General features: G+C 63.2%; 50 protein-coding genes, 1 tRNA gene and 1 pseudogene (2 of these 52 only partly in view). 25 read left to right on the plus strand and 27 right to left on the minus strand.

Annotated features, from left to right (window positions below; genetic code table 11):
• A protein-coding gene (locus tag FJ957_RS22095; RefSeq protein ID WP_181180667.1) for a glycoside hydrolase family 16 protein crosses the window boundary here: on the plus strand, positions 1–203 show its end. Its footprint begins 643 nt before the window's first position; the window shows 203 of its 846 coding nt (coding positions 644–846); its start codon lies off the left edge, out of view; the stop codon is at positions 201–203.
• Positions 204–616: 413 nt separating this feature from the next.
• Here the strand turns inward: FJ957_RS22095 and FJ957_RS22100 are convergent, their stop codons facing one another.
• The 7 genes from FJ957_RS22100 to FJ957_RS22130 all read right to left on the minus strand — a co-directional run bounded on the left by FJ957_RS22100 (position 617) and on the right by FJ957_RS22130 (position 9804).
• Positions 617–1795, minus strand: a complete 1179-nt coding sequence (locus tag FJ957_RS22100; RefSeq protein ID WP_140834959.1) for an acyl-CoA dehydrogenase family protein — start codon at positions 1793–1795, stop codon at positions 617–619.
• Positions 1796–1865: 70 nt separating this feature from the next.
• Complete coding sequence (locus FJ957_RS22105) at positions 1866–3887, minus strand: non-ribosomal peptide synthetase (protein WP_140834960.1); 2022 nt, start codon at positions 3885–3887, stop codon at positions 1866–1868.
• A gap of 35 nt (positions 3888–3922) precedes the next feature.
• On the minus strand, positions 3923–4936 hold the full coding sequence (locus FJ957_RS22110; protein WP_246685919.1) for a thioesterase domain-containing protein: 1014 nt from the start codon (positions 4934–4936) through the stop codon (positions 3923–3925).
• A 107-nt stretch (positions 4937–5043) separates the two neighbouring features.
• A complete protein-coding gene (locus FJ957_RS22115; RefSeq protein ID WP_246685920.1) occupies positions 5044–5655 on the minus strand; it encodes a 4'-phosphopantetheinyl transferase superfamily protein in 612 nt (203 codons plus the stop codon).
• Between the two features lie 528 nt (positions 5656–6183).
• Positions 6184–6269, minus strand: a tRNA-Asn gene (locus tag FJ957_RS22120).
• A gap of 122 nt (positions 6270–6391) precedes the next feature.
• On the minus strand, positions 6392–7603 hold the full coding sequence (locus FJ957_RS22125; protein ID WP_140834963.1) for a GNAT family N-acetyltransferase: 1212 nt from the start codon (positions 7601–7603) through the stop codon (positions 6392–6394).
• A 245-nt stretch (positions 7604–7848) separates the two neighbouring features.
• Positions 7849–9804, minus strand: a complete 1956-nt coding sequence (locus tag FJ957_RS22130) for a polysaccharide biosynthesis/export family protein (RefSeq protein WP_181180668.1) — start codon at positions 9802–9804, stop codon at positions 7849–7851.
• Between the two features lie 653 nt (positions 9805–10457).
• On the opposite strand from FJ957_RS22130, the gene FJ957_RS22135 reads away from it, so the two are divergent.
• A complete protein-coding gene (locus FJ957_RS22135) occupies positions 10458–11285 on the plus strand; it encodes a response regulator transcription factor (protein WP_140834965.1) in 828 nt (275 codons plus the stop codon).
• A gap of 354 nt (positions 11286–11639) precedes the next feature.
• Positions 11640–11909 carry a hypothetical protein gene (locus tag FJ957_RS22140; protein WP_181177430.1) on the plus strand — a complete coding sequence of 90 codons (270 nt, stop codon included), beginning with the start codon at positions 11640–11642 and terminating at the stop codon, positions 11907–11909.
• Positions 11910–12257: 348 nt separating this feature from the next.
• On the opposite strand, the gene FJ957_RS22145 is transcribed toward FJ957_RS22140, so the two are convergent.
• From FJ957_RS22145 to FJ957_RS22155, 3 genes are all read right to left on the minus strand, one after another.
• Positions 12258–12998: a response regulator transcription factor gene (locus FJ957_RS22145; protein ID WP_246685931.1), complete on the minus strand. Its 741-nt coding sequence runs from the start codon at positions 12996–12998 to the stop codon at positions 12258–12260.
• A gap of 331 nt (positions 12999–13329) precedes the next feature.
• Complete coding sequence (locus FJ957_RS22150; RefSeq protein WP_140834967.1) at positions 13330–14034, minus strand: Crp/Fnr family transcriptional regulator; 705 nt, start codon at positions 14032–14034, stop codon at positions 13330–13332.
• A gap of 485 nt (positions 14035–14519) precedes the next feature.
• Positions 14520–14744: a hypothetical protein gene (locus FJ957_RS22155; protein ID WP_140834968.1), complete on the minus strand. Its 225-nt coding sequence runs from the start codon at positions 14742–14744 to the stop codon at positions 14520–14522.
• Positions 14745–15088: 344 nt separating this feature from the next.
• Between FJ957_RS22155 and FJ957_RS22160 the strand changes: the two genes are divergently transcribed.
• Both FJ957_RS22160 and FJ957_RS22165 read left to right on the plus strand, forming a co-directional pair.
• The gene (locus FJ957_RS22160) at positions 15089–15319 is read left to right on the plus strand and encodes a hypothetical protein (RefSeq protein WP_140834969.1); all 231 of its coding nucleotides are present in this window, start codon (positions 15089–15091) and stop codon (positions 15317–15319) included.
• Positions 15320–15395: 76 nt separating this feature from the next.
• Positions 15396–15662: pseudogene (locus FJ957_RS22165) on the plus strand (ATP-binding protein); the annotation flags it as partial.
• Positions 15663–15722: 60 nt separating this feature from the next.
• On the opposite strand, the gene FJ957_RS22170 reads toward FJ957_RS22165, so the two are convergent.
• Positions 15723–17051 carry an aspartate aminotransferase family protein gene (locus tag FJ957_RS22170; RefSeq protein ID WP_140834970.1) on the minus strand — a complete coding sequence of 443 codons (1329 nt, stop codon included), beginning with the start codon at positions 17049–17051 and terminating at the stop codon, positions 15723–15725.
• Positions 17052–17188: 137 nt separating this feature from the next.
• The gene (locus FJ957_RS22175; protein ID WP_181177429.1) at positions 17189–18166 is read right to left on the minus strand and encodes a LysR family transcriptional regulator; all 978 of its coding nucleotides are present in this window, start codon (positions 18164–18166) and stop codon (positions 17189–17191) included.
• Between FJ957_RS22175 and FJ957_RS22180 the strand changes: the two genes are divergently transcribed.
• The 6 genes from FJ957_RS22180 (at position 18092) to FJ957_RS22205 (ending at position 28579) form a co-directional block, all read left to right on the plus strand.
• Positions 18092–20737 carry an FAD-dependent oxidoreductase gene (locus FJ957_RS22180; protein ID WP_348642564.1) on the plus strand — a complete coding sequence of 882 codons (2646 nt, stop codon included), beginning with the start codon at positions 18092–18094 and terminating at the stop codon, positions 20735–20737. The two genes, FJ957_RS22175 and FJ957_RS22180, sit on opposite strands and share 75 nt — an antisense overlap.
• Positions 20734–23193, plus strand: a complete 2460-nt coding sequence (locus FJ957_RS22185) for an FAD-dependent oxidoreductase (RefSeq protein WP_140834973.1) — start codon at positions 20734–20736, stop codon at positions 23191–23193. Before FJ957_RS22180 ends, FJ957_RS22185 begins: the two co-directional genes overlap by 4 nt.
• A gap of 17 nt (positions 23194–23210) precedes the next feature.
• Positions 23211–24770 (plus strand): trimethylamine methyltransferase family protein, encoded by a 1560-nt coding sequence (locus tag FJ957_RS22190; protein WP_140834974.1) that lies wholly within the window; start codon positions 23211–23213, stop codon positions 24768–24770.
• 140 nt (positions 24771–24910) lie between these two features.
• Positions 24911–25873 (plus strand): glycine betaine ABC transporter substrate-binding protein, encoded by a 963-nt coding sequence (locus FJ957_RS22195; RefSeq protein ID WP_140834975.1) that lies wholly within the window; start codon positions 24911–24913, stop codon positions 25871–25873.
• 79 nt (positions 25874–25952) lie between these two features.
• A complete protein-coding gene (locus FJ957_RS22200; protein ID WP_348642565.1) occupies positions 25953–27041 on the plus strand; it encodes a betaine/proline/choline family ABC transporter ATP-binding protein in 1089 nt (362 codons plus the stop codon).
• Positions 27038–28579: a proline/glycine betaine ABC transporter permease gene (locus FJ957_RS22205; protein ID WP_210243254.1), complete on the plus strand. Its 1542-nt coding sequence runs from the start codon at positions 27038–27040 to the stop codon at positions 28577–28579. The genes FJ957_RS22200 and FJ957_RS22205 overlap by 4 nt, the downstream gene beginning before the upstream one ends.
• 311 nt (positions 28580–28890) lie before the next feature.
• On the opposite strand, the gene FJ957_RS22210 is transcribed toward FJ957_RS22205, so the two are convergent.
• A complete protein-coding gene (locus FJ957_RS22210) occupies positions 28891–29493 on the minus strand; it encodes an NADPH-dependent F420 reductase (protein ID WP_281407694.1) in 603 nt (200 codons plus the stop codon).
• A 167-nt stretch (positions 29494–29660) separates the two neighbouring features.
• Complete coding sequence (locus FJ957_RS22215; RefSeq protein WP_140834977.1) at positions 29661–30395, minus strand: SDR family oxidoreductase; 735 nt, start codon at positions 30393–30395, stop codon at positions 29661–29663.
• A gap of 266 nt (positions 30396–30661) precedes the next feature.
• Here FJ957_RS22215 and FJ957_RS22220 point away from each other — a divergent pair, with 266 nt between their 5' ends.
• On the plus strand, positions 30662–31558 hold the full coding sequence (locus FJ957_RS22220) for a LysR family transcriptional regulator (RefSeq protein WP_140834978.1): 897 nt from the start codon (positions 30662–30664) through the stop codon (positions 31556–31558).
• A gap of 131 nt (positions 31559–31689) precedes the next feature.
• Here FJ957_RS22220 and hutH read toward each other — a convergent pair whose 3' ends face one another.
• Positions 31690–33186 carry a histidine ammonia-lyase gene (gene hutH / locus FJ957_RS22225; protein ID WP_140834979.1) on the minus strand — a complete coding sequence of 499 codons (1497 nt, stop codon included), beginning with the start codon at positions 33184–33186 and terminating at the stop codon, positions 31690–31692.
• A 260-nt stretch (positions 33187–33446) separates the two neighbouring features.
• Between hutH and FJ957_RS22230 the strand changes: the two genes are divergently transcribed.
• Positions 33447–33716, plus strand: a complete 270-nt coding sequence (locus tag FJ957_RS22230) for a hypothetical protein (protein WP_246685921.1) — start codon at positions 33447–33449, stop codon at positions 33714–33716.
• A 166-nt stretch (positions 33717–33882) separates the two neighbouring features.
• Here the strand turns inward: FJ957_RS22230 and FJ957_RS22235 are convergent, their stop codons facing one another.
• The gene (locus FJ957_RS22235) at positions 33883–34785 is read right to left on the minus strand and encodes an SDR family oxidoreductase (RefSeq protein WP_140834980.1); all 903 of its coding nucleotides are present in this window, start codon (positions 34783–34785) and stop codon (positions 33883–33885) included.
• 98 nt (positions 34786–34883) lie between these two features.
• Between FJ957_RS22235 and FJ957_RS22240 the strand changes: the two genes are divergently transcribed.
• Positions 34884–35720 (plus strand): helix-turn-helix transcriptional regulator, encoded by an 837-nt coding sequence (locus FJ957_RS22240; protein ID WP_140834981.1) that lies wholly within the window; start codon positions 34884–34886, stop codon positions 35718–35720.
• Between the two features lie 48 nt (positions 35721–35768).
• Here FJ957_RS22240 and FJ957_RS22245 read toward each other — a convergent pair whose 3' ends face one another.
• Complete coding sequence (locus FJ957_RS22245) at positions 35769–36749, minus strand: LysR family transcriptional regulator (protein WP_140834982.1); 981 nt, start codon at positions 36747–36749, stop codon at positions 35769–35771.
• An 84-nt stretch (positions 36750–36833) separates the two neighbouring features.
• Between FJ957_RS22245 and FJ957_RS22250 the strand changes: the two genes are divergently transcribed.
• Positions 36834–37661, plus strand: coding sequence for a class I SAM-dependent methyltransferase (locus FJ957_RS22250; protein WP_140834983.1), 828 nt, complete (start codon positions 36834–36836; stop codon positions 37659–37661).
• 78 nt (positions 37662–37739) lie between these two features.
• Complete coding sequence (locus FJ957_RS22255; RefSeq protein WP_348642566.1) at positions 37740–38258, plus strand: hypothetical protein; 519 nt, start codon at positions 37740–37742, stop codon at positions 38256–38258.
• Here the strand turns inward: FJ957_RS22255 and FJ957_RS22260 are convergent.
• Positions 38255–38794, minus strand: coding sequence for an Lrp/AsnC family transcriptional regulator (locus FJ957_RS22260; protein ID WP_140834984.1), 540 nt, complete (start codon positions 38792–38794; stop codon positions 38255–38257). The two genes, FJ957_RS22255 and FJ957_RS22260, sit on opposite strands and share 4 nt — an antisense overlap.
• A gap of 48 nt (positions 38795–38842) precedes the next feature.
• On the opposite strand from FJ957_RS22260, the gene FJ957_RS22265 reads away from it, so the two are divergent.
• Positions 38843–40027, plus strand: coding sequence for an MFS transporter (locus FJ957_RS22265; RefSeq protein ID WP_140834985.1), 1185 nt, complete (start codon positions 38843–38845; stop codon positions 40025–40027).
• Between the two features lie 95 nt (positions 40028–40122).
• A complete protein-coding gene (locus tag FJ957_RS22270) occupies positions 40123–40548 on the plus strand; it encodes a GNAT family N-acetyltransferase (protein WP_140834986.1) in 426 nt (141 codons plus the stop codon).
• Here FJ957_RS22270 and FJ957_RS22275 read toward each other — a convergent pair whose 3' ends face one another.
• Positions 40549–41664 (minus strand): anhydro-N-acetylmuramic acid kinase, encoded by a 1116-nt coding sequence (locus FJ957_RS22275; protein WP_140834987.1) that lies wholly within the window; start codon positions 41662–41664, stop codon positions 40549–40551.
• 189 nt (positions 41665–41853) lie between these two features.
• Between FJ957_RS22275 and FJ957_RS22280 the strand changes: the two genes are divergently transcribed.
• From FJ957_RS22280 to FJ957_RS22300, 5 genes are all read left to right on the plus strand, one after another.
• Positions 41854–42543, plus strand: coding sequence for an SDR family NAD(P)-dependent oxidoreductase (locus FJ957_RS22280; RefSeq protein ID WP_140834988.1), 690 nt, complete (start codon positions 41854–41856; stop codon positions 42541–42543).
• 200 nt (positions 42544–42743) lie between these two features.
• Complete coding sequence (locus FJ957_RS22285) at positions 42744–43580, plus strand: transporter substrate-binding domain-containing protein (protein WP_181177428.1); 837 nt, start codon at positions 42744–42746, stop codon at positions 43578–43580.
• A 2-nt stretch (positions 43581–43582) separates the two neighbouring features.
• A complete protein-coding gene (locus FJ957_RS22290) occupies positions 43583–44944 on the plus strand; it encodes a cation:dicarboxylase symporter family transporter (protein ID WP_140834989.1) in 1362 nt (453 codons plus the stop codon).
• Positions 44941–45735, plus strand: coding sequence for an amino acid racemase (locus tag FJ957_RS22295; protein WP_140834990.1), 795 nt, complete (start codon positions 44941–44943; stop codon positions 45733–45735). Before FJ957_RS22290 ends, FJ957_RS22295 begins: the two co-directional genes overlap by 4 nt.
• Before the next feature lie 253 nt (positions 45736–45988).
• Entirely contained in the window at positions 45989–47008 is a 1020-nt protein-coding gene (locus tag FJ957_RS22300; protein WP_140834991.1) for an isopenicillin N synthase family oxygenase, read from the plus strand.
• A gap of 220 nt (positions 47009–47228) precedes the next feature.
• Here the strand turns inward: FJ957_RS22300 and hpaH are convergent, their stop codons facing one another.
• The 5 genes from hpaH to FJ957_RS22325 are packed head-to-tail and all read right to left on the minus strand — an operon-like array spanning position 47229 to position 51834.
• A complete protein-coding gene (hpaH, locus tag FJ957_RS22305; protein WP_181180669.1) occupies positions 47229–48032 on the minus strand; it encodes a 2-oxo-hept-4-ene-1,7-dioate hydratase in 804 nt (267 codons plus the stop codon).
• Positions 48029–48904 (minus strand): fumarylacetoacetate hydrolase family protein, encoded by an 876-nt coding sequence (locus FJ957_RS22310; protein WP_140834992.1) that lies wholly within the window; start codon positions 48902–48904, stop codon positions 48029–48031. Before FJ957_RS22310 ends, hpaH begins: the two co-directional genes overlap by 4 nt.
• 12 nt (positions 48905–48916) lie before the next feature.
• Positions 48917–49897 carry a 3,4-dihydroxyphenylacetate 2,3-dioxygenase gene (gene hpaD / locus FJ957_RS22315; protein WP_140834993.1) on the minus strand — a complete coding sequence of 327 codons (981 nt, stop codon included), beginning with the start codon at positions 49895–49897 and terminating at the stop codon, positions 48917–48919.
• Between the two features lie 12 nt (positions 49898–49909).
• Complete coding sequence (gene hpaE, locus FJ957_RS22320; RefSeq protein WP_140834994.1) at positions 49910–51427, minus strand: 5-carboxymethyl-2-hydroxymuconate semialdehyde dehydrogenase; 1518 nt, start codon at positions 51425–51427, stop codon at positions 49910–49912.
• Positions 51428–51447: 20 nt separating this feature from the next.
• On the minus strand, positions 51448–51834 hold the full coding sequence (locus tag FJ957_RS22325) for a 5-carboxymethyl-2-hydroxymuconate Delta-isomerase (protein ID WP_140834995.1): 387 nt from the start codon (positions 51832–51834) through the stop codon (positions 51448–51450).
• 220 nt (positions 51835–52054) lie between these two features.
• On the opposite strand from FJ957_RS22325, the gene hpaR reads away from it, so the two are divergent.
• Positions 52055–52459 (plus strand): homoprotocatechuate degradation operon regulator HpaR, encoded by a 405-nt coding sequence (gene hpaR / locus FJ957_RS22330; RefSeq protein WP_246685922.1) that lies wholly within the window; start codon positions 52055–52057, stop codon positions 52457–52459.
• Positions 52460–52544: 85 nt separating this feature from the next.
• Here the strand turns inward: hpaR and FJ957_RS22335 are convergent, their stop codons facing one another.
• Positions 52545–53054 (minus strand): flavin reductase, encoded by a 510-nt coding sequence (locus FJ957_RS22335; RefSeq protein ID WP_140834997.1) that lies wholly within the window; start codon positions 53052–53054, stop codon positions 52545–52547.
• Between the two features lie 25 nt (positions 53055–53079).
• Positions 53080–54624 carry a 4-hydroxyphenylacetate 3-hydroxylase N-terminal domain-containing protein gene (locus FJ957_RS22340; RefSeq protein ID WP_140835040.1) on the minus strand — a complete coding sequence of 515 codons (1545 nt, stop codon included), beginning with the start codon at positions 54622–54624 and terminating at the stop codon, positions 53080–53082.
• Positions 54625–54719: 95 nt separating this feature from the next.
• On the opposite strand from FJ957_RS22340, the gene FJ957_RS22345 reads away from it, so the two are divergent.
• Positions 54720–55598 (plus strand): helix-turn-helix domain-containing protein, encoded by an 879-nt coding sequence (locus tag FJ957_RS22345; protein WP_140834998.1) that lies wholly within the window; start codon positions 54720–54722, stop codon positions 55596–55598.
• A 57-nt stretch (positions 55599–55655) separates the two neighbouring features.
• Here FJ957_RS22345 and FJ957_RS22350 read toward each other — a convergent pair whose 3' ends face one another.
• Positions 55656–57005, minus strand: the 3' portion of a protein-coding gene (locus FJ957_RS22350) for an aminotransferase class III-fold pyridoxal phosphate-dependent enzyme (RefSeq protein ID WP_140834999.1). Its footprint extends 6 nt past the window's final position; only the last 1350 of its 1356 coding nucleotides appear in the window; its start codon lies beyond the right edge, outside the window — the gene reads right to left on this strand; the stop codon is at positions 55656–55658.

Genomic DNA, 57005 nt, shown 5'->3' on the forward strand with positions numbered 1-57005 from the left:
AGTTCTATTTCGATGGTGTGCTCAAGCGAACCGTCACTGAGAACGTGCCGACCGGTGCCATGACCCTGCTCATTAGTCTGAGTATCGCCAACAGCAGCGCGTCTGGCTGGCACACGGCCTACGACAGTTCGACCCCGGCAACGCTCGTACTGGAGGTGACCGACGTTCAGGTCTACCACCTGAGCATGGACCGACAGCATTGAGGCGTGACGACGTGAGCGTCACGCGCCGCTCGACAGACCGGAGCAGGAACTAATGCATGTCGCGCAAAAGTGTGCAGCGGTTTTGCGATAACGACATGCATGAAAACAAAGGCTTAAAGCGCGTCGCCTGACTCCGCTTCAGCGCGACGCGCTTTAAGCGGCGAGCGGCGAGACGGGCCGGCGCAGCGGCTGCAAGCCGTCTGGGGCGCCGGATCGGCGCCCCAGACGTGACGTAGTCCGCTCCTGGCGGGGCCTGCATCGACAGGCGCTCATGACCATGACCGCTCAGCGCCGCCTGAGAGCGGGTGGGGAAAAACAGCCGAAAGACCCATCAGCCAACCTACCCGCCGTCCGAAGAGCCCTTAACGCAGCCCTCCTACAATCAACGCCAGGGAGCAATGTCCCCATTGGGCTCACGACAACGACGCGACCACCTCCAGCATCACCTCCGTCGCGCCGCCGGCGATGGATAGGACGCGTGCATCCCGCGATATGCGCTCGATCGGACTCTCTCGCATAACGCCCATAGCGCCGTGGAACTGTACGCATGCATACAACACCTCGTTGACAAGTTCGCCGCAGATGGCCTTCAACATCGAGATTTCGCGCAGGCAGTCGTCGTCCGCCGCCATGCGCCAAGCGGTGGCATAGAGAAACTCACGGCTTGCCTCCACTTTCGCGGAGAGCATCGCAAGACGTTGTCGGATCGCCTGCATGTCCCACAGGACGCCCCCGAATGCGCGGCGAGTTTTCACCCAGGAGAGGGTCATATCGATCGCGGCTTCGGCCATCCCTATCGCCATGCCTGCGAGAACAAGGCGCTCATTCTGGAAGTTGCGCATTATGGAGTAGAAGCCCTGTCCCTCCGCGCCGAGTACGTTCTCGGCGGGGATGCGGCAACCGTCGAAGACGAGCTCCGCCGTATCGGAGGAGCGCCAGCCGAGCTTGTCCAGTTCGCGGGCGACACTGAAGCCTGGCGTCCCCTTTTCAACGAGGAACATCGTGATCCCGTGGCTTCCTGCCGAGGGATCAGTCTTGGCTGCGACGCAGTAGAGATCCGCGTGGACGCCATTCGTGATGTAGAGCTTCGTACCGTCGAGCACATAGGAGTCGCCATCTCGCAGCGCACGCGTGCGGATGGCCTTCACGTCCGAGCCCGCATCCGGCTCCGTTATGGCGACCGCGGTGATCACCTCGCCGCTGATAATGCCCGGCATCCAGCGCGCCCGCTGGGCTTTGGTGCCGTCGTGAAAGACATACAAGGAAGCCATGTCGGCATGGACCAGCATTGCATCGGCGACGCCGCCATAGGTCGAGCGCCCGAGCTCCTCGGCGAAGACCGTTGATGCGACCGCGTCCATCTCGGCACCACCGTACTCGGCAGGGTAGCGGATGCCGAAGAAGCCGAGCTCGCCCATGCGGCGCAGGATCGGACGAGGAATGAATCCGTTCTCTTCCCAGAGATCCGCACACGGCTTGATTTCCTCATCCACGAACCGGCGCACTTGGTCGCGCAAGAGCTCATATTCCGCCGCCACCCAAGGCAGTCCGGGTTCTCGTACCGATACCCAAGCTTTGTCCATCATCTTCATCCGCTCTGCATGCGTCCAATGCAAAGGCACCGCCTGGATTGGTGCCCAAGGTCGGGGGCATTCCGGCAAGCTAGAGTTCGACCTCCTCTCTCGGTCCCTCCGAGAGTGGGGAGCCTTTGGAATTTGCCATCCAACGCATTCCGTCGATCACTTCCGCCAGTTCAGCGAGCGTCGGGCGTTCAAAGAGGTTGCGAAGCTGCACGTCGACGCCGAAGATCTTCCGCATGCGCGACACCGCCCGCATCACCAGGAGCGACTCCCCGCCCAGGTCGAAGAAGTTGTCGCGACGGCCAATTGCCTCGACCTTAAGGAGATCGCACCACAGCGCGGCCAGCGTCTTCTCGGTCTCCGTCAACGGGGCGGCGAATTCTTGCGCAGGCTGGAAGTTTTCCGCCATTGGCTCGGGAAGCAACGAGCGGTCGATCTTGCCGTTGGACGTGAGCGGCATCCGTTCGAGGCAGACATAGTGCGTCGGAATCATGGATCCTAAGAGTTCTTCGGCGAGGTGCGCGCGCAGGTCCGCGACGGTCAGGGGTTTCGACGAGACATAGTAAGCCACAAGTCGCGCGATGCCGTCTTCGGCCGCTGGCGGTTCGACATCGCCCATTTGGACCACCGTTGATGTCGCTGGTGTCGTCGTCGAGTTGGCGATGGCGATGACAGCGCATTCCTGAACGTGTGGATGCTTGAGAAGCCGCGCTTCGATCTCGCCCAGCTCGACACGTGCGCCACCGATCTTCACCTGATGATCGGCGCGGCCGAGAAAGTCCAGGCGCCCTTCCGAGTTCCAGCGGGCGAGATCCCCCGTCTTGTACAGCCGCAGCTTCGAAAACCCATCTCGAGGATCGGAGACCGTAAGGAAACGCTCGTCTGTCAGGTCAAGGCGATTGAAATAGCCTCTCGCGAGACCGTCGCCGGCAATGAACATCTCACCGATGGTGCCCGAGGCGGTGGGCTGATGTGCCTTGTCGAGGACGTAGATGCCCGCATTGGCGGCCGGAACGCCGATCGGCACCGATGCGGATTGATCCCGGTCGATGTCGAAACGGTGAATCATGCAGCCAACCGTGGCTTCGGTTGGTCCGTACTCGTTGTAGATTTCGATGGGGTGGGGGATGGCGTTCGTGATATCGCGAGCCAATTCAGTTTTGAAGTCCTCGCCGCCCACGATGAACTTGCGCAGCCTTGTGGTCTCGAGATTGCGGTCGCGGATCATCGCGAGATGCGCCGGCGTCAGCTTCATGATATCGACGGCATTGTCGTCGATGACCTTGAGCACGACCATGCTCTGGACTCCGGGATCACCGAGATAGACCACGATGCGGCCGCCGGTGACGAGTGGCGTAAAGAGCGTGGTAACGGTCAGGTCGAAGGCGAGGGATGAGAAAAGGGGCCATGCGTCACCTTCGCTGGAACCGTACACTCGAGCGGCCCACCAGATGTAGTTCACCAGGCTCCGGTGCTCGATCACGACGCCCTTGGGCGTGCCGGTCGAGCCGGAGGTGAAGATGATATAGGCGGCGCTGTCCGGAGTGGCGGCGGATGGTCGGGCCGAGTCCGGCTGATTCAAAATCGGCCCGAAATCGGCATTGAGCACGAAAATGTCTGCAAGGCTCGGGGAAATGACGGATTGAAGGCGCGCCTGTGTGATCGCCACCGGCGCCCGCCCGTCGGTCCCGTTGGCAATGTCCTTCAGGATCATTGCGAGACGTCCCTTGGGCGTTGCCGCATCCACCGGCACATAGGCCGCGCCGGACTTCAGGACGCCCAGAATCGCGACGACGACCTCAATGGAATGCTCCATGAACACAACGACAATCCGGCCTGGCCCAGCGCCGGTCGAGCTCAGATGCGTGGCCATCTGGTTGGAGCGTTCGTCGAGCTGCCGGTACGTCAGCATTGCGTCACCGAAACGGATCGCTTCGGCGTTGGGGCTACGCCTCGCCTGGTCGCGGAAGAGATCGATGATCGTCCTGCCCGACGGGTAGGGCGCTGCCGTGGCGTTGTACTCGACAACCAGCAACCGATGATCGGCATCTCTCAGCAGGGGGCGCGCAACGCCCTGCGCTGCGATAGGTAGGACTTCATTCATGAGATACGCTCTCCATTGCAGAAATCAAAAATCAATCACGTCAATCGCTCAGCCTTTCGAGTTGCCTGGCGATAGAGCTCTGCGATGGCAGGTGCGTCCGGCTCCTCCAGCATACGGCTATCGTTGCAGTCCTCGGGCCCGAAATAAAACTCGGCTTGGGGCATCACTCGAAGCCATTGGCGCGGCGCTGCACCCGATCGCATCCAAGCCTTGTTCGGAAGGAATATGCATACTCGACCCGAATACGGGGTGGGTATGTACCGCCGCAAAGCCGTGATCGCCGTGGATTTGAGTCGAGCTCTGCTCGCCAGCACCGGATCTGCCGTGACAGGCTCTTTGCTTTTGCGAACGGGGGTTACGAGGGCGCCGACGCGCCCGCCAAGGTTCCCGAGACGCCTGCCGAAATACCGGAGACGAGCGCCGAATGTCGGCAGCTTTGCTATCTCTCGCAGAAATGAATCGGCGGTGCGACTGGCAAAGAAATATAGCTGACGCGGCAATTCCTTAAAGATGATGGGGTGTAGGGGGCCAAAGAGCGCCATGCACGGGACCTCCGCTCCGCGTTGACGCAGGATTTTCGCCAGCTCGAGAGCGGTTGCAGCGCCGGAGCAGTAACCGGCGATGATGTACGGACCGGTGGGCTGATATGCGACGATCTGGCGGGCGAAATACTCCGCGATATCTTCGACGCGTTCCATCGGTTCGCTCTGCCCATCGAAGCCAGACGGTTGGAGTGCGTAGAACGGCTGATCGCCACCCAGGTGCTTCGACAGGTCCGAGAATGAGAAGGGCGCCCCGATATGCCCGGGCACGGCATAAATGGGCGTGCGTGTTCCGCGAGACTGCAGGGGAATGATTGCTGGCTGTTGCCGGGCTGCAGCCGTGGCCATGTTCAGAAACGCGATGATTTCGCCCTTCCGGTTACGCAACTGGTCGGAAGACTCGGCAGTCAGTGCGCCAACTGGGGCGTTGCAGCGCAGCCGGTCGCCCTCTGCCCAGACCTTGATGTCCTTGACCGCGAGGTCTGCGAGAAGCTCCGGGATCTGCATCAAGTCCGCCGACATAGGGCCTCTCGAGTTGGTTGACCTCCTCGCTTATCCGCAGTGCATCGTAAGTGAATGATGGCATCGCCGACATTTCAATTCCGGACTACCACTCAATTCCGGACTGCCACGGTCCCGATGTACCCGGGTTTCGGTACGAACCTATGGACAGCCCAATCCCTTTCCTGCCAAGAAAAGGGCTGTCCCAAACCGCATCCCAAGGCCTTGGAGATAGCCTCCAGCCGGGTCCAGCGCCGGAGGAAGCCTTCCAGCCGGTCTTGCGGAGCAAGGGCGGTGTAGGCCCCGTATTCGGAGGCGGAAAAGCAGAGCGCTGCGATCTTGTCCGCTTCGGGCACCGGGAGAACTGCCTCGATGTCCACCCCGACCTCCTCCCTGGTCGAGAGGGCGACGACCGCGACATCTCCGGATCGTGAGACGCTGAAGCGCAAATCGCGAGCAGGCATGCGGGGCGAGAGGTGGGGTTTGCCCAGGCGTCCATATTCCAGTTCGATGTCGGACGGCGAGATTCCCAGTTTGGAGGCGAGGAGCCGGCGCAGCAGCCCACGGGTAGCTTCAAAGCGGCGGCGGTCCCGCTCCAGTCTCAACCCCTCGGCGCGCCGACGTTCCTCTTCGTTGAGGCAAACGCCTATCTCGCGGATGACGTTCTGCTCAGCATCGAGCATGAATGCCAGGACCTCCAAACCATCTTTGTCGAGAACCGGCATTATGATCCCGGGTCTCAGCCCGACTTTATCCAAAGGGTTTGAGGGGGGCGGTTCCGGTTCCACAGGAGCGCCAGAAAATTGAATGAACTCAAGCACAGGGCAGCAGTCAGAAGTCATACGTGCGTCCCGGTCGCTGGGAAAGCTCATGCGCATAAGAACGGCAGCGCCGTTCATGTGCATTCCAATGAAACAATCACGTAAGGGCGAAAGCAAGGAGCGGCAGGTGGATATTTTGATGTATGGATGGGGCTATAAAGCCACTGGAAATGCTGCCGCTGCGAGGGGTTGTCGAAGGCGAAACGGCCAAATTTATCTTGACACCAATCTTGGCAATGAACTCGCGCCCCGTGATCTCCTCCTGTTCTGACGAGTAGGCTGTTGGCCAAATTACTTGGATGCGGAATTGCGTCGGATCAAAGCAGTCTCCGCGCTTCGCTTGCGATGCCAACCGTCAGTTAAGATCCAATTCGGATTACCTCTTCTGACTTATCGATCGGCTATGGTGGCTACGTTGCGACTTGGAATCTATGGCTCCAGCGGTAGGAGTCGAACCTACAAGCCTTTCGGCGTCGCATCAACAGTGCGGTGCGTCTACCCAATTCCGCCACGCTGAAACATAGATTAGACAAATCCAACATCTCCTTTGTCCTAGCCTGCCGAACCTGCCGATCGATGGTCCAAGAGCCTGCCTCAAAAACTTGATACAGAGTGGCAGCTCCTATTTTGCCTCGACACTTCAAGCCGCGGCCTGTCTCATGTGAGTGGCAATGGTCCCTAGCACCCGCTTGGCACCGCGCAGCTTTGCCTCGATGCGGCGCTCTGGACTGTCTCTGCCTATTGCGATCCACGTCAAAGGATGCTCGGCATTGGCCAGGTGTGACTTGTGCCCGGCGGCGCCTGCCAGAAAATCGTAGCCGCGCTCCCCGCGTCCGAAGCTGTCCTCAATAGCCAGCACATGGCTGACAAGCCCGGGTTTGAGCCGGCCGTCGCGCTCAAACAGAAAGCCGCTTTGATAGTTGAGAACACGGCCGTCATGCACGAAATTGTACAAGACACCAATTGTCTGGTCCCCAGCCAGCGTCCGTGAGATGCGGACGGTCCCCGTGGGAACTCCGCGCGCAATGAGGTCCTCGTGAAACCGGCGGAAGCTCGGATTGGCAAAGGATCCCTTGTGTCTCCACCGCGCCTGATGAAGCTCGGCGAGCAAATCAAACGCGGCGAGCGCCTCCGATGTCGCTTCCAGCGTCCGGAACTCAATGGGGCCGCGTTCCGCATATAACCGCATGGCACGGCTTACCGCTTGGCGAGTATTGCGGCCCAGTGTGGCGCGGTAATTTCCGTCTTTCTGCCGGACTTTGGCGAAATCAATCCACCGTGCCGTATCTTCCGCTTTGACCTCGGTAAGGAACCCAGCCCGACCCGCGGTGCGACAAGCGGCCAAGTCGAGGTCCGGATCAATTCCGGAGAGCACCAGCTGGTCAGAGTAGCGCAAGTGATGTGCCAAGGCCTCGAGGCATGCCACCCTGGTGGCATCGGCCAAGGATCGATCCGCAAGAATATTGTTGTACTCGATGAACAATCGATCGAAATGAACGTCTCCGGTTTCATTGAGCAGCCAACGCGCTCGCGCATGCGGCCCGAAACTCCACGCCCTCCGCCGGCAAATAATCGCCAGGCCGACGATCTTGCTTGACGTCCGAGCGACTAAAACGTGGGGTTGCGCCCCCGCCGGGAGATGCCGCAGCCAAGTTCCGATCCAAAGCCAGGACAGATAGAATGAGTGAGTTGCTCGCGCTTCGAGCTCCTTCCAATCGGTCTCAAGTTTCGCGATGTTCTGCAAGATCTCCACGCTAACGTCGATGACCGTATCCTGAGGCATGGCAGGCTCGTCTGAAGCAACACGATAGCGCTTCGCTTCGATAACCGAGATGTCGCCAGATCCTGACATGCCCCGATCTTTCAAATACTTTGCCAATAGAATAGTTTCAGGCCAAAACATTGAAGCAAGGCCAAAAACAAACGACTAAGGCCGTCGCTAGAGAGAGGGCAGCTTCGGTCTTCGACGCCGTGCGATTGGCTAAATACTTCGCCAACGCCCCACGTTATGATTCCAGCGGGACGCGCCCTGGATTACTAGCGTTGCGGCCGCCGGTGGCGAATTGCCATGTCCAGGGCAAAGTCCTTTGCCAGGCATCAATTCGGACTAATCACCTGATCCGCCAGCACGCGGCCAGGCCCTACGTCATTGAGAGTGCTCGCGGCCGGCAAGCTGTCGCCGGTCGGCGACGAGGTTGGGACCGGCGAACCGGCTGGCTCTCCTGGCTGGCTTTCGCCCACGATGATGTTGACGAGGTCACCTGGCCGCAACAGGGTCATCCCGGCGGACTCGATGCTGACCGGCCCGGCTGTCGATTGCCGCACGATTTGATAGGTCACCCTGTTCGCGTTCGTCGCGAACTGGGCCGCAAACTGGGCGCGGGTCACCGGCAACGTGTACAGGATGCCTTCGCTGGCGTTCAAATCGCGTACATTGGCCGCGATCTGGCTCTCCGTCGTCTCAAGCTCGACCTCCAGATCGTTCCTGAGGTCGGCACGGGTTTGCAACACCTCAGCCTCCAGCGAAGCGACGCGCTGCTTGGCGCTCGCGTACTGGTTGCGGGCGTCCCGCCGACGCTGTTCCGCGTCGGACAACTCGCTCTGGGCCTGGTCCATCATCGTCACGTTGAGAACTTTGCGGTCCACGAGCGTGCGCATACTGTTGACGCGCTCCTGGCGCAGCTTGACGAGTTCGTCGAGCGATTCCATGTGTCCATACGCGACGACATCCTGCTTGGCCGCCTCCAGCGCGTTCAGGGTCGCGCGTTCGCGATACTTGCGGGCCATGGCGAGGGCACTACGACGGTCGCTCTGCTCATTGACGAGGTTGGCGGCTTCGGCCGCGCCGGCCAATTCCAGCAACTGGGACGGGATCTTGGGCGCCGTACCGTCACGCTCGGCCTCCAGGACCGCCCCGCGCGCGAGCAGTTTCACCATGGCATCGATCGCCCCGCTCCGCTTCTGGGTTTCACGCACGGCTTCGATCTTCTGCCACGGCTCGCTCTGGCCCTGGTTCAGTCCGCCGGCCAGCGCGATGGCGTGTAGGATCGTCATGCCGGGCGCGTACTTGAACGAGCCTGGATTCTTGACCGGCCCCAGCACGTAAATAGGCGAGCGCTCCAGCGACAGGATGTTGACCAGCCCCTTGCGGCCCAGCAGTAGTTTGAAGGTTTCCACCAGGTTGTCCTGTACTTGCTGCGCCGACCGGTTGGCGACCGGAATGGCGCCAAGCAAGGGCACGGAAATCGTGCCGTCCTCCTGGACAGTATATTCGCCGCTCAGTTCCGGACGCTGCACGATGCCGCTCAGGGCCGAGGCCGAGGACGCGGCCCCCCACTTGTCCTCCTCGACGTCGACTCGCTCGTAGAACGCGAGCTTGAGGCGGTCGCCGACGCCGAACTGGCTACCGGTTGGCACGTCTGGCGCAATGCCGAGCGTTCTGGAACGCTCGGAATTGGTGGCGACAGCAGGGGCGGCGCTCCTTTCGATCGACGCCGCGGGAGGCGAAGCCGGTCCCATGTTGAGAATTTTGGAGCCCTCAGCACGAGAGATGGTAGGTATGGCACTCGGTTCGGTGAAAGCGGCGGCCAACGCCTCCGTTCCAGGCACGATCGCGCGGGACGGTTCGGCCATGGTTTGAGCCGGTTGATCTTGCCAGTTGTCCATGGCAGCAGAGACCTTCTGCGCCAGGGTTCCGGAGACCTCCTGGACCCTCTGCGCCAGGGCTCCGGAGACCTCTTCGGTCCTCTGCGTCAGGGCCCCGGAAACCTCCTGGACCCTCTGCGCCAGGGCTCCGGAGACCTCTTCGGTCCTCTGCGCCAGGGTTCCGGAGACGTCCTGGACCCTCTGCGCCAGGGCTCCGGAGACCTCCTCGGTCCTCTGCGCCAGGGTTCCGGAAACCTCCTCGACCCTCCGTGCCAAGGCTCCGGAGACGTCCTCGACCTTCTGCATTGCGGGTCCGGAGGCATTCTCGATGGCCTCCCAGTTTCTGATCGCGCCCGCTCCCAGGACGGCGACGCTGGAGAGCCCCATGACAAGCAGGACGCCCTTCATGCCGCTCCGGGCCAAATGTGACGAGGAAGCGACGGGTTCGGAGACGGGTTTCGAATTGTATTTTGTCTCTATTGCCATGGCGCGTGACCTTCACTTTTTCAGTGGTGACCATCCCGTCTCGAACTGGTCGAGCCGAGCAAGGCTCCGCCCTATCGTGACCCTTCACCCCCAACGGCACAACTATCCTTTGTGGGCACTCCTTCCGGATAAACACCGCCTGCGCGGACTCGTTCAATGAGCAGATTGCTGCGCCGCAGAAGAACCTCTTTGACGGCAAACGAAACAAGGCGATGGCGAACGGCCGGGATTGGTCAGCCGACGAAGCGTCTCGAACCGCCTGCGGCCCAACATGCATCCGCAGGACGGCTGGGCATCTCCCGATTTCATCGTCTAAAATTTGGAGAACGAGGAGATCACCCATCTACGCCTCCTAGCCGCAAACCCGATCGAGGTTTGAGAATCCGGATCGTCCTCGACGATGCTGCCCTACGCCTAAAGAGGGTATTTGGGCGCCTAAAGAGGGTATCTTGGCATGGGATTTCGTGGCGTAAGGTAATTTAAGCTAAGGAAATTAGGGCGGTTGGCGCGTTGCGTGCCGGGCACGTACGCCGGGTCTTAGGGATGTCGAGCGCCACAGGTTAGAGGAAGTTGTGATGACAAGGCAATCGTTTGTAACAGTGCTTGTCGGGGCGAACGAATTACTTCGAGAGGGTCTCATTCGTATCCTGGATGCGGAAAAATTTCGTATTCTCTCCTCTGCGGCTTGTGTTCACGATCTTCTGCAAAAATCGCTACCTCAGCACCGGCCCGTCTTGCTCATCGTGGATGTCGACGGCACAGGGGAGGATGCCGGATTTGGACAAATTGCAGACTTTAAAGCAATGTATCCGACCAGCCATGTCGTGGCGCTGGCCGATCAGTGCCGATCGAACGATATAGTTTCAGCCTTTCGCGCGGGGGCTGACGCGTATTTGACCAAGACTGCCGCTCGAGAAACATTAATCAAGACAATCGAATTGGTTATGCTCGGCCAGACCGTTTTGCCTGCAGAAACGTCGGCTTTTATTCAAGACATTTGGCCCGCGAAGTATGATTCGGTGCGTGATTTGACAAGCGCGGCTGTTGAAATCGAGAATGAGGAGAGAGAGCTGTCAGCTTTGTCGAATAGAGAAAAATGTATTCTTAGTTGCTTGATTGAAGGAGAGTCTAACAAAACCATCGCGCGCAAAATTGACATCGCCGAAGCTACGGTGAAAGTACACGTCAAGGCAATCCTTCGAAAAATTCGGGTCCGCAACCGTACTCAGGCTGCAGTTTGGGCGATGAATCACGGCGTGCTCACTCCCTCGTCCGGCAATGGCCTGTCAGGGAACGAAAAGATCGCCATTCAGCCCTCCCACGATCAGCAAGAGCTGATTGGAGCACAAAAGGGATACCGCTTTCTCAAGCGCTCATCCGATGTGACCGCCGCCTCTTCTTGAGATGAAGTCCCGCCGGGGTGGTCGTGGAGCAGACCGAGCTTCGTGCGAAATCACAATGTGCCTGCAGCCAACCCCACGCTCGTAGGACAGGGTCGACCGCGAGACATTCGCTGGGCTCGACGGGTTGCGCGGAGTCGACTATTTCGCCACGGCTTTCAGATCAGGCAGGCCAAATTCTTTGGCAGTTTACATTTCGCGAAAAACTAGCGGTGGATCATCAGTGAAAAGGCTTGAACTCGCCCGACGGTGTGCTAACAAAAATTTGTCTGTACCGTCTGGCGAGGAACAGCAGCAGCCCATTCAAAGCCAACAAATTTTCAACATCCTTTTTTGAAGTTGAGAGGATGCATCAAGGTGAGCAACGCACAAATTGCTCCTGGATTTTCGCTCAACGAAGCCCGCATTGGAACGGTCGCGGGCGGAGAGTCGGGACTTCTGGTCTGGAAGTTCGATCAACTGGTTGCAGTCCTTACTCGCATCGACGAGGAAGCCTACTCCACAAAGGGCAAATGGTTCCTTGAGACAGGCTTCGGGTTGCTAAGCGGGCAGCATAAGAATTTCGATACGGTCGAGGAAGCCCTGAGCTGGGTGGGCAGACATACCTTCTCTAGTTCCCTTGACTGATAAGCGGATTTCGGCAACCAGGCGGGGCTGCCGGCAGGGCGGAAGTCGGCGTTTCCTTTCTTGCGCGGTTTCCGACGTAATATCGACCTCATGGCTGGACGGCACGCGCGAGATTGTGCCCCGAGGCTCGGAGCAACGAACAACACCGAAAGGCGCGGTCGGCCCTGGTATGCCAGAGCGCGTTGGGATTTTGTCGGGGTGATGGACCTCAAATCACGGTCAAGGTTGAAGGGCTTTCGCTGAGGCCCGATTGGCGCCAAGCTACCGTGCAGCGACTGAGCGGTTGAAGCGGATGGACGAGACCGGGGCGGCCCCGCGCCAGCCCAGCGGCTCCTCGACCTGGGATCGTCACTTTCGCAGAGCTCCTTCCGCGAAGAGAGCGTTAACCTTGTAGGCGACTTCCGTGCGGTTGGTCGCCTTCAGTTTCTTCATGATGTTTCGGATATGCACCTTCACGGTGCTTTCACGCAGATTCAGCTCATAGGCGATGACCTTGTTGGCTTTCCCGCGGCGGAGCGCTTGGGCGACCTCGGCTTGCCTTAGAGTGAATATTCTCGACAAAGGCTGCACGTCGCGGCTTTCTGACTCGATCAGATGCCGCATGGAGAGAACGCTGCTTGCCGGAACAAAGATACCTCCGGCTGCAGCAAGGTTGATTGCTTCGACACACACATCGATACCGACTGAGGTCGGAATGTAGCCTCGTGCGCCACATTCGAGTGCTGCCAATATCTGTGCAAGGTCCTCGTTGTCCGCCAGGATAACTACAGGGATCGATTTGAACTCAGACGATATGCGCCTGATCTCGTCTGCCGTGACATGATCGGTGACTTTCCGACCGCCAAGGTTGAAGAGTATGGCGACCAGCGGGGGGGCTGAGCCCTTCTTCATGCGCCATTCTTCGATCGAACCCATGGCTGCGACCGCCATGCCGAGTTCGTGGTCTACGAGGGCCGATGCGAGACATTCTCGGTCCAAGGCCCTTCCATCCAGTATGAGCAGGCATTGATCATGATGAGCATTTTCGGTTCCGTTACTCGAAACCCTAGGCTGATTCAAAGAGGTAACCAGTCCGGCTGAGGAACTCATATTATCCACCCTATTGCCCACGAGCCGCCTCCAGCGGCCGACCATCCCTTGTTCTAGAATTTGGAAAAATGATCCTGCCCGTCCAGTTTTAAGGCTGGATCGCTTCACCCTGACCACACAGCCGTTCCCGCCTACCCCAGCGAAGAATGGCCAACGTCACTCTAGGGCGGTGTTATTAGCGGTCGCTAACCTAGATTAATTTTTAGTAAATTTGGGAATAAGCGGAGCCGACCAGGCCTTGAAGACGCCGCGCCGCACGTTCCCAGCCACGCCGCTATGCCTGCTGCTTGAAAACTGATCGCGGAGGCATGCTGGATGCGCCGGGAGAAATCTAGCTGAGGTACTCTTTCTCAAACCCGGCCAATTTCACGAGATTCTTGCGGTTGAGAATCTCGACATGACCGGCCTTGAACGAGACAAGACCGGCACTGCGGAGTTCCCTCAAAGTCCGGTTCACGTGAACGGGGGTCATTCCGAGGGTGTCCGCCAGTTCATTCTGAGTGAGAGGGCAGTCATACTTCCCGCGAGCGGACAGGCCAACGTTGGAGAGCCTTTCCTCCAATTCGAGCAGGAAATGGGCGGTCCGGCTCATTGCGTTGCGCCGCCCGACATTCACCAGGTGCTCGGCTAGAATGGCATTCATCCGTGCCAAGGAGTGGGCAATCTTGCTGCCGAAAGTAGCTTCGGACAAGATTCCCTCGACCAAGGCCTTCCTTGGTATCGGGTAAACAGTCGCGTCGGTTATGGATGCTAGCGAAGCGAACCGTGGTCCGTCTACGGAGCGGAAGCCGACAATGTCTCCCCAAAGGGGAGTGTCAACGATCTGCCGTTCTCCATCCGGCAGCTCGCGATAGAGCAGGGTCCAGCCTGACTTTACGATGAATATCGTATCGTTGTCGTCATCCTGGCGACATATGATGGAATCGGGTTTGTAGGCCCTTGCGGTAACAGCCAGAACATGGTCGTTGACCCACTCAGTCTTCGACCGCGTCCCCCCAACCGGACGTGGGCCTATGAATTGCGTCAATGTCTGCATTGAGACCAGCAGTTTCCCCAACTCGACCACAACCTACAATAGTTAATTCTTGAACGCCAGATGTGAGCGGCTTCACAATGAACTGGCTATGGTTGCAACGCCCGATGGACACTTCTCCGACGGCTGTAACGCCCCAACGACTTCGAAGTTCCGTATCAGTCTCCTAAGGTGGAGAAATCGGGAGCCGATGTCTTCGGCGGGATAGTGCGGCCTCAGGCGAGGCGTGATTTACAACCGCCTGGCTTGTGCATTCGCGTCCAAAACGCGATTTGGCCGGTTGCGGAAAGTCGCAGTTGGAAATTTGCACGCCTGGCATCAAGAATGGCCGGGCAGGGCGGCTACAATATATGTCTCCCAGAAATGTGCAGCGATTCTGGGAGGCATGCATCAAAACAAAGGCCTAAGCGCGTTCCCCTGAATCCTCTTCAGCGGCTCGCTTTGGCTATCGCAGCCGTTGTCGATGAATGCATATGACGTTTCGGTCTTCAGGCGTTTCCCATGGGAGCGGCCTTGCTCAGCCATTGAGGATCGAGAGCCGTATCGCCGGGATGGATAGGGGCTTCGAAGGCATCGATCAGGGTTTTTGCCGCCCTGCCTGCAAGGTGGGATTCTGCGTACCTGGCTTGGACAGCCCGGGCGCGGTCGTAAACTTCTTTGAGTTGCCGGACCTCCTTAGCTCCCAACGTCCCACGCATAATCTGCTTGGCCATACCGTTTCTCCTCCTGTATTGGAACGCCAAGCATATCGCCGTCGTTGCCTGTCAGCGCTGCCCTTCGCGCCCGCGCGAAAACGCGAAAAGACGGGCCAACCTTGCTAACGGCCTGAGATCACCGGCAAAACCAACGCGCCCGGTCTCGGCAGCCAGTTGCTAGCGCTCTTGGCAGGCATCTTGTCGCGCCCAGCGCCCAGACGGCCGATCCCAGCGAGAATAGAGTTTACATGGTTGCGAAGACTCCGGGCATCCGCCCTGGCTAAGCTTTAATGCTTACCGCCGGGCCTGACGTACACAGGTTCCTTCTGAAGGAGTATCCGCAGCCATCCTTCTGCTGCGGGATGTCGGCTACGCCCTTTGGCTCCCTGATCCACGAGAAGAAGCTCGGCGACCCGCAGGCGCTGCTTCCCGTGCTTGAGGCCGTGGTCCGGTCGGGCAAGCCGCTGCGGATCATCGCCGAGGATGTCGAGGGCCAGGCTCTGGCCACGCTGGCGGTCGACAAGCTGCGCGGCGCGCAACTGATCTTCGGCAGACGCGGCGGCGCGATCCGACGCCGGCCGTCACCATCCTGATCCCGGACGCTCTTCGCCTGCAACACGAGCCGCAGGCCGACTGCGCCCGCTACGACAGCCTGGGGAGGGCAAGCTGATGGAACGCACGCAGGTTCTGGACCCAATGGGGACGCTGAAGCTCTACGGGATGCGGGGCGGCTATGACGAGGTCATGGCGACAGGCATCAAGCGCCAGCACGAGCCGCCGAGGATCGTCGGCGATCTGCTGTCGGCCGAGATCGCCGAGAGGCAGGCCCGCTCCATCAAATACCAGCTCACCGTCGCCAAGCTGCCGATCGCCAAGGACATCGATGAGTTCGACTTCGACGGCACGCCGGTCAACGAGGTGCTGGTCCGGGACGTACCGTCGACGTGAAACACGACCAGACAGGATCACTGCCGGTGACGCGCGTTGCACAGTCCGTCATGGTGCTATTGCAGCGAAGCTTCTTTCGAACCGATCCACGACATCATCGACATCCGCCATCGCCAGGCAAAGCGGCGGGCACATCCGGATGACGTTCCGGTAGGGTCCGGATCGGCTGGCGACGAGCCCGTTGCGGCGCGTTTCCTCGAAGACAGCGAGCGTTTCCTCCGGCGCCGGCTCTTTCGTCGCGCGGTTCTTGACGAGCTCGATCGCAAGCATCAGGCCGCGGCCTCTGACGTCGCCGATGATCGGATAGCGCTCCTTCAGGTCCTCGAGCCGCCCCTTGAGCGCACCACCGACGGCCCGCGCGTTTTCCTGCAGCCGCTCCTCCCGCATCACTTTGAGCACGGCCCTGCCGGCCGCGCAGGCGACAGGATTCGCTCCGTAGGTGTGGAACAGGAACTTGTCGGCCATCGTTTCGGCAACGTCGCGCTTGGCGATGACCGCGCCGAGCGGGATGCCGTTGCCCACGCCCTTCGCCACCACCACGATGTCGGGCACCACGCCATGCGATTCAAAGGACCAGAAAGCGTCGCCCGTACGCCCGACGCCGGCCTGCACCTCGTCGACGATGCAAAGGCCGCCTGCGGCGCGCACGCGCTCGAACGCTCCGGCGATGTAGCCTTCGGGGATGGGGACGATGCCGCCATAGCCTTGCACGGGTTCGATGATCATGCCCGCCAGCCTGCCGCTCGTCGACGTCGCGATCGCCCGGTCGATCTCCTTCAGGTAAGGCTCCACGCCTTCGCCGTGAATGCCGCGATACTGGTTCGGCTCGGGCACGAACGTCACGCCGCCAAGCTGTGGAACGGAGTGACGGAAGCCGGCTATCCCCGTCACCGACTGCGCGCCGAAGGTGGCGCCGTGATAGCTGGAGGCGAGCGCCAGCATGTCGATGTTGTGGGTGTGCGAACGCGCCATCAGAAGCGCGAGGTCGATCGCTTCGGCGCCGGAATTGGTGAAATGGACGACCCACTCATGACCAGCCGGCATCGTGCCTGCCAGTTCCTCGGCATATTGGGCCGGCACCGGATGGTAGAACATGGTGGTGCAGTGGGTCAGCTCGGCGACCTGTTCGCTCGCCGCCTTGACGACCTGCGGATGGGCATGGCCGACCGAGATGCAAAGGTTCATTCCAAGCAGGTCAATGTATTTCCTGTCCTGCTCATCCCACACATATTGCCCGCGGCCACGCTTGATGATCAGCGGATCCTTGTAAGGAACGAATTTGCGCTGGGAGGCGGAGTAGAAGCGGTTCCTGCGGTCGACGATACTTTGCGTCGACCAGTCGACCGCGAGCGGTGAATGGGTATGAGGAGCGTTCATATCTTGGCCTCCCGGATTGGACGGGAGCAGGATAGAACATGGACGCGCGCCGAAGGCATCCGGCAAAATCATCCATCAGGATAACTGATGCAGCCGATTAGCAGCTGGCGGATCTGACGAGGGCAATGCGGTCCGCCTCATGTTGAAGCGACGGTTGAGTCCAGAGCGTAGTGGTCGGGAGGCAAATCGGGCAGGCGCTCGTTTATCGTCTGCTTCAGCACTTCGGCGGTACGCGCGGCAAAGGCCTCTGGCAGATCCCCAAGCTCGCGTTCGCGCGCAACCAGAAGGATGTTGCGGGACAGGCTGGTGAACGGCAGCGGATGGATGTCGATTTCCATGCCCTCGGCAAGGCCGTCGATGAGCAGGGTCGGCGTCAGGATGGCGAAACCCATGCCTGCCGCAACCGGCGCCATCACGACGCTGGAGCGGTCGCCCTCCATTGCCCGCGGCAATTCTATGCGCAAGCGGCTGAGATGCTGGTCGACCCGCAACCCGACCGGCGTCTCCCTGGAGAAGCGCACGAATGCGAGTTTTCTGGCGAGCTTGGCGATGTCGCCGACATCGCCGGCAAAACCTTTCGGCGTCACCAGCAGGAATTTTTCCGTCATGACCGGGTAGCGCGTCAGCCCCTCGATCTCGAACAGCTCGCCCGAGGTTACCGCAAGATCGGCGCGGCGTGCCCGAAGCAATGCGACGTGGTCGGTGGCAAGCCCGGCAAAGAGGCTGAGTTCGGGAATGCCGAAATTCTTGCGCGCCAGCACGGAAAGCGCCGGCGCCAGCGTGGTGGCGATCGACGCCAGCAGCGCCACCCTCAGCAGCGGCAGCGGCGCGGCGTTGATGCGGCGGGCGTCGGTGCGCAGCCCCTCGACTTCCGCCAGTATCGCGGTGGCCCGGCGATGCAGCGCGATCCCGGCCTTGGTCAGCTCGATGGGCCTCAGATTGCGGTCGATCAGGCTGACGCCGAGGGCCGTTTCCAGGTTCTTCAGATGCTGCGAGGCGGCGGACTGCGTCATGCCGAGCATCTGCGCGGCCTGCGTCACGTGCCGCGTTTCGACGACGGCCGCGAAGACCTCGATCGATCGAAAAAGGTTGAAGTCGAAACTGCCGCTCTTCACCAGGGCTCCTTCGCGGGACCGTACATAAGTTTTGCTAATGTTGCAGAAATCCCATTGAGCGCAAGCCTGCTTGGCGGGAAAGATCGCCCCGTTTTCGACGGCAAGGGTATCGCATCGGTGAAGCAAGACGCTCGGATCGTTATCATAGGCGGCGGCGTGATCGGCTTGAGTGTCGCCTATCACCTTGCCGAGCTTGGCGTTACCGACGTCGTTCTCATCGAGCGCAACCAGTTGACGAGCGGCACCTCCTGGCACGCGGCCGGGATCGTGGGGCCGCTCAGGGCAACGCTCAACCTGACGCGCCTGGCGCAATACGCGACCGAACTGTTCCCGAAGCTCGAAGCGTTGACCGGCCAAACCTCAGGCTACCGGCAAACCGGTGGAGTCTGGCTGGCGCGTCGGGAAGAGCGGATGAGCGAGCTTAAACGCATCGCGCATATGGGTGATGTCTGTGGTCTCCAGGTGGAGATCGTTGGAGCGGATGTCGTCGGCGAGCGAGTTCCAGGAATTGCGCTGGACGGGCTCGCGGGCGCGCTTTGGGTCGAGGAAGACGGGCAGGCCAATCCGGTCGATATCTGCGCGGCTTATGCCAGGCGGGCACGCGCCGCCGGAATCCGGATCCTGGAAGGAACGGCCTGCAGCGGCTTCGTGATCGAGAAAGGCCGCGTCGCCGGCGTCAAGCTCGCCTCTGGCAGGACGATCCGTTGCGAGGTTGCGGTGAACTGCGGCGGCGCCTGGGCAAGGCAGATCGGGGCCATGGCCGGCGTGCCGGTGCCGCTGCAGGCAGCCGAACATATGTATGTGGTGACAGAACCGGTGACCGGGTTGCCCAATCCTTTCCCGATCGTGCGCGACCTGGACGAGGGCATCTACGTCAAGGGCGATTCCGGCAAGCTGGTGCTTGGCGGCTTCGAGCCGAACGCCAAGGTCCTCGACGTCACCGGCCCGGCTGGCGACAGGCCCTTCCTTGAATTGCCGGAAGACTGGGACCAGTTCGAACCCTTCATGTCGGCCGGGTTGCGGCTCTTTCCTGCCCTTGCCGAAACAGGCATCCGCCACTTCATGAACGGGCCGGAGAGTTTTACGCCGGACACCCAGCCGCTGATGGGCGAGTCGCCCTATCTGCGGGGCTTCTTCGTCGCCGCCGGATTCAATTCGACGGGCATGATGTCGTCTGCCGGTGCCGGCAAGGCGATGGCCGAATGGATCGTCGATGGGGAGCCGGGTCTCGATCTGTGGCCGCTCGATATCGCGCGGTTCGACCGCAGCGCCGCGTCCCGCGCCTTCGTGCAGGTGCGCATGGAGGAATCGGTCGCCGACCTCTTCGGTATGCATTGGCCCTACAAGCAGTCCCGTGCCGGACGTGGGCTGCGCCGTTCGGCGTGGCACGGCATGCTAGCCGGGGTCGGGGCAGTCTTCGGCGCGCCGACCGGCTGGGAACGACCGCTCTGGTATGCCCACAATGAAGTCGAGCGCGAGCCGCGTTACACCTTCGGCAGGCAGCACTGGTGGCCGGCGGCTGAACGCGAGGCGGTGGCCATGGCAAGCGGCGTCGGTCTGTTCGAGCTTTCCCCGTTCACGAAGCTCGATGTCACCGGGCGCGATGCGGCGAAATTGCTGCAACGGCTTGCAGCCAACAATGTCGACGTAGCGGAGGGCAGGGCGGTTTACACGCAGATGCTCAACCGTCATGGTGGGATCGAGGCCGACGTCACGGTCACGCGTTGCGGCGAGACCGCTTTCAGGATCGTCTCCGGCGCGGCCACCCGGCAGAAGGATTTCGCCTGGATTGCCAGGCATGCCAGCGATCTCGGTGTCGACGTGTCGGTGTTCGACGCCACCTCGGCCGAAGCGGTTCTCGGCGTCATGGGGCCACGCTCCCGCGAATTGCTGCAGCAACTGACCGACGCGGACTTGTCGGAAGCGGCCTTTCCCTTCTCGACCTCACGGCGCATCGACATCGGCATGGTCGATGTGCGGGCCACACGGGTCAGCTTCGTCGGCGAGCTTGGCTATGAGCTCTACGCTCCCGTCGAATGCGCCGAAAGCCTGCTGTCGACCATCCGGGAAGCCGGCACGGCGCATGAGGTGGTCTTTTGCGGCCATTATGCGCTGGACGGCTGCCGTCTGGAAAAGGGTTATCGGCACTGGGGCCATGATATCGGGCCGAAGGAAACGCCGATCGAGGCCGGACTGGGCTTTGCCGTCTCCTGGACGAAGGGCGATTTCATCGGCCGTGAAGCCCTCGAAGCGCGCAAGGCGAAGGGCTTTGGACGACGACTGCTGCATTTCGCGGTCGAAGGTGCCAATCCGCTTCTGCTGCATGACGAGCCCATCTATCGGGACGGCGAGTTCGGCGGACTGACCACCTCGGGCGGCTTCGGTTTTCGCACGGGTCTGAGCCTCTGTCTCGGTTATGTCGCCTGCGACCCGGGCGAGACCAAGCAGCAATTGGCCGCATCGAATTTCGAGATTGCGGTCGCCGGGCAGCGCTTCGGCCTGAAGCTTCTCGAAAGACCACCCTACGATCCAACCGGCGGCAGAATGCGCGGCCAACAGGAGACATTATGAGACAGCATGCCCGCGTCGTCGTGATCGGCGGCGGCGCCATGGGGGTTTCCCTTCTCTATCACCTCGCCAAGCGGGGCTGGAGCGACGTAATGCTTGTCGAGCGGCAGGAACTGACCGCGGGCTCGACCTGGCATGCCGCCGGGCTTTGCACGCACTTCGCCCACAACGCCACGATCATGGAGATGCGCGCTCATTCCGTGCGGCTCTACCGCGAGGTGCTGACGGCCGAAACCGGCCTGCCGACCGGCTTCCATGCAAGCGGCGCCCTGCGCGTGACGCGATCGCCCGAGCGAATGGCTGAGTTCCGTCATGTGCAGGGCCTTGGCCGCTTCGTCGGCCATGACTTCAACATCCTGACGCCGGCCGAGCTGAAGAAAATATATCCGCTCTGCGAAACCGACGGCATACTGGGCGCCTTCCATGAGCCGAATGACGGGCATGTCGATCCGACATTGGCCACCAACGCGATGGCTGCGGGCGCGCGTTCGCGCGGCGCAGAAATCGTCCGGCACAATCCTGTGCTGTCGATAGAGCGCACGGCTTCGGACGAGTGGCTGGTCCGCACCGCGCAAGGCGATATCAGGGCGGAGCATGTGGTGAACGCCGCCGGCACCTGGTGCCGCGAGGTCGGCACGATGATGGGCGTCGACTTGCCCGTCGTGCCGATGCAGCATCAATACGTCGTCACCGATACCGTGCCTGAAATTGCCGCGCGCATCGCGGCCGGCGAAAAGGAACTGCCGATCATCCGCGATCCGGAGGAAAGCTGGTATCTGCGGCAGGAGCGGGATGGCTACATCGTCGGGCCTTACGAGAAGGCGGCTCATCCATGGGCGATCGACGGCGTGCCGCCCGAGTTCGGAATGGAGCTGCTGCCCCCCGACCTCGACCGCGTCGAGCACATCATCGCGCTGGCGATGGAGCGCGTGCCGGCGCTCGCCAATGCCGGCATCAAGACCGTGGTCAACGGTCCGATCACCTTCACGCCGGATGCCAATCCGCTGGTAGGCCCGGCTTTCGGCCTCAGGAACGGCTGGTTTCTGACGGGGTCGAGCATGGGTGTGATGGAAGGTGGCGGAGCCGGCGCCTTCCTTGCCGACTGGATCGTCGACGGCGAGCCCCCGCGCGATGCGCTGGCCATCGATCCCCGGCGCTTCGGCAACTATGCAGACCGCGACTATCGCGTCGACAAGGCGGTGGAATGCTTCGGCCTGCAGTTCGGCGTCCACTACCCCTACGAGGAACGTGAGGCGGGGCGTCCGCGCCGCACCACGCCGGCGCTTGATATCCAACTGTCGCAAGGCGCGGTGCTGGGCGCCGCCTATGGCTGGGAGCGGCCCAACTGGTTCGCGACAGCGAGCATCGACCGCGACCCGCCGCTGACGTTCAAACGCCCGGGCTGGCTTGGCGCGGTAAAAGGGGAATGCCTTGCCGTGCGCGACGGCGCGGGCGTCATCGACCTTTCGGCGTTCTCGAAGTTCGAGGTGAGCGGGCCGGACGCCGAAGCCTTCATGGCTTCCTTGGGCGCCAACACGCCGCCGTCGCGCCTCGGCCGCATCGGCCTCATTCACGTTCTGACCGAGAGAGGCGGTGTCGCGTCCGAGTTCACGGTCACACGGCTCGAGCAGCACCGTTTCTACCTGACCAGCGCCGCGCTGGCTGAACGGCATGACGAGGACCTGCTTCGCGCCCGGTCGGCATCGTTTCCGGGCGTCGTCATCGAGAACATCACCGAGAGGCGGGGTGTGCTGGGCGTCATGGGGCCGAACGCGGCCGAGATCCTGCAGGCGGTCAGCGAGGTCGATTTCTCGAACGCGGCTTTCCCTTGGCTGTCGGCACAGACGATCAGGATCGCCGGCATCAAGGTGACGGCGCTTCGGGTGTCCTACGCCGGCGAGCCGGGATGGGAACTGCATGTCCAGTTAGCGCAGTTCCGGCGGCTCTACGAGACGATCGCCATGGCGGGGGCGAAACACGGCCTGCGTCCCTTCGGCGTCTATGCCTTGAACTTCATGCGGCTGGAGAAGGGTTATCGCGGCTGGGGCGCGGACCTTACGACCGAGCGCACGCCGCTCGAGGCCGGGCTGAGTGCCTTGGTCAAGGCGGACGGACGTTCCTTCGTCGGCCGCGATGCCATGCTCGAGCGCCAGAAGGCGCGTCCCTGGCGGATGGCGCTCCTGGAGATCGAGGACGATGGCGAACGGCTTCCGTTCCACGGCCACGCCGTCCTGAGCGATGGCCGGCCCGTCGGCGTCATCACCAGCGGGGGCTACGGCTTTCGCACGAACAAGGTGCTGGCGCTCGCCTATCTCAGGCCAGGAGTATCCGAACGTGCGTTCGGCGTATCGATCCTCGGCAACGAACTCGCGGCCCGAGAGCTGGAAGAAGCTCCGTACGATCCGCGAAATCTGCGGCTGCGCGGGATGGGTCGCTTGCAACCCGCGACGTCGCTTTGAACGTCTGGAGAGGCACTATGGAAGATGTCGTCACACCTGGCGAGGCAGCACCCCCAGCCCGCACCCGTGGCCGCGCCGCGCGTCTCGTGCAACGCGGCGCGCAAGAACCGCGCCGTCCCTACCTCAGCCGCCGGATCGGGACGTTCAACATTCTCGACGAGGAGGGGCTGAGCCTGATCGAGGCCAATGCCGACCGCCTGCTCAAGGAGGTCGGCATGGAATTCCATGACGATCCGGAAATCCTCGATCTCTTCCGCGCCGCCGGAGCCGATGTGAAGGGAACGCGCGTCCGCTTCGAGCCCGGCATGTGCCGCAAGCTCATTCGCGCGACCGCGCCGCAACAGTTCAAGCAGCATGCCCGCAATCCGGCCAACACCGTCGTGATCGGCGGCGACAACACGGTGCTTTGCCCATCCTGGGGCCCGCCCTTCGTGCACGATCTCGACCGGGGCCGTCGCTATGCGACGCTGAACGACTTCCGCGACCTGGTGCGGATCCACCAGATGATTCCGTACCTGCACCATTCCGGAGGTGTGGTGTGCGAACCGGTCGACCTCCCGGCGAACAAGCGCCATCTGGACATGCTCTACACGCATGTGCGCTACTCGGACCGCCCTTTCATGGGAGCGTTCATCGGCTCCATGCGGGCGCAAGACGCGGTCGATATCGCCAAGATCGTCTTCGGCGAGGCGTTCGTTGCGGAGAACGCTGTGCTCTACAACGTCAGCAACACCAACGCGCCGCTGGTGCTCGACGCCAATATGTCGGGCTCGCTCAAGGTCTACGCGCGCAACAACCAGCCGGTCGCCTGCACGCCATGGACGCTCGCCGGCGCGATGAGCCCCTGCACCGTCGCCGGCACGCTGGCGCAGGTGCTGGCCGAGGCGCTCGCGTGTCTTTCGCTCGTCCAGCTCATCAATCCGGGAGCACCCTGTCTGATGGGGAGCTTCGCCAGCACCATCTCCATGCAAAGCGGCGCGCCGACTTTCGGCACGCCGGAAGCGGCAAAGATGGTTCTGGCGGCGGGCCAGCTGGCGCGAAGGCTCGGGGTTCCGTTCCACACCGTCGGCACGCTCTCCGCATCCAAGCTGCCCGACGCGCAGGCGGAGCAGGAGGGGACGTGGGGTCTGCTGATGTCGCTTCTCGCCGGCGCCAACGTCATCAACCACGCGACGGGATGGCTGGAAGGAGGGCTCGTCACTGGCTTCGAGAAGACCATCATCGATGCCGATCTTTGCGGCAAGGTGATGAGCCTGTTCGAGGGCATCGATCTGTCGGTGAATGCGCAAGCTATGGAAGCCATCGAGGAAGTCGGGCCGGGGTCTCATTTCCTCGGCAGCGCCCATACGCAGTCGAATTTCCTGTCGGCTTTCTACCGCTCGACGATCAGCGACAACAATTCGTTCGAGCAGTGGAATTCCGAGGGCGGACTGGATGCCGCCCAGCGCGCCAATCGCCAGTGGAAGAAGCTTCTGAGCGACTATGCGGACCCCGGCCTCGACCCCGCGATCGATGAAGAACTGCGGGCCTTCATCGCCAGGCGCAAGGAGAGCATGCCCGACCAGGATTATTTCTGAGCGTTAAAAGCACTTTGCGCGTCAAGACCTTATGCGAGTCATCGTTTTTCCTAATGCAGAAGAATAAGGGATGGATTGCCTGCCGGTTTCGCTAACCTGATGCCAAGATCAACAAAGACATCAGGATTGGGGAATCCGTCATGAAACCTTATCTTCTCGGACTATCGGCCATAGCGCTCGCGGGCTCGATGACATCGGCTTTTTCGGCCGACGTCACGATGCCCGATCCAAACTACGCGACCGCTACCGCGGTGATGAATGTCATCAAAGCTGCGGCGGAGCAGGAATTCGGCCTGCAGATATCGACGGTCACCACCACCGCCGTGCCGGTAATCTGGGAAGCGATGGACCGCAACAAGGGTGAGGTCGACATATGGCCGGACACCTGGCTTCCCAACCAGCAGGGTCTCGTCGATAAATACGTCAAGGACAAGAAATCGGTTAAGCTGGCGGAGAACAGCTACGAAGCCCAGCAGGGCTATTGCGTCACAGAAGTCACCTACGACAAATTCGGCATCAAGAATGTTTCGGATCTGGCCAATCCCGACAACGCCAAGATCTTCGACCGTGACGGCGACGGCAAGGGCAACATTTGGATTGGAGCGCCGGGCTGGCAGTCGACCAACATCGAGAAGGTTCGCGCCCGGGACTACGGCTTTGCCGATTTCTTCAACCTGGAGGCGACCGACGAGGCGATTTCGAACGCCACGCTCGACACCGCGGCCAAGCAGGACAAGCCCTGGGTTGGATATTGCTACGGACCGCACCAAAATTTCGCCCGCTACAAGCTGAAATTCCTCGAAGAGCCGGCATATGATGCGGCCAAGTTCGTCGTGGTCCAGGCAAACGAAGACCCGCAATGGTTCGAAAAATCCAAGATATCGTCGGCATATGCCAAGACGACCGTTCACATCGCCTACGCCTCGTCCTTGGCCGATCGCCAGCCGGACCTCGTCGCCGCGCTCGAACGCATGCAGTTCAATCCTGACGATGTGAGCAAATGGGCATACTCCATCATCGTGGACAAGAAGCCTGCCGACGAGGTGGCGAAGGATTGGATCAAGGCGAATCCCGAAACGGTTTCGAAGTGGTTCGGCCACTGAACGACAGGGCAAAACCTCCTGGTCGTGACGGCTTCGCGGTGACCATGCGCGAAGCCGTTTCGCATGGAGGTTGGGGGCGATGATGCAAGCGCATACGCCGGCCTCCTTTTCGCGCGACGCCGCGAAGGGTTCGGACGCCGCCATCGTCATGAAGGCGGTGTGGAAGGTTTTTGGCGCCCGCGAGCGCGAGGCCATCTCGGCCATCCGCAGCCAGGGGCTCGACAAGCAGCAGGTCGCCGAGCGCTTCGGCTGCGTGGTCGGTGTCGCCGGCATCGACATTTCGGTTGCCCGCGGCGAGATCTTTTGCGTGATGGGTCTTTCGGGCAGCGGAAAATCGACGCTGATCCGCCACATCAATCGCCTGCTTGAACCTTCGTCGGGCGAAATCTTCATCGATGGCGAGAACATCCTGGCGAAGACGCCGGCCGAGCTTCGGGCGTTGCGTTCGCGCAAGATCGGCATGGTGTTCCAGAGCTTCGGACTTCTGCCTCACCGCACGGTCCGCGACAATGTCGCGCTGCCGCTCGAAATCCAGGGTGCGACCAAGCAGCGTCGCTACGACGTCGCCGAAGCGGCACTGGCGAAGGTCAATCTGTCGGGTTGGGGGGACCGCTACTGCCAGGAGCTTTCCGGCGGCATGCAGCAGCGTGTCGGACTGGCGCGCGCGCTCGCGGCCGATCCCGCGATCCTTCTGATGGACGAGCCGTTCAGCGCGCTCGATCCGCTGATCAGGCGGCAACTTCAGGACGAGTTCGTGGCGCTTTCCAAGTCGATGGGCAAGACGGTGATCTTCATCACCCACGACCTCGACGAGGCGATCCGCATCGGTGACCGGATCGCCATCATGAAGGACGGCGTGATCATTCAGACCGACACGCCGGAGGAGATGGTCACGGCGCCGAAGCACGACTATGTCGCCAGGTTCATCGCCGATATACCGCGCCTCAACGTCATCACCGCCCGGCGCATCATGCGGCCTGTCGCCGAGGCTGGCCCGCAGGAGCACAAATTGCGCAGGGTCGCCGAGCAGGATCTTCTGTCCACCCTCGTGGACATCGCCGCGGCCTCGCCGGATCCGCTGGCCGTCGAGGACGCAAAAGGCAACATTGTCGGCATCGTCGACCGACAGTCGATCCTCAACGGCTTGAGAAAGGCGGACACGGCGTGAACACGCATCTGCCCCCAAGTCCCGACGGGATGATCCAGCCTCAGGCCGGGTCGGAGGACGCGCTCGCCCGCGAATTCGCGGTCCAGGCTGCCGACTACTATGTCCGCGCGTTTGCAAGGATCAGGAACGCAACCGGAAGAGCCTGGTCGTTCAACCCGGCCGCCGCACTTTTGGGGCCCGTCTGGGCGGCTTCGCGCAACCTGCTGCTCCTGTTCTGGATAACGCTCCTGCTCCACATCGCGGCCGTCGCGCAGATCAGCATCGGCGCCTCCGGCAATCAGGGGGCCGCGGAGCAGAGTCGGGCCGAGCGTCTGACGCAACAGGCCGAGGAGCGAGCCAAGCAGGCGCAGGCCGCCAAGGATTCGGGCGCCGCCAACGCCGATGGCCTGGATAAATCGGCAAAGGCTCTTGAGCGCGCCGCGACCCAGGCCGTGGCCGCCGCGACGGCGGCGCGCGCGCAAGGTCCGCGCTTCCTTGCAACAGGCCTGGCCACGCTGCTGCTGAGCGCCGCGCTCAGCGGGCTGCTTGCCAACGGCATGCTTGAACGCCGTTTTACCCGATGGCGTTCGGATCGAACCATTCATCGCGGTCGCAACCACGTGCTCGCGTCATTTGCCACGCTTTTCTGCGTCGCGATTTTTGCCCTCACGGCCTATCGTTTTGCCGCGGCCGTGCCCGCGCCGTGGCTGGCGGCGGCGCCGTCGAACAGGAGTTGGCAGGCGGCGCTGTCGTCCGGGCTCGATACCGTGATGCACCAGATCGCGCAGTCGGGTGACACGTTCTTCAGTCTCGTCACGCGCGGCCTGTCCGGCTTCCTCGATGCCTTGGCCTATGCGCTCACCGCCATGCCGTGGCCGGTGACGATGGCGCTGATCCTGCTGCTTGCCTGGCAACTCGCCGGTCCCCGCGTCGCCATCTTCACCGGCGCGGCACTTGCCTATCTTTCACTGCTAGGTTTCTGGGAAAAAAGCCTCGACACGGTCGCGCTGCTCGGCACGGCGGCGATCCTGTGTCTGGCGATCGGCATTCCGCTCGGCATCTGGTGCGGACGCCGGCCGCGCGTCGATGCCGCCATCCGTCCGGTCCTGGATTTCATGCAGACCATGCCGGCCTTCGTTTACCTGATCCCCGTCATCGCGCTTTTCGGCATCGGCAAGCCGCCGGGCATCATTGCCACGCTGATCTTCGGCACGCCGCCCGTCGTGCGCCTGACGGCGCTTGGCCTGCAGGGCGTTCCCTCCAGCATTCGCGAGGCCGCGCAGGCCTATGGCGCGACGCGATGGTTTCTCCTCACACGGGTAGACCTGCCGCTGGCCAAGCCCTCGATCATGGCCGGCATCAACCAGACCATCCTGATGTGCCTTTCCATGGTCGTCATCGCCTCTCTGATCGGAGCCAAGGGCCTCGGCGAGGATGTGCTGAACGCGCTGCAATACGCCGCCGTGGGGCAGGGGCTTCTGGCAGGCTTTGCGATCCTGCTATGCGCGATGGTGATCGACCGCATCGTCCAGGGCAACGCGTCGCAGTCGAGCAAGTAGTTTCGACAAGACCGGGTAACGACGGGACTCTCGGAACGAAGCCAAGAACTGGCGCTCGAAGAACGATCTCGACCGGCATCCGGCGATGCCTCATCTGAAGCCGCTGTTTGATCGGCTCGGTCAACTGCTGGCGAGTCCGTTGAGATCCGGAACTTTGTGACGCTCAGCCGGATGGCTGTCGACGTTTCAGCCCATCAGCGTGCCGACAGCTCACCAATGACGACACGATGAACGATCGTTCCGAACGCGACGCAGGCGGTGAGCCCGTTGGCGCGAAGTCTGCCGAACTCGAGTGACGGGCCGTAGATCGGTTACTGCTCCTTCTTGAACAAATCCTGGAAGATGAGCTGGCCCCAGACGCGGCCGCGTGCGTGCACCAGCGCGCCACCCTCGTTGAGCCTTCCCAGCTTGACGGGTGCGAACCCGAGCTGTTTGGCCAAGGCCGCCACGGGAGCGGTCGCTTCCTCGTCGTCGCTCGACAGAAAGACGACCCGGTGGCCGCCCTCGACGACCGGATCCGCAGCCAGGGTGGCTGCAATCAGGTGATTGAAGCCTTTCACGAACTTGGCGCCGGTGAACGACTTCGCGACGAAGGCGGAGGACGGCAGGCCGTCCAGCTCTTCAGGTACGGGAAACGCGTTCATCGCGTCGATGACCGTCTTGCCTTTCCAGCTCGGCAAGGCTTTCGCAACCTCGCGATGCTCCCCGAACGGGACCGCCAGGATGATTGTGTCGGCCTCGAGTGCTTCCCGCAGCGACTTGGCGACGACCGTGGGCCCAATCGCCCGAGCCTGTGGCGCCAACGCCTCGGGCGGCCGGCGGCTCGCGACGGTCACGTCGATGTTTTTACGGGCGAAGGCGTGGGCGAGGGCCTGGCCTACCTTACCGAATCCTACGATTGCATAGCTCATAATATTTCTCCGATCCGTGTTGATGTTGATTCCCCGGTCTTCAACGGCGCCGGGCTATCCGTTCCGCTGGCGACCTTTACGGAGACGTCCCGTCGTGAACGACCGGGCCGACCGTCCAGCGTGGAAGTCGTTTCGCCATGGGCGCGCTATTCCCGCGATCAGGCGCGATTTCAGATGGCCGAAAAGCCGCCGTCGACAGACAGCTCCACCCCATTCACGAAGCTGGAATCGTCCGAAGCAAGAAACAGCGCGACCGCCGCAATTTCCTCGGGACGCCCCATCTTTCCCCGCGGGATCAGGGATTCGAACATCTGCTTCGCCTCCTCGGTGAGAACCTGGTCCTGCATCGGTGTGGCGATCGGCCCCGGGCTCAGCACGTTCACCCGGATATTCCTGCCCTTCAGTTCGTTGAGCCAAGTGCGTGCGAATGAGCGCAACGCCGCCTTGCTCGCCGCATACACGCCGTAACCAGGAAAACCTTTCACCGAGGCGACTGACCCGGTCATGAAGATCGATCCGCCATCGTTGAACAGCGGCAACGCTTTCTGAACCGCAAACAGCGTGCCGCGCGCATTCAGGCCGAAGGCCGCATCGAAGTGCTGCTCGGTGATCTCGCCCAGAGGGACGGCTTCGCCCGTGCCGGCGCTCGCGTACAGGACGTCGATCTTGCCCTTTTCCCGCTTGACCGTGTCGAACAGACGGTCGAGGTCGTCGAGATTGGCCGCGTCGCCACGCACACCGGTTACGTTCCGGCCGATCAGCCTGGCGGCCTCGTCGAGCGCCTCCTGTTTCCGGCCCGTGATGAAAACATAGGCGCCTTCTTCAACGAACCGCTTGGCGCTCGCCAGTGCCATGCCGCTCGATCCACCCGTGATGACTGCAACCTTACCGTCTAACTTTCCCATGACTTTCCTTCCAAGCTCCATTTTTGGTCGTTCGGGGAGGCCCCGAGAACCTCAAGATGGGGCGGCCGCAGTCAGGCGTTGAGTGCGGAAGCGCGCACATCGGTGGTGCGAAATCGATCCGGTTGGACGACCGACGCCAGCCACGACGATCGGTTGTCCGCCGTTCGGAATTGGGCCGTGCTTCTCCGCTTAGGCTATGACGACCGCCCGTTCTGCTGTTAGATGCGGGCTTTGGAAGGCGCACCTCGGCGGTGCTGGATTGCACCATGATCGACTGGGATGACGTTCGCTACTTTCTTGCCGTCGCGCGCGCAGGCTCGGTGCGGGCTGCCGCCGAGCGCCTCGGAGTGAACCACTCGACCGTGCTGCGACGCGTCGCTCAGCTCGAGGGGCGGCTCGGGGCGCACATGTTCGAGAAGCTGCCTTCGGGTTATCGCCTGACGGCTGCAGGGGAGGAGGTCCTCGAGCTTGCCGACCAGATGGAAGTGTCGTCGCACCAGCTGGAGACGCGCGTCCTTGGCCGCGACCAGAGCGTGCGCGGCTTACTGCGGGTGACACTGGCGCCGCCGCTGGCGACACACCTGCTCATGCCGGACTTCTCCGATTTCGCGCGTCTGTATCCGGACATCGAGATGGAAATCTTGTCGTCCGGCGAGCTGGCAAATCTGACCAACCGAGAGGCCGACGTTGCGATTCGCGTCGTTTACGACCGCAGAACCCTGCCGCTCAATCTTCACGGCCTGAAGGGACCGGATGTATTCGGCGGTATCTACATGGCCCGCGATCGACTGGCCGCGTGGCGTGCGGGCGCGCCTGATCCCATCCGGTGGATCGTCATAAGCATTCATGGAATCCCGGACTGGGCCCGCTCGGGTGAGGTTCGCGCCGCCGAGGTTCCGTTCAGGGTCACGGATGCCGAGGCGCAGGTCGCCGCGGCGCGGCAGGGGCTCGGGATGACGACGCTGCCGTGCTTCGTGGGAGATGCCGACCCTCTGCTGGCGAGGGTGCCGGGTACCGACCTGCACATGTACGGAACGCTCTGGCTTCTCACGCAGGGGGACACACGCAAGACGAAGCGCGTGCGGCTCTTCACCGAGTTCGTATCCCGCAGGCTCGCCGCCTACGCGCCGCTTCTCGCGGGACTGTCCTTGTCGCCGGACTGACGCGCGACAGGTAGCCGGCGACGCTTGCCGCAATCCGGCCGGAAGCCGAGCTGCGTCGACGAGGGTGTCTGCGAGCAGACGAAACGTCCGGGCCGACTGACGCGGCGCTGGTAGCGGGCCTGTTGGTCCGCCTACAGCCGAGGCCCCGCCACCATGCGCGCCACCCGCGCCATGTCGGCGCTCATCTCGCGGTCGTCGTCGAGCGGGGCGACCAGCGCCCGCACGGCGTCATAGCTGCGCCGAGGCCCTTCGCCCATGCTGTCCAGCACGCCGCGCAGTTCGACGCCGGTCGCCGCGAAGATCAGCTCCATCGCCACCAGATAGCGCAGGCGTTCTATGATCCCTGCCGTCTTGGCCACCACGCGTGGCGCCATCGACGACTGGTCCTCGACGCCATCCGAGATGGCTAGAGGGCTGAGCGACATCGGATTGGCGAGGTGGCGGATCTCGGCTTCGAGCGCCGCGACCGGCTTCTGCAGTTCCGCATATCCCTGGCGGCTGCCGCCCCTGGCCGACAGGAAGCGCGGCAGCTCCGCCACCGTCGGCGACATCAGCTTCATCGAGCGGTTGGCGGTGCCGACCGCGCAATGCGCCAGCGCCTGGCCGAGATTTTCCCAGGTCAGCGTGAAAGCGGTCAGGTCGAAATTGCCGTTGGAGACGACCCGTTCGGCCTCCGGCAGGATGACCGGATTGTCGCCCGAATGGCCAAGCTCGATCTCCGTCGCCAGCTTTGCCTGCTCATAGGCGTGCAGCAGGCCGCCCCACACCTGCGGCACGCAGCGGAAGCTGAGCGGATCCTGCAGGCGCCGCGCGGCGTCCTCCTGCCACAACCCGCTGCCCGAAAGCTCCGTGCGCAGCCGCGTGCCGATCTCGATTTGGCCGAAAGCCGGCCGCGCCGCCAGCGCATCCTTGTCGATGGCCTTGAGCGACGAGCGGAATGCCTCGTAGTTCAGCGCTACCGCCGCGAGCGACCAGTCGATCAGGCATGCGACCTCTTCGAGGGCGAGACACGCCGTTCCGGTCGAAAGGCTGTTGGCGACGATGATGGCGTGGCCGTCCTTCTCGCGCAGGTCGAGCGGTTCGAGCCCGGCGAGCTTCAACGCCTCGGCCGATGGCATGATCCTGCCCTGATATTCGCTCTCGCCATCGCCGCGCAGCGCCCTGGCCAGATGACCGAGCGGCGCAAGGTCCGCGGCGCCCACCGAGCCCCAAGAAGGGATCACCGGATGGACGCCGGCGTTGAGCGCCGCGACCAGGCCCATGACGACGCCCTCCGAGGTGCCCGTGCCGCCCGCGACCATGCCGCAGATGCGCGCGACCATCAGCGCCCGCACCGCCTCGGTCGGCAGCGACGGCCCGGCGCCCATCGAGTGGCTGAGCGGCACGCTGTGCTGGAAGGCGATCAGGTCGGCCTGGGCGAGCGGCGTGTCGACACAGGCGCCGAGCCCGGTGGTGACGCCGTAAAGCGGTTTGCCGAGCTGGGTGAGATGCTCGATGAGGGCGCGGCTTGCGCGGATGCGGCGCATGGCTTCCTCGCCGATCACAAGCCGGGCATTGCGCCGCGCGATCTCGGCGACGTCTTCCGTGCCCAGCGGCTTGGCGTCGAGGACGATCACTCTGGCTGTCATCTGGCTATTCCTTGGCCTTCGGAGCAGTGGCCGAACGAATGCAGGATATCCGGCATCGGAGCCGGCCATTGTCGGAAATCCGCCGTCGCGTCTGCCGTTATCTTTCTTCGATTGGCGATACGGCAGGGAAAAATCGGACGCCGATGTCACAACAGGCCGAGCCTCGCTCATCTTGAAGTCGGCGGCGGGCAAACGGGGAACTTTTGCTCTGCTGGCGATTTTGGATATGCTGCAGATCCAATTGCCAGAAGGTCGCTGCTATGACGAGACATTTTGCAATCGCCGCGCTCACGCTTGCCGTGGCAGCCGCGATGGCCGGTCCGGTTGCCGCCGGCGAACATCGCCACCGCGTCACCGAACAGGAACGTTATGTCCCGGCCAGCGACGATATCATCGAGACGCTGTTCGGCGGGCCGCGCTATTACGATCAGCAGATGACCAACACGGCGGCGGGCGCCTGCGCGTATCACCGCGTCGGACCTGACGCGAATGCGGTGAACGACATCAACGACCACTATTGCGGGAAATAGGGTTCCCCCGACGGTTCCTCCGGAGCCGGCTTTCGATAAGCCTCGGCTACCTTTGCGTTTGTGGTGGCCGCGAACCTATCGGAGTCGCTGGTGGCTGTCCTTGAGGAGATCTGGCCTCCCTGCAGACGGCGGTCCAGCCGGCTCGCTGAACCGGCGGAGGACCTGGCTAGGCCGCGGCCGCCTGCGAATAATCCATCCGTTCGAGATCGGCGATCAGGCCGGGGCCGGTCGGCTGCCAGCCGAGATGCGAGCGCGTCCATTCGCTCGAGGCCGGCATATCGAGACCGGCGAAGATGGAAAGCCATCCGAAATGGTCGGCCGCTTCTTCCTGCGAGAGCGAGACCACCGGCACGTCGAGGCCGGCGCCGATCACTTCCGCGATCTCGCGCATGGCGATGCCTTCCTCGGCGACGGCGTTGTAGCGCACGCCGGCTTGCTGCTTGTCCAGCGCCAGACGGTAAAGTTTCGCGACGTCAAGCACATGCGCCGCCGACCACCGGTTGCGGCCCTCGCCAAGATAGGCCGAGACGCCCTTGGCGCGCGTCTGGGCGATCAGCGGCGTGATCAGGCCCTGCTTCACCCTGTCATGCACCTGCGGCAGCCGCACCACCGATACCTTGACGCCCTTCTCGGCCATCGCCGCGCCGGTAAGCTCCGACAGGACGCGCGGATTGGGATGGTCAGTGTTGAAGATGTCTTCTCTCGCCGGCTGTCCGTGTTCGGCGGAGCCCATGCCAACACCCGACGTGATGATGAGGAGCCGGTCCGACCCGGCGAGCGCCCTGCCCAGCGCTTCGATCACGCGCTTGTCCTTCTCGCAATTCGCGACGAAATTCGAGAAATTGTGGTCGAAGGCGGTGTGGATCACCGCATCCGACTTCGCTGCGCCGTCGCGCAGGCTGTCGAGGTCTTCGATGTCGCCGCGATGGGGCTCGGCGCCTGCGGCGATAAGCGACTGCGCGCCGGCATCGGAGCGGGTCAGGCCGAGCACTTGATGGCCCGCGGCGAGGAGCTCAGGCACGATTCTGGAACCGATGAAGCCGGTAGCGCCGGTGAGGAATACACGCATGGGAGATCTCCGCTTGTTGTTCGGAGGCCTTATTTGCGCTATAACTCATTCTGTTAAAGTAGTGACTTTATCATGGTATAATAGCCAACAGGATCGCAATGCCAGCCGAGACGGCCAACAAGCTGGGCACCTTTCTCCGGGACCGCCGCATGCGCCTCGATCCCGCCGCCTTCGGCTTCGCCACGGGGCGGCGGCGCACGCAGGGGCTGCGCCGCGAAGAAGTGGCGCAGCGCGCGAATATCAGCCCGACCTGGTACACCTGGCTGGAGCAGGGGCGGGGCGGCGCGCCCTCGGCGGACGTGCTCAACCGCATCGCGACCGGGCTGATGCTGACCGAGCCCGAACGCGAGCATCTGTTCATGCTGGGTCTCGGCCGGCCGCCGGAGGTCCGCTACAGAAACGTCGACAGCGTGACGCCGCGCCTGCAGCGCGTCCTTGACGCTTTGGACCCCAGCCCGGCGATCATCAAGACCGCGACATGGGACGTGGTTGCCTGGAACCGTGCCGCGGCCGCGATGCTCACCGACTATTCCAAGCTGGCGCGCGAGCAGCGCAACATCCTTCGCCTGATGTTCGGCAACTCGCGCGTGCGCGACGCGCAGGACGATTGGGAGAGTGTGGCGCGCTTCGTGGTCGGGTCGTTCAGGGCCGATGCCACGAGGGCGGGCGCAGGCGCGGAGATCACCCAACTCGTCGAAGAGCTTTGCCGGATCAGTCCGGAATTCGAGGCGCTGTGGCGCGACAACGACATCGTGCCGGCCCACGGCGAGGGCGTGAAACGCCTGCGGCATCCCGAGATCGGGCTGATCGAGCTGGAGTTCTCCGTCTTTGCGGTCGATGGCCGCCCGGAACTCGGCATGATCGTCTACAATCCGGCCACGCAGGCGGATGCAGAACGTATTAGATCACTGATCGCATCTCGCGCCGCAGAATGATGGAGGCCGCTCCCCTCGGCGCTGCGGTCGAGCGGCTTATTGCCTGGCTCAACCGCCTTCACGGACCTTCGAAGCGTCAGCTTTGCCGCCGCCTGCCCGATCGCTTCGGGCGACGTCAGCGGCGCCCGGCTGCCGGATATGGTCGATGAAGGCGCGCAGCTTGGGCAGCACCTGGTGCCTTTCCGGATAATAGAGAAAGATGCCCGGCGTGGTCACCGCGAAGCGGCTAAGCAGCGCCTGTAAGCGCCCGTCGGCGATCGGCGCTTCCGCGATCGGGCCTGGCACCTGCGCCAGCCCGACCCCCTGGATCGCCGCGCCGAGCAGCGACGGATAGTCATGCGCGATGAGCGGTCCCGAGACGATTGCCTCGACAGCCTTGTTGCCGTCGACAAAGGACCACGGAGCGACCGAGCCGTTCGAGCGGCGCAGGCGCAGGCAGGCATGGTCGCGCAGATCTTCGATGCGCTCCGGCATCGCGCGCCGGCGCAAATAATCGGGGCTGCCGGCGACCACCATCGGGAAGGGAGGCGTCAGCCGGACCGCGACCATGTCGGGCGCGATCAGATCGCCCATGCGGATGCCGGCATCGAATCCTTCGGCGGCGAGATCGGCCAGCTCACCGCTGGCGACGATCTCCAGCTCGATCTCGGGATAGGCCTGGCAGAAAGAGGCGATCAGAGGCTCCAGCAGCACCGGCACCACGGCCGGCGGCACCGAAAGACGCAGGAGCCCGGCCGGCCGCTGACCCATCCCGCGCGCGATCTCGCTTGCCGCGATCAGTTCCTCGAAGGCGGGCCGGGCACGCGTGAAAAAGCGCTCGCCGGCTTCCGTCAGGCCGACGCTGCGCGTGGTGCGGATGAAGAGCGCGGCGCCGATGCGCGCCTCGAGCGTTCGTATTGCCTGGCTGATCGCCGACGGAGTGACGGCGAGCTCGGCCGCCGCCTTGCGGAAATTGCGGTGCTTGGCCACACTCAAAAACGCCTCGACACCATCGAGCGCGCCATGCCTGACTGTGAAGTTCTGCTTCATGACCCATCGACATTATCGCGGATAGTTGCCGGCAGAAAGCGACCGTATTTCTTGCGTGACCTGGAAGCCTGAAAGGAAGTGGCAATGACCGATGAATTCGATCGCGTGCGCGATCACTATCGCGCGACCGGCCTGACCGATCGGTTGAAGACCGCGCTGGCGGTGTTTGGGCCTGAGCAACAGCGGCTGAAGCCCGAACAGCTGGCGACCCTCGACCAGTTCCACACCCGCGGGCTGGCCGCGACAGCGGAGCTCGCCAATCTTGCCGTCATCACCGCCGACATGTCGGTGCTCGACGTCGGATCTGGCGTCGGCGGGCCGGCTCGCTTCCTGGAGGCGACATATGGCTGCGCGGTGACCGGTATCGATCTCAGCGAACCCTTCGTCGAGGCCGCGCGCTATCTGACAGCGCGAACCGGGCAGGCCGGCAACGTGTCGTTCGAAGCCGGCAGCGCTTTGTCGCTTCCCTTCGAGGATGGCCGCTTCGACGCCGCGCTCTTGCAGCATGTGGCGATGAACATCGCCGACCGGCCGCGGCTCTACCGCGAGATCAGGCGCGTTTTGAAGCCGGGCGGAAAATTCGCGACATTCGACGTCGTGCTGAATGGTGGCGATCCGCTCTATCCAGTGCCCTGGGCGAAGACGCCGGGCGAAAGCTTCCTGCTGACCTCCGAGGCGACCTGCGAGGCGATCGAAGCCGCCGGCTTCGGCACGCTTGTCCGCCGCGACGACACGGCCATAGCCAAGGCCTGGTTCGCCGAACTCCGCGCCTCCGGCCCGCCGCCTTCGCTCAATCTAGGGGTCGTCATGGGCCAGGGTTTCGCGGAACTCGCCACCAATCTCGGACGCAACCTCATGGAGGGACGGCTGGGCATCCTCACGGCGGTATTCGAGGCCGTTCCGGTCAACTGAGCAACTCCAGGAAAAGTGGTCAGCGGTCAGGCTCGGGGCTTCGCCGCAGCCTTCCGTCCGGAATTGCGAAAACCAACATTGAGGGGAGGCGAAAATGACACCAGCGATGATCTTAACATCCATCTCGGGCTCGGCTACGTGCCGTGGCTGCTTTGCTTCGCCGCCTATATCTGGCCAAGTCTGAGGTCGATGGAGCCGATTGAGGCGCAGCGCGCCATCGCAACGCTGCACAGCTTCCGCTTCTTCGGCCTCGTCTTCCTCATCCCGGGCGTGGTCGGTCCCGACCTTGCTCCTGACTTCGCAAGCTTCGCCGCCTATGGCGACTTCGTCACCGGCTTGCTCGCCATGCTGGCGCTGTTCGCGGTCGCGAGGCCCGCGATCTTCTGGCCACTCGTCGTCGCCTACAATGTCGTGGGCGTGGTCGACCTTGTCGGCGACTACTATCACGGCGTTATGCTCGACCTTCCCGGCCATGCGGGCCAGTTGGGCGCCACCTACGCAATCCCGATCCTCTACGTGCCGCTTTTGATGATCACGCATGTCGCGGCTTTCTACCTGCTGGCGCGTTCCAGGCGCCATCAGCGTGCACCGGCCTAATACATAGGCGTTGCCATATGCTTAGGCGCCGGCCATTCGCTCGTGATCTCCGGTTGCACCGGACGCTCGAGATAGGTCGACAGCACGACATAGCTGCGCGTCGAGGTGACGCCGGGCGTATCGTAGAGGCGGGCCAGAAGGCCTTCGAGCGCGCGCGTGTCCTCGGTGCGCACCTTGAGCAGCATGCAGGTGTCGCCGGCGACCGTGTGGATCTCCTCGACCTCCGGATATTTGGAGACCGCCATCAGCTCCGGCGTCTTGCCCCAGCCCCTTGTGTCGATATGCACGAAGGCCAGCAGCGGCTTCTTCACCGCCCTCGGATCGATGATCGCCGAGGTGGCGCGGATGGCGCCGCTGCGCTTCAGCCGCTTGACCCGCTCATGCGCCGCCGGCGGCGACAGGCCGACGCGCTCGCCGAGATCGGCATAGCTGATGGTCGCGTCCTCGACGAGAACGCCTAATATCTTTCGGTCGATCGGGTCGAGATCACGGGCCGGATGCTTGTTCCGCTGAATGTCATCTGTTTCTGTGTCCATATGGAAATCCTCCATTGATGCGGAATTAAATTCGGCCATTATGATAATATGTCGAACAGTGATCAATCAGCAATTTTGACGGCGGCGCCGCGCGCGCCAATCCCGGCCGCCGCCTATCTGCTGACGGGCTGCATCGCCGTCATCGGCTCCAATTCGTTGGTTCTGGGACCTATCGCGCCGGCCGTTGCGGCATCGTTCGGCGCCAGCGTGCCGGCGGTTATGACGGCCGCCGCCGCCTTCGGCCTCGGCACGTCGGCCAGCGCGCTCTTCCTTGCCCGCTACATCGACCGGATCGGCGCGCGCCGCATGCTGCAGGGCGCATTGCTCTTGCTGGCCATCGCGCTGGTTGCCAGCGCGTTGGCGCCGACTGTGACGATGTTGGTGGCCGCCCAACTCGTTGCCGGCATTGCCGCCGGTATCGCCATGCCGGCGATCTATGCCAGCTCGGCCGCGATCGCGCCGCCCGGCCGCGAGAGCGGTACCATCGGGGTGGTGCTGACCGGCTGGACGCTTTCGATGGTCGCCGGTGTGTCGCTGTCGGCCGTGATTGCCGATCTCATCCATTGGCGTGCCGTCTTCGCGGCCGTCGCGCTTCTCGCGGGAGCGGCCGTTGCCGGTCTGGCGTTGAGTTCGCTGCACGACATCAGGAAAAGCGGCCCCGCGCCGTCGCCGCTCGGCGCGCTCGCCGTTCCCGGCATCCTGCCGCTGCTCATTGCTTGCGGCGCCTTCATGACCGCCTTCTACGGCGTCTACGGCTATCTCGGCGACCATCTTCATGAAGCCCTCGGCGAGCCGGTCAGCGCCAACGGCCTGGCCGCCGTCGCCTACGGTCTCGGCTTCGGCGCGGCCGCTTTGCTCGATGGCGTCATCGACCGGCTCGGCGCGCGCCGTGTCATGCCGTTCGCCTATCTGCTGGTCGCCTCCGTCTATGTCGCGATCGCCTTGGCAAGCACCGGCTTCGGCCTGCTGCTTGCGTCGATCGCCGTCTGGGGTCTCGCCAACCATTTCGGGCTGAACGTGCTGGTCATGCGCCTCACTGCGCTCGACCCGTCGCGGCGCGGCACCATCATGGGCCTGAACAGCGCGGTCACCTATCTTGCCGTCACCGTCGGCACCGCAGGCTTCGGCCCGCTCTACACGACCCTCGGCTTCGCCAACTGCGCCCTGATCGCCGCGGCACTGATGCTGGTTGCGGCGGGCGCCGCGGCGTGGCGACCGGCTGGTCCTCGATAACAGGCCTGCCTCACTCTTCGCTTCCGGCCGGAAATCCGTTTCGCACTTTTCCTGGGATTGCTCTAAGGCTGGCTTGCGAACCGGAGTCGCAGCCGATGAAGACGAGCCTCGAGATCACTGCCGAGCCCTTGCCGCAGGACCTCGCTTTCCTGAGCGGGAGCCTCACCGCCTTCAACGATGCCGATGTCGGCGCGTCAGGTCGAAAGCCGCTGGCGGTTATCGTGCGCGACGACCATGGTGTCATCGTCGCCGGCATTTCCGGCTACACCGCCTGGGGCTGGCTCTACGTGCAGTGGCTGTGGGTCGACGAAAGATTGCGCGGCCGGCGCACAGCCGCCGGCATGCTCGACGCCGCCGAACGGGAAGCCATCGCACGCGGTTGTCACGGTGCCTGGATCGACACCTTCAACTCGGTCGCCGAAAAGGTCTATCGGCGTCAGGGCTACCAGCCGTTCGGCACGCTGCCTGACTTCCCCATCGGCCGCAGCCGCATCTTCCTGCAGAAGAAGCTGCCGTCCTGATCAGCCAGCCAGCTTTCCGCCGCGCATCGGCGCGGGCGCGCCGGTGGTGCTTGGAAAGCTGATCGGCAGGCCGCGCAGCACGCGCACGGCGAGGAAAGCAAAACACTCCGCCTCCACCGCGTCGCCCTTCCATCCGAACGTCTCGGCCTGTACGACCTCGACGCTGGCGCGGCTTTCGAGCATTGCCATCATCGTCGGATTGTGGCGGCCGCCGCCGCTGACCGCCAGCCGCTTCGGCCGGCGCGGCAACAGGTCGAGCGCCTTGCCGACAGCTGACACGGTGAAGGCCGTCAGCAATGCCGCGCCGTCCTCCGGGCCGAGCCCCTCGGCCATCGCCGCGGTGAAGTCGTAGCGGTCGAGCGATTTTGGATAGGGTTTGGTGAGATACGGATGCTGCAGCAGCTTGGCGAGCCGTCCCTCATCGACCTCGCCGGCGGCCGCCAGCTTGCCGTCGCAGTCCATCTCGCCGAGGCCTTTCGACTTGATGAAATCGTTGACCGGCGCATTGGCCGGGCCGGTGTCGAAGGCGACGATATTGTCCTTGCCGTCCCACCATGTGATGTTGCCGACGCCGCCGAGATTGAGCACGGCGGTGTCGCCGCTGGCGTCCGCCTCTTTAAGCAACGCGGCATGATAGGCCGCGGCCAGAGGCGCGCCTTGCCCGCCGGCCGCGACATCGGCCGAGCGGAAATCATAGGCGACCCTGGTGCGAAGCAGCGAGGCCATCAGCTCGCCGTCGCCAAGCTGCCGCGTGCAGCCGATCCGTCCCGGCTGCGGCGCGCGATGCAGCACGGTCTGGCCGTGGAAGCCGACGATGCCGATATCGGCCATGCTCATCCCCTGGCTCTCGACCAGGTCACTGACCGCAGCGGACTGCGCGCGCGTCAGCGCCTCCTCGGCTTCGCGAAAGATCGCCGGCTCCGGTCCCTCGAAATTCCAGGCGCGCGCCTGGCGCAGCGTCTCTTCGAGCAAGGTGCGGATCGATTGCGGGTAGGGGGCCAGCGTGTACGTGCCGGTATCGGCGATGCGCTCGCCATCGGTCTTGATCAGCGCCACGTCGATATTGCCGTCGAGCACCGTGCCGGTCATCAGGCCGACGGCCCAGATTGGTTCCATGGTGGTTCCTCGAATCGCCCTTCATCCACGTGTCGGATGGATCAGCCCCGCAGGCAAGTCTTTCGCCGCGCCCTTCCAGGTCGCCTTTTGCGCCAAATGGCGAAAATCGAGCAGCCACGTTCTTGCCTCTTGTCGCCAAAGGGGCGAGCCTGCAGGTTCGACATCGAGGTACCTCAAGGAGGAAACGTCATGGCAGCCAATGTTGCGGTGATCGCGGGCGCTGGCTCCGGGCTAAGCGCCTCGCTGGCGCGGCTTCTAGCCAAGGAGGGATTCCGCGTCGTCCTTGCCGCGCGTAACGTCGACAAGTTAGCGGCGCTGGTCAAGGAAACCGGCGCGCAAGCCGTGGAAACCGACGTGTCGGACGCGGCTTCCGTCGAGCGCCTGTTCGAGGCGGCCGACAAGGAAGGCCCGCTCGAAATTGCCGTCTTCAACGCCAGCGGCCGCACGCGCGGCCCGATCGCCGAGCTCGATCCCGACGCGGTCAAGCAAGCCCTGCTCGTCGGCGCCTATGGCGGCTTCCTGGTCGGCCAGCAGGCGGTGCGCCGACTTCTCGCGCGCGGCTCCGGCTCGATCCTGTTCACCGGCGCCACGGCAAGCCTCAAGGGGTTTCCCGGTTCTGCCGGTTTCGCTATGCCGAAATTCGGCCTGCGCGGGCTGGCGCAATCGATGGCGCGCGAGCTTTCGCCGAAGAACATCCACGTCGCGCATTTCATCATCGACGGCCAGATCGAGCCGGCCGGACAGGCGCCCGAACCCGACCGTCCGGAGCGCCGCCTCTCGCCCGACGCGATCGCCGAGACCTATCTCGCCGTCCATCGCCAGCATCGCAGCGCCTGGAGCTTCGAGGTCGAGTTGAGGCCATGGGTCGAGACGTTCTGACAGCCCATTGTACGAAACGTACAGTAACACGCCCTGGTGCGGCTCATTATTTTAGGAAGTATGCATATTTCCTGATGCCGTTTTAGCGATCTGCAATGTAAAAAAGCACAAAATAAAATATACCTTTACTTAACTTCGGCATGCATACTGCGCATTGTCAGATCTGTTGTCCGGCTCTCCTGCACGAATTGAGAATGGGCATGCCGCTTACACGTCGCACGCTGTTTGCAGCCGGAGGCGGAGGGCTGCTCGTTGCGCAGGCGCAAGCCGCGGCCACGCCGGCCCAGGCGCAAGACGCTCCAAAACCCATCGTCAGCGACAACAAGCTGCGCATCGCCATGCCGGCCTTCGCGTCCGATCCCTTCTTTCCGGCAGACGGCTCGGGGGACAAGGGCATCGACATGGACCTGGCCCGCGGGATAGCCGCGGAGCTCGGCGTCGAACCGGTGTTCGACCGGTCCGCCGTGACCTTCGACGCCATGGTGCAAAAGCTGACCTTCGGTCAGGCGGACCTTGCGATCGGCAAGCTCAGCCGCACGCTTCAGCGCGGTCGCTCGATCCTCTATTCGCAGCCCTACGCCGTGCTGCACCAGGGGTTGCTCGCCAACCGCGTGAACCTGGCACGCATCGCGCAAGGCGAGTCGCCTGAGCAGATCATCCGCGATTTCTCTGGCGATCTCGGCGTCATCGAAGGCTCGTCCTTCGCCACCTATGCGGCCACCACGTTCCCGCACGCGCAAATCCGACGCTTCGCGGGCTGGAATACGGTTGTCGATGCGATCCGCAACGGCGCGATCGACCTCGCCTATCGCGACGATTTCGAGATCAAGAAGCTGATGGTCGACGATCCGTCGATGACGGTCGTCGCGCGCTCGATCACGCTGACCGACAAGGTCGATACGATCGCGGTCGGCATCAGTCCGGACAATCCGCATCTCGCGGCCTTTGTCGATCTCTATCTCGACCTGGCAAGAGGCCAGCAGGTCCTCAACACCGACGAGATCATCGCGCGCTATCGCCAGGGGAGCAAAGCCTGACAATGGCCGTCTCGGATGTAGCCGCACCCATGCCCTTCGATTGGCGCCTGGCGGCGAAGCGCGTCCTGCGCTCGCCGGCGACGACGATCATCATGATCCTGGCCGGAATCCTGTGCGGCCTCTATAACCCGGCCTTCGCCCACGCGATCAGCCCCGTCGCGCAGATCTATCTGAATTTCCTCAAGATGGTCGTCCTGCCCTATCTGGTCTCGTCCGTCATCTTCTCCATCGCCGCGATGGTCCAGGACCCGAAATCGGTCCGCTACCTCGGCAAGGTGGGCATAGCCGTGCTGGTCGTGTCGTTCCTCGCCGTTCTGGTGAGCGGCACCTATTCGCTGATCCTCAAGCCCGGCCAGATCGAGAACCCGCAGTCGCGCATCGAGCTCGGCGAGTTCATCAATTCCCAAGGCAGCGTCTCCACTGATCTTGCATTCCCGTTCCAGCCGCCGTCGACCGGGGACCCGAACAGCGGTCATTCAATCTTCATGGATCTGGTGCCGAACAACGTCTTCAACGCGCTGGCCTCGGGCCAGACCATCCAAGTCCTGTTGTTCTGCCTGCTTTTCGGTCTGGCGATGGGCAAAATTCCGCAGCCCTCGTCGCTCAGCCTGTCGCAGGCGCTCAACGCGGTGTACCGGGCCTGCACGGTTCTCACCAACTGGTTCGTCTGGGGATTGCCCTTCGCCACCTTCATCCTGATCGCCGACCAGACCGCGTCGACCGGCACCAAGCCGCTGATGCTGATGGGCGGCTATCTGCTGGTGATGGGTCTTTCCTGCCTGACCTTCCTCGCCGGCGCGTTTTCAATTATCGCCGTGCGCTCGCGGCGGAGCTACTGGGCCACGATCAAGACCTGCCAGCCGCTCCTGATGGTGGCCATCACCACGCGCTCTTCGGTCGCCTCGTTGCCATGGGTCATCAACCTGTTGAGCGAGCGGTTGCGCTTCAACCTGGTGGTCGTCGAGCTGCTCGTGCCGTTGCAGGCGGCATTGCTGCGGACAGGCCCGGCGCTGGTCTACACCTCGGGCGCCCTGTTCATCGCCCAGCTCTACGGCCATCCGCTGGCGATCCCGGATCTCTTGCTTGTCGGCGTCGTCTCCGCGCTTCTGGCGCTGACGACCGGCGGCATGGGCAGCCTGCTCATCCTGTCCCAGATGTCCATCGTCTGCGGCTATCTGAAGCTTCCCTTCGAGGCGGCGTTCGCCCTGTTCGTCGCGGTCGACGCGGCTGTCGATACGTTCATGACGCTGTCCAGCGTCTGCACCGTCGCGGCAAGCACGGCGATGATCGCGCCCAGCCATAGGGAGGCGACACAATCTGAGGAACCCGTCGCGAGCGAGTTCGAAGCCGAGCCTGCCCGATGATCGACGACAGCATCCGCCCCCGGCTAGGGATCATCGGCGGTCTGGGGCCATTGGCATCGGCGGACTTCTACTTCAAGCTGACCCGGATGACCGAAGCGCTCGGCGACAACGAGCATGTGCCTTCCGTCATCCTCAGCGTGCCGCAACTGCCTGACAGGACCGAAGCGATCCTTGGCGGTCATGACGGACCGCTGGCGCCGCTGCAGGCCGTGGTCTCGACGCTCAACGAGCTCGGCGTTGCCTGTATCGCCATGCCCTGCAACACCGCCCATCATTGGTACGACAAGCTGGCGATGAACTCGCAGGCCGAGATCATCCATATCGGCGACGCGGTGGTGGCGGAAATCCGTCGCGGCCTGGATCGCGGCAGGGTCACGAATCTCGCCACCCGGGGCACGCTGGCCTCCGGCTTCTACCAGGGCAGGGTATCGGCGGCGGGTTTCGAGCCTTGCCTTCCGCACGGCACGGAGTTCCAGGAGCGCGTCGACAGCGCCATCGGCCTCGTCAAGGCCGGCTCGATCGCGCAGGCCGCCGCCGAGACCGAGCGGGCGCTTCATCTCGCGCAACTGGCTGGTGCCGATGCAGCACTTCTCGGCTGCACCGAACTGTCGGTGGTGGCGGCCAGCCTCGGCGACACGAACGGATTGATCGTCATCGACAGCAACGCCGCCCTGGCGCGGGCCAGTCTGACGCGATTGGGCTTCGGCGTTCAGGAAGCGCGAGGCCTGCCGACGGTGCTGCGACCAACAGCGCATGACCGGTTGCCCTGGCGCGCCGCGCAACGCGTCTGATGCGCGCTGCCGCCCGGTAGAAATGCCTGATTTGCGTCGGCCGAAGCCCATTTGAACGCGATTTGCCGCAGAACCCGGGAATTGAGCGCCGGCTTGCTCCGTTTGCAGTGAGATTGGTTGGTGCGTTTCTTCACCCGCAATGGCGCACATGTCATCGTGCCGCGGGGGTCGCTAGAGCAATTCCAAGGAAAGTGTGCGGCGGTTTTCCGTCCGGAATTGCGAAAACAAGAGTTACCGTAGGAGGAGCCTGTCCATGCCCAGAATAATTCCGGTGCTCGATCTCGATCGCTTGGAGCAGGGTCCGTCGGAGCTTCGAACTTTTCTGTTCGACTTGCGCACAGCCGCCCGCGACGTCGGCTTCTTCTATCTCAGCGGCCACGGCATCACCCAACCGGAGATCGATGCGGTGCTGGGCGCCGCCCGCCGCTTCTTCGCTCTGCCGGAGGCCGACAAGCTCGGCATCGAAATGGTGAAGTCGCCGCAGTTCCGTGGCTATACGCGCGCCGGCGGTGAGCTGACCGGAGGCAGGGCCGACTGGCGCGAGCAGCTCGACATCGGCGTCGAGCGCACGACCGTTGCGCAGGGTCTGGGAGTGCCGGCCTGGACGCGGCTGCAGGGTCCGAACCAATGGCCGGCCGCATTTCCCGATCTCAAGCCGGCGCTGCTTGCCTGGCAGGCAAAGGCGACCGAGGTGGCGATCCGGCTGCTCAAGGCTTTCGCGGCGTCGCTCGATCAGCCGGAGGACGCTTTCGATCCGATCTATCGCGGCGAACCGAACCATCGCATGAAGATCGTGCACTATCCCGGCCGCGACGCCACCGGCGACGACCAGGGTGTCGGCGCGCACAAGGATGGCGGTTTCCTGACCCTCCTGCTGCAGGACGAGAACAAGGGCCTGCAGGTCGAATATGACGGCAGCTGGGTCGATGTCGACCCGATCCCGCGGACGCTCGTCGTCAACATCGGCGAACTGCTCGAACTCGCCTCGAACGGCTATCTCAGGGCTACCGTGCATCGCGTCGTCACGCCGCCGGCCGGCGTCGAGCGCATTTCGGTTCCGTTCTTTTTCAGCGCCCGGCTGGACGCGACGATCCCGCTGCTCGATCTGCCCGACGAATTGGCGGCCGAAGCGCGCGGCCCGGCTAGCGACCCTGACAATCCGCTCTTCCGCAACGTCGGGACCAATGTGCTGAAAAGCCGGCTGAGGTCGCACCCCGACGTGGCGCGGCGTCACTATGCCGATCTGTTGGAAAAAGCATCGGCCACTGGCTGAAGATTTCGCGCAGTTCGAGCGAGATTTTTTCGCAATTTCGATCTTTTTTGGAATTCCGTTCGTGGAAAATACACCGTTCAGGCCCCAAATAAGAACTATCGCTCGGTGTTTTCCTCCCATTGCGCCGGGCGATGTTCCCCTCTGAAGGTTATGACCTTCATACTTGGCCGGGCCGCTCTCGCGCCCGGCCTTTTTCTTTCCTGTGCCGGGAATAAGCCGATCAGGCGAAGCCTACGCGGATGGTTCCGTATGGCCCGAAATCCGAGACGATCTCGTCGCCATGCCGGCATTCGACCGGTCGGATGAAGGAGCCCGACAGCACGACCTGGCCGGCTTCGATGCGCATGCCGTATTGATGCAGCCGGTTGGCGAGCCAGACGATGCCTTTCGCCGGATGGTCGAGCACGCCGGCGCCGAGCCCCGTTTCCTCCACCTCGCCGTTGCACGACACGATGGCGCCGATCCAGCGCAGATCCGCCTCGCGCGGCCCGGCCGAACGGCCGCCGACGACGATGCCGGCATTGGCGGCATTGTCCGAGATCGTGTCGAAGAAGGTCCTGATCTTGCCGGTCTCCTTGTTCATCCGCTCGATGCGGGTGTCGAGGATTTCAAGCGCAGGCGTGATGTGATCGGTGGCGTCGAGCACATTGTCGATCGAAATATCCGGACCGGCCAAAGGCGCCTTCATGACGAAGGCGATCTCGGCCTCGATACGCGGCTGGATGAAACGATCGGCCGGCACCGTGCCGCCGTCCGCGAAGAACATGTCGTCGAACAGGATGCCGGAATCGGGAATGTCGATGCTGAGCGCCGACTGCATCGCCTTCGAGGTCAGGCCGATCTTCCAGCCCTTGATCGTCAGTCCCGATGCGGCCTTCCGCTTCACCAGCGCCGCCTGCACGCGATAGGCGTCGTCCATCGTCGCCTGAGGAAAATCGAGGCTGAGCAGCCTGATCTGCCGGCGCTCGCGCTCGGCTTCGAACAGCCGCTGTGCGGCGTCCTCGACTTCCATCTCCGTCATCATCGGCCGGTTCCCTCGTCGACGACGCCGTTGCGAAGCAGGCCGATGCCGTCAGCCTCGACCTCGACAACATCGCCCGGCTTCAGCCAGACCGGCGGGTCGAAGCGGGCGCCGGCGCCCGTTGGCGTGCCGGTGACGATGACATCGCCCGGCACCAGCGTGGTGAAGGTCGAGATGTAGTTGATGATCTTGGCGAACGAAAAGATCATGCGCCCGGTGCGGTCCTGCTGGCGCAACTCGCCGTTGACGCGGGTGGTCAGCGAAATGTCGGCGATCTGCGCCTCATCGGTGAACGGCACCAGCCAGGGACCGATCGAGCCGGTCCGGTCGAAATTCTTGCCTTGGGTGACGTTGAACTTGGCGTGACGCACCCAGTCGCGGATCGTGCCTTCGTTGCACAGCGAAAGTGCCGCGATATGGCCGAGCGCATCGGCTTCGGCGATGCGCCGCCCGCCCTTGCCGATGACGATGACGACCTCGCCCTCATAGTCGAGCTGCGGTGATTCCGGTGGCCGCACCAACGGCGCGCCATGGCCGACGAAGGAACGCGGGAAGCGGATGAACAGCGACGGGTTCGAAGGCGGCGCCTGCCCGTCCTTGTACTCCTCGTTGCGGTCCGGATAGTTGACGCCGACGCAGATGATCTTTTCAGGTGAGGGGATCGGGATTTCGTAGGCAATGTCCTTGACGCTGAAATCGGCTGGTAGACCCTCGGCCTCTTCGGCGAGTTTGCCGAGCGCGCCGGCCTCGATCACTTCGCGCAATGTCGGCCACTGACTATGACGCGCCGAGAGGTCGACGACACCCTTGTCGGTGATGGCGCCGTAGCGCGTCTTGCCGCCGGCGGTGAAGGTGGCGAGGCGTCCCGCGCTCATGCTGATGCTCCGTTAAGGTGCCACGATCGGCGAGGCCGCCAGATCGGACTTGCGCGGCTCGACACCCGTGAAAACGCTGCCTTCCTCGAACCAGCTTCGTGGCGCCGGCGCGCCCCACAGCGTCTGGCGCTGCGGGTCCTTGAGGTCCCATCTGATCGGCTCGAGATCGGGATCGACCGTCTGGTAGTCCGAGCAATAGATCTCGATGCGATGGTTATCCGGGTCGCGGATGTAGAGGAAGAAGGCGTTGGAGATGCCGTGCCGTCCAGGCCCGCGCTCGATGTTGCCGATATAGCCCGTGGTCGCCATCAGGTCGAGCAGGTCGATGATGTTGAGCGGCGTCGGCACCCAGAAGGCGACATGGTGCAGCCGCGGGCCAAGGCCGTTGGTGAAGGCGATGTCGTGCACGCCGCCCTTGCGGTGCGTCCAGGCGGCCCACAGCTTTCCGCTCTCGGCGTCCTCGGTGTATTCGGTCACGCGGAAGCCGAGCTCGTTGTAGAAGGCGACCGATTCATCGACATTCGGCGAGAAGCAGTTGAAGTGGTCGATGCGCAGCGGCTTCACGCCCTTGTAAAGCGCGTATTTCTGGTGGATCGGCGGCAGCCGTTCCATCTTCGAATAGAATTCGAGCGGCATGCCGTGCGGGTCGCGGGTGCGGAAGGTGCGCGACTGGTAGGGCCGCTCGACCCACTCCACCGGCAGGCCTTTTCCCTTGAAGAAATGCTCGGCCTTGTCGAGGTCCTCTTCGGAGAAGACCTTGAAGCCGAGCTCGCGCGCTTCCGGCGCCGTCGCCTTGCGCAGCACGATGCAGTGATGGCCGCGCTCTTCCATGGCGCGCAGATAGATGGCGCCGCTGGTCTCGTCCGTCACCTGCAGGCCGAGCGTGTCGACATAGAAGGCGCGGGATTTCGCAAGGTCGGTGACGGCGAGCTCGACATGAGAGAGCCGCACGATGTTGAAGGCAGGGTAGAGATTGGGTTGGGGCAGGGCCATCATAGTCTCCGGTCAGCCGCCGAGCTTCTGGATCGAATGCGGCGCCGTGGCGAACGCAATGTTCTTGGTTTCCATGTAGAAGTCGAACGACCAGTCGCCGCCGTCGCGGCCGATGCCGGAACTCTTGACGCCGCCGAACGGCGTCGGCAGATGCCGCACATTCTCCGAATTCACCCAGATCATGCCGGCGTCGAGCGCATCGGTGAAGCGCAGCGCGCGGGTGACGTCGGAGGTCCATAGGTAGCCGGTGAGCCCATATTGCGTGTCGTTGGCGAGAGCCAGCGCATCGGCCTCGTCCTTGAACGGGATCGCCGTCAGCACCGGCCCGAAGATCTCCTCCTGGGCGATGCGCATCTTGTTGGTGGCGCCGACGAACAGCGTCGGGCTGATATAGCAGCCGCCGCCCGGGCCGGCGAACTTGCCGCCGCCGGCGGCGACCACCGCGCCCTCCGATTTGCCGATCTCGATATAGGAGAGCACTTTTTCCTCATGCACCGGATGGATCAGCGGGCCTACCACCGTCTCGGGATCGAGCGGATGACCGATCCTGATGCGCTTTGCCTTCTCCGCCACCAACTCGGTGAACCTGTCGTGCACCGAAGCCTCGACCAAGAGGCGCGAGGACGAGGTGCAGCGCTCGCCGTTCAACGAGTAGATCATGAAGACGGCGGCGTCCGCGGCGCGTTCCAGGTCGGCATCTGCAAAGACGATGACCGGGTTCTTGCCGCCGAGCTCGAAATGCACGCGCTTCAGCGTCTCGGCGCCCTGCTTCATGATCATCGAGCCGGTGCGGCTTTCGCCCACGAAGCCGATCGCCTTGATGTCGGGGTGCTCGGTCAGCGCCCGGCCTGCGTCCTCGCCGAAGCCGTTGACCAGATTCCACACGCCCTTGGGCAGGCCGGCTTCCTCCGCGATCTCGACCAGCAGCCGTGCCGTCAGCGGCGACAGCTCCGCCGGCTTGTGCACGATGGTGCAGCCGGCGGCCAGCGCCGGCGCGATCTTCCAGGTCGACAGCATGAAGGGCGTGTTCCACGGCGTGATCACGCCGACCGGGCCGATCGGCACGCGCGTCGTCAGATTGAGTTGGTTCGGCGCTCTCAGCGAGCGGCCGTCACGCGCTTCCGGCGCGCGGTCGGCATAGAAGCGGAAGTTCTCGGCGCCGCGCAGCGCCGCCTTGGCCATGAATTTCAGCGACTGCCCGGTGTCCATGCATTCGACGAAGGCGATCTCTTCGGCACGCGCGACGATGGCGTCGGCTATTCTATGCAGCAGCTTCTTGCGTGCGTCGCCGGGGATCGCCGCCCAGTCCTTGAAGGCAGCCTTGGCCGCTCTTGCCGCGCTGTCGACGTCGGCGGTCTTGCCGCGTGCCACAGTGGCAATCGGCTTGAGGTCGACGGGCGAAAGCGTCTCGAAGGTCGAGCCGTCCGCGGCAGGCACCGCTTCGCCGCCGATCTGGTTGAGCACGCCGTCCTTCCGGAAGCGTTCCAGATAGGCCTCGGCCTTTCTCAGATTGTCGTCCAGTGCCGCCATGATTTCTTTCCCGTTCTAGATCACTTGCCACGCAGGCGCGGATGGATGGCGTTCTTCTTCCAGCTCAGTTCGGCGTCGATCTCGCGGATCTCCAGCGACAGCGCGAAATGCGGCGTGGCGAACAGTGACGAAAGATGATCAGTGACAGCTGCGAAGATCGCCTCGCCGGCGCTTTTCTTTTCCGCCGCGCTGCGGCCCTTGCCGATGCGGAAATTCATGTCGATGAAGCCGTTCTCCGGCAGCCGGTCGGCAATCGCGTAGGCTTCGGCGCGGAAGGCTCGTACCCGCACAGCGCCAGGTTCGAACAAACCCGTTTCCAGGATGGTGCGCGACATCAGCGCGCAAAGCTCGCCCATGTCGACCTTCGCGTCGAGATTGGCCGAATATTCGATCGCCATATGGGGCAAGGTTTCCTCCACCTTGTAGTTAACATGTGAATTACATCTTGACGACCGAATGTCAAGCGTCGTTCTCTGCGCGGATGCAGCCTCCGGGTGGGATTGCCGCTCTCGGCAAAATCGCGGATATAGCTGCGATCCGGGCCCTAATCTTTGTTGCGAGTCGTACTGGACTGGAATTTTCGGAGACTTGATTTTGCTACCGCCCAGCACCCGCCGCTCCTTGCCCATGGCTCTGCTTCGCGCCCGCGAAGTGATCATGGCGCATTTCCGGCCGATGCTTGCACGCCACGACATCACCGAGCAGCAATGGCGCGTGCTGCGCGTTCTCGCCGAAACCGGGCCGCTGGAAGCGACCGAGCTCGCCAACCGCGCCTCGATCCTGCCGCCGAGCCTGACGCGCATCATCAAGGCGATGGAGGAGCGCGAGTTCATCTCCCGCAACAAAGTCAAGGACGATGGCCGCCGTGCGCTGCTCGCCATCAGCCCGTCCGGCGTGGCGCTGATCGAGGAACTGGCGCCCGAGCGGGTCGCCATCTACGACGCCATCGAGAAGCGCTACGGCGCCGAAGAGCACGAGCGCTTGCTGGACATGCTGGAGAGCCTGATCCAGTCGGAGTCGCTTCCCGAGTAAGGCTGGCCGGCCCGTCGCAGGCTCCGGGCGTTCGTCGCTCGAAAAGCCAAGCAATTGGCTTTTCGTCTGCTGCGCGGACCGCTCCTCACCCTCCAAAACTCCCTACCGCGCTCGGCTGCATGAAGTTGCGCCCGACATAGAGCAGCGCCGCCTCGTCGCTGCCGTGGCGAATGTCGACGACGCGGCCGAACATCACATTGTGCGTGCCGACCTTGTTCACCGCGCCGATCTCGCAATCGAAGCTGACGATGGCGTCGAGCAGCGCCGGCATGCCGGACGGCATCGTCTGCCAGCGCGCGGCTTGATAGCGCTCGGCCATGTCGCGGATCGCGCCGGCGAATTTTGCCGCCAGATGCATGTGCGATTGGGTCAGCACGTTGACGCAGAAGCGTTGGTTGGCGAGGAACATGCCGGTCTGCGCGGAACGCTCGTTCATGCAGACCAGCAGCGTCGGCGGATCGTCGGAGACGCTGCACATGGCGGTCGCGGTGAAGCCGCCGCGCCCGGCCGGACCGTCCGTGGTGACGATATTGACCGGCGCGCAGACCCGCGCCATGGCCTCGCGGAATTCCAGCCTCGCGACTTGTGTTGTCATGACCGCTTCCATCGCCGCCCCCCCGTCAGTTGGGCTGGGCGGCAATCGGCGGCAGCCAGGTATCGCCGGTCCAGCCCTTCTCGTCGTAGTCGGCCATGCATTGGTCGACCAGTTCCTCCATCTGCTTCAGCCGGCCGCCGCGCTCGGCGCCCTTCAGCACCTGCAGCCGCACCTCTTCCGGCGCGCCGGCATAGTTGAGCTCGTAGAGCGCGTGGCGGCCGCCGAATTCGGTGCCGGTCGCGTCCCACAACAGCTTCATGATCTTGATGCGCTCGACATGGCCCATGTCGTTGGAGCCGCGCACATATTGCGCGAGATAGCGGTCGATCTCGGGATTGTCGAAATCGCGCACCGAGGAGGGCAGATAGATCAGGCCAGAGGCGATCACCCGGCGCACCGTGTCGATGACGCGTGGATAGGCTTCCGACATGAACGTCCGGTAGGCGAGCGCGGCCTCGAGATTGGGCAGCACCGCGCCATTCGCCCACGGTATCGGATTGTGCGCCATCGCATTGGAAAAGCTCCAGAACATGTGGCGCAGCGCAATCACCTCGCCGAGCGCCGCCTGGTTGCCGCGAAAGGCATCGCCGCCTGTCGCCCGAAGTGCCTTGGCGAGCAATCCGGCGAGGAAGTCGAGCTTGACGGCGAAGCGCGTGCAGCCCTGGAAGCAATAGCCATGCATGAAGCCCGACGCCGGGTGGAAGGACAGGATCTTCTGCGCATCGCGCAGCACCAGCACGTCCTCCCAGGGGATGAAGACGTTGTCGAGCACCAGGATCGCGTCGTTCTCGTCGAAGCGCGACGACAGCGGATAGTCGAAGGGATGGCCGACTGTGTTGGCCGTCTGCTCATAGGAGACGCGGCAGAACATCTTAATGCCAGGCGCATTCATCGGCACGATGAACATCACCGACAGCGATGGATCTTCCGTTACTGTCGCCGAGCTCTGCGCCAGGAAATTGTAGTGGGTGAGCGCCGACGACGTCGCCACCACCTTGGCGCCGGACACCCAAATGCCGGCGTCGTTCTCCTTGGTGATGTGGACGAACACGTCCTTCACCTGCTCGGCCGGCTTGTGGCGATCGATCGGCGGGTTGACGATGGCGTGGTTCATGAACAGGACCGCCTCCTGGGCCCGCTTATGCCAGGCGTGCGCATTGTCCTTGAACGGGCCGTACCATTCGGCATTGGCGCCGAGCGTGTTCATCAGCGCTGCCTTGTAGTCGGCGGTGCGGCCCATCCAGCCATAGGTCATGCGCGCCCAATGCGCGATCGCGCCCTGCTGCGCGGCAAGATCGGCGGGCGAGCGCGCCACGCGGAAATATTTGTGGGTGTAGCCGCCCGAGCCGGTATCGGTCGGCGAGGTCAGCACAGGCTGCTGGTTCGGATCGTGCAGCGCGTCGTAGAGGCGGGCCAGCGAACGCACCGAATTGCGCATTGCCGGATGGCTGGTGACATCGGCCACCCGTTCGCCATTGATGTAGACCTCGCGCCCGTCGCGCAGGCTCGCCAGATATTCGGCGCCAGTGAACGGCCGCGAATTGTCGGCCCGGAATTCTTCCGATCTCATCATGATCCTCCCTTGGATTGTTAGAGAGTAGCCGCAAGCCGCCGGATGGTTTATGGACGAAAGCGCAAAACCGATTGGACTTTTTCCGGCATCCCATGAGCCAGACCGCCATCCCGGAATTCTTCGTCTATGGCGAGCCGGCGCGGGCGCTCGATGTCGGCTTCCTGCATGTCGAGACCGTGCAGGCCCGCGCTTCCATGCATCGCGGCCAGGTTCTGGCGCACAAACATCCGCAAATGGCGCAGATCACCTTCTGGACGAGCGGGCAGGGCGTCTATCGGATCGAGGACAAGACCTGGAGTTTTTCGTCACAGACGGTCAGCTTCATGCCGAGCGGCGTGGTGCATGGCTTCGACATCGAGCCGGGCACCGACGCCATCGTCGTCTCGGTCGCGGACGCTGCGCTCGCGGCCATCGCCGAGCACTCGGCCCTGCAACTTGATCAGCCCGTCTTCGTGGCCGGGCGAGGTGACGCTGCGCTGTGGGAGCGGCTTGCCGACACCATCAAAATGATCCAGGCCGAATATGTCGAGGCTCAAGCCGGCGCGGAAAAGATCCTGCCGCCGCTGATCGCGGTGGCATTGTCGCACATCGCCCGTCTCGACGCCCAGTCGCATGCGGTGACCGTGCCGGCCGCGGTGGCGCTGGGCGGCCGGCTCAGGCGGCTGATCGACCGGCATTTTCGCGATGACTGGCCGGTCGAGCGCTATGTCGGGGAACTCGGCACCACGCGCCATCTGCTCGACAAGGCGGCGCATCAGGTGCTGGGCTCGGGCGTGCGTCAGGCGATCGGCGAAAGACGCCTGGTCGAGGCCAAGCGCCTGCTGCTCTTCACCATCCGAACGGTCGAGGACATCGCCTACGAGACCGGCTTCAGCGATCCCGCCTATTTCTCGCGCTTCTTTCGGCAGGCGGTTGGAATGGCGCCTGCGGCGTGGCGGAAAGAGCGGCTGGCAGTAGGCAGTAGGCAGTAGGCAGTAGGCAGTAGGGCCTTCTTCTTACCCCTATTGCCTACTGCCTAATCCCTATCCCTAGGCCGCGGCAGCGGCCAGCCCGGCATCCAGCCCCTCGGCAATCTTCGCCACGTCGGCGGCCGTTATGATCAGCGGCGGCGACAGGATGATGTTGTTGCCGGAGACGCGCAGCATGACGCCCGCGCCATAAGCTCCGTCCGCGGCGGCGGCCATCGTCTTCTTGTCGACCGGCTTCTTGGCGGCGCGGTCCGAGACAAGCTCGAGGGCCGCCATCAGGCCCTGATAGCGGACATCGCCGACCAGTTGGTGCTTCGCCTTCAGTGCTTCCAGCGCCTTGCCGAGCTCGACGCCGCGCGCGGCGGCATTTTCGTTGACGGCCAGCCGCTTCGTCTCGGCCAGAGCCGCCAGGCCGGCCGCGCAGCCGACCGGATGACCGGAATAGGTATAGCCATGGCCGATCGCGCCGAAGCTCGTCTTGTCGGCCTCGAACACGTCGGCGACCTTGGCGCCGATCAATGTCGCGCCGAGCGGGAAATAGCCCGATGTGATCGCCTTGGCGATGGTCATGAAATCCGGTTTCGTGCTGGAGAGCCGCGAGCCTGACCAGGCGCCGGTGCGGCCGAAGCCCGTCACCACCTCGTCGGCGATCAACAGGATGTCGTGGCGGTCGCAGATAGCCCGCACCATCGGCATGAAGCTCTCATGCGGGACTATCACGCCGCCGGCGCCGAGCACCGGCTCCATGATGAAGGCGGCGATCGTGTCCGCGCCCTGGAAGGCGATCTCGTCCTCGATCGCCCGAGCGCAGAGTTTCGCAAGCTTTGCCGGGTCGGTCTCGTCGAACGGGTTGCGGTATGTCCACGGCGCCGGCGTGTGGAAGACGCCGGGCAGCAGCGGCTCGTAGTTGCGGCGGAAATTGGCATTGCCGTTGACCGAGGCGCCGCCGAAATGCGTGCCGTGATAGCCCTTCTTCAGCGCCAGGAATTTCGTGCGGTCGCCCTGGCCGCGGATCTTCCAATACTGCCTGGCGAGCCTTAGCGCCGTCTCGACCGAGTCCGAACCGCCCGAGGTGAAGAAGGCGCGCGCCATGCCCTCCGGCGCGAACCACTGGGTCAGCTCGTAAGCGAGTTCGATCGATGGCCCGGTCGAGGTGCCGCGAAAGCCTGAGTAATAGGGGAGCGCGTCGAGCTGTCCCGTCATCGCTTTCTTGATCGGATCGCAGCTGTAGCCGAGGTTGACGTTCCAGAGGCCGCCGACGGCGTCGAGCACCGTGCGGCCTTCGGCATCGGTCACCAAAACGCCTTCGCCCTTCATGATGATCTTCGGCGGGCTCGCCCGCATTTCGGCCGGATGCGCCATCGGATGCCAGATCGGCTTGGCGTTGTTTTCGGTGAGGAAGTTGATGTC

This window comes from Mesorhizobium sp. B2-4-6, from assembly GCF_006442775.1.
Lineage (GTDB): Bacteria > Pseudomonadota > Alphaproteobacteria > Rhizobiales > Rhizobiaceae > Mesorhizobium.

Bases quoted from the DNA above. Each gene is read 5' to 3' on its own strand.
- hpaE (WP_140834994.1), bottom strand. From the start codon at position 51,427: ATGGCGGCACTGGACGACAATCTGAGAAAGGCCGAGGCCTATCTGGAA.
- FJ957_RS22285 (WP_181177428.1), top strand. From the start codon at position 42,744: ATGCCGCTTACACGTCGCACGCTGTTTGCAGCCGGAGGCGGAGGGCTG.
- FJ957_RS22105 (WP_140834960.1), bottom strand. From the start codon at position 3,887: ATGAATGAAGTCCTACCTATCGCAGCGCAGGGCGTTGCGCGCCCCCTG.
- hutH (WP_140834979.1), bottom strand. From the start codon at position 33,186: ATGACAGCCAGAGTGATCGTCCTCGACGCCAAGCCGCTGGGCACGGAA.
- FJ957_RS22240 (WP_140834981.1), top strand. From the start codon at position 34,884: ATGCCAGCCGAGACGGCCAACAAGCTGGGCACCTTTCTCCGGGACCGC.
- FJ957_RS22135 (WP_140834965.1), top strand. From the start codon at position 10,458: ATGACAAGGCAATCGTTTGTAACAGTGCTTGTCGGGGCGAACGAATTA.
- FJ957_RS22245 (WP_140834982.1), bottom strand. From the start codon at position 36,749: ATGAAGCAGAACTTCACAGTCAGGCATGGCGCGCTCGATGGTGTCGAG.
- FJ957_RS22270 (WP_140834986.1), top strand. From the start codon at position 40,123: ATGAAGACGAGCCTCGAGATCACTGCCGAGCCCTTGCCGCAGGACCTC.
- FJ957_RS22115 (WP_246685920.1), bottom strand. From the start codon at position 5,655: ATGCCGGTTCTCGACAAAGATGGTTTGGAGGTCCTGGCATTCATGCTC.
- FJ957_RS22310 (WP_140834992.1), bottom strand. From the start codon at position 48,904: ATGAGCGCGGGACGCCTCGCCACCTTCACCGCCGGCGGCAAGACGCGC.
- FJ957_RS22220 (WP_140834978.1), top strand. From the start codon at position 30,662: ATGATCGACTGGGATGACGTTCGCTACTTTCTTGCCGTCGCGCGCGCA.
- FJ957_RS22340 (WP_140835040.1), bottom strand. From the start codon at position 54,624: ATGAGATCGGAAGAATTCCGGGCCGACAATTCGCGGCCGTTCACTGGC.
- FJ957_RS22130 (WP_181180668.1), bottom strand. From the start codon at position 9,804: ATGAAGGGCGTCCTGCTTGTCATGGGGCTCTCCAGCGTCGCCGTCCTG.
- FJ957_RS22280 (WP_140834988.1), top strand. From the start codon at position 41,854: ATGGCAGCCAATGTTGCGGTGATCGCGGGCGCTGGCTCCGGGCTAAGC.
- FJ957_RS22200 (WP_348642565.1), top strand. From the start codon at position 25,953: ATGATGCAAGCGCATACGCCGGCCTCCTTTTCGCGCGACGCCGCGAAG.
- FJ957_RS22215 (WP_140834977.1), bottom strand. From the start codon at position 30,395: ATGGGAAAGTTAGACGGTAAGGTTGCAGTCATCACGGGTGGATCGAGC.
- FJ957_RS22260 (WP_140834984.1), bottom strand. From the start codon at position 38,794: ATGGACACAGAAACAGATGACATTCAGCGGAACAAGCATCCGGCCCGT.
- hpaR (WP_246685922.1), top strand. From the start codon at position 52,055: ATGGCTCTGCTTCGCGCCCGCGAAGTGATCATGGCGCATTTCCGGCCG.
- FJ957_RS22125 (WP_140834963.1), bottom strand. From the start codon at position 7,603: ATGTCAGGATCTGGCGACATCTCGGTTATCGAAGCGAAGCGCTATCGT.
- FJ957_RS22145 (WP_246685931.1), bottom strand. From the start codon at position 12,998: ATGAGTTCCTCAGCCGGACTGGTTACCTCTTTGAATCAGCCTAGGGTT.
- FJ957_RS22275 (WP_140834987.1), bottom strand. From the start codon at position 41,664: ATGGAACCAATCTGGGCCGTCGGCCTGATGACCGGCACGGTGCTCGAC.
- FJ957_RS22195 (WP_140834975.1), top strand. From the start codon at position 24,911: ATGAAACCTTATCTTCTCGGACTATCGGCCATAGCGCTCGCGGGCTCG.
- FJ957_RS22160 (WP_140834969.1), top strand. From the start codon at position 15,089: ATGTCGGCTACGCCCTTTGGCTCCCTGATCCACGAGAAGAAGCTCGGC.
- FJ957_RS22295 (WP_140834990.1), top strand. From the start codon at position 44,941: ATGATCGACGACAGCATCCGCCCCCGGCTAGGGATCATCGGCGGTCTG.
- FJ957_RS22155 (WP_140834968.1), bottom strand. From the start codon at position 14,744: ATGGCCAAGCAGATTATGCGTGGGACGTTGGGAGCTAAGGAGGTCCGG.
- hpaD (WP_140834993.1), bottom strand. From the start codon at position 49,897: ATGGCCCTGCCCCAACCCAATCTCTACCCTGCCTTCAACATCGTGCGG.
- FJ957_RS22185 (WP_140834973.1), top strand. From the start codon at position 20,734: ATGAGACAGCATGCCCGCGTCGTCGTGATCGGCGGCGGCGCCATGGGG.
- FJ957_RS22150 (WP_140834967.1), bottom strand. From the start codon at position 14,034: ATGCAGACATTGACGCAATTCATAGGCCCACGTCCGGTTGGGGGGACG.
- FJ957_RS22265 (WP_140834985.1), top strand. From the start codon at position 38,843: ATGTCGAACAGTGATCAATCAGCAATTTTGACGGCGGCGCCGCGCGCG.
- FJ957_RS22100 (WP_140834959.1), bottom strand. From the start codon at position 1,795: ATGAAGATGATGGACAAAGCTTGGGTATCGGTACGAGAACCCGGACTG.
- FJ957_RS22235 (WP_140834980.1), bottom strand. From the start codon at position 34,785: ATGCGTGTATTCCTCACCGGCGCTACCGGCTTCATCGGTTCCAGAATC.
- FJ957_RS22110 (WP_246685919.1), bottom strand. From the start codon at position 4,936: ATGCAGATCCCGGAGCTTCTCGCAGACCTCGCGGTCAAGGACATCAAG.
- FJ957_RS22345 (WP_140834998.1), top strand. From the start codon at position 54,720: ATGAGCCAGACCGCCATCCCGGAATTCTTCGTCTATGGCGAGCCGGCG.
- hpaH (WP_181180669.1), bottom strand. From the start codon at position 48,032: ATGATGACGGAGATGGAAGTCGAGGACGCCGCACAGCGGCTGTTCGAA.
- FJ957_RS22300 (WP_140834991.1), top strand. From the start codon at position 45,989: ATGCCCAGAATAATTCCGGTGCTCGATCTCGATCGCTTGGAGCAGGGT.
- FJ957_RS22335 (WP_140834997.1), bottom strand. From the start codon at position 53,054: ATGACAACACAAGTCGCGAGGCTGGAATTCCGCGAGGCCATGGCGCGG.
- FJ957_RS22230 (WP_246685921.1), top strand. From the start codon at position 33,447: ATGACGAGACATTTTGCAATCGCCGCGCTCACGCTTGCCGTGGCAGCC.
- FJ957_RS22250 (WP_140834983.1), top strand. From the start codon at position 36,834: ATGACCGATGAATTCGATCGCGTGCGCGATCACTATCGCGCGACCGGC.
- FJ957_RS22290 (WP_140834989.1), top strand. From the start codon at position 43,583: ATGGCCGTCTCGGATGTAGCCGCACCCATGCCCTTCGATTGGCGCCTG.
- FJ957_RS22170 (WP_140834970.1), bottom strand. From the start codon at position 17,051: ATGAACGCTCCTCATACCCATTCACCGCTCGCGGTCGACTGGTCGACG.
- FJ957_RS22190 (WP_140834974.1), top strand. From the start codon at position 23,211: ATGGAAGATGTCGTCACACCTGGCGAGGCAGCACCCCCAGCCCGCACC.